This is a genomic window from Mycobacterium sp. 852002-51961_SCH5331710 (assembly GCF_001665535.1).
GTDB lineage: Bacteria > Actinomycetota > Actinomycetes > Mycobacteriales > Mycobacteriaceae > Mycobacterium.
Genome location: NZ_LZSQ01000106.1, coordinates 56,844 through 113,463, shown reverse-complemented (window position 1 = coordinate 113,463; position 56,620 = coordinate 56,844). Strand labels below are relative to the sequence as shown.

Annotated in this window: 54 protein-coding genes and 1 tRNA gene (2 of these 55 only partly in view); 15 read left to right on the top strand and 40 right to left on the bottom strand. The window is 67.3% G+C overall.

Translation table 11 applies throughout. The features are described 5' to 3' along the window. Together coaE and rpsA are read right to left on the bottom strand one after the other, a co-directional pair. Nucleotides 1-257 carry the beginning of a dephospho-CoA kinase gene (gene coaE, locus A5752_RS18470; RefSeq protein ID WP_067088392.1) on the bottom strand. It extends 955 nt beyond the left edge of the window, so the window shows 257 of its 1,212 coding nt (coding positions 1-257); its start codon is at nucleotides 255-257; its stop codon lies off the left edge, out of view. A 73-nt stretch (nucleotides 258-330) separates the two neighbouring features. Continuing rightward, on the bottom strand, nucleotides 331-1,779 hold the full coding sequence (gene rpsA / locus A5752_RS18465) for a 30S ribosomal protein S1 (RefSeq protein WP_067088390.1): 1,449 nt from the start codon (nucleotides 1,777-1,779) through the stop codon (nucleotides 331-333). A gap of 167 nt (nucleotides 1,780-1,946) precedes the next feature. On the opposite strand from rpsA, the gene A5752_RS18460 reads away from it, so the two are divergent. Continuing rightward, a complete protein-coding gene (locus tag A5752_RS18460) occupies nucleotides 1,947-3,113 on the top strand; it encodes a PrsW family intramembrane metalloprotease (RefSeq protein WP_067088388.1) in 1,167 nt (388 codons plus the stop codon). A 3-nt stretch (nucleotides 3,114-3,116) separates the two neighbouring features. Here A5752_RS18460 and polA read toward each other — a convergent pair whose 3' ends face one another. Beyond that, nucleotides 3,117-5,777 (bottom strand): DNA polymerase I, encoded by a 2,661-nt coding sequence (polA, locus tag A5752_RS18455; RefSeq protein ID WP_197500668.1) that lies wholly within the window; start codon nucleotides 5,775-5,777, stop codon nucleotides 3,117-3,119. Nucleotides 5,778-5,920: 143 nt separating this feature from the next. After that, nucleotides 5,921-6,259: a hypothetical protein gene (locus A5752_RS18450; RefSeq protein ID WP_067088441.1), complete on the bottom strand. Its 339-nt coding sequence runs from the start codon at nucleotides 6,257-6,259 to the stop codon at nucleotides 5,921-5,923. A gap of 141 nt (nucleotides 6,260-6,400) precedes the next feature. Between A5752_RS18450 and A5752_RS18445 the strand changes: the two genes are divergently transcribed. Genes A5752_RS18445 through A5752_RS18430 form a run of 4 tightly spaced genes read left to right on the top strand, consistent with a single transcriptional unit; the run spans nucleotide 6,401 to nucleotide 8,916 of the window. Then, nucleotides 6,401-6,838, top strand: coding sequence for a Zn-ribbon domain-containing OB-fold protein (locus tag A5752_RS18445; RefSeq protein WP_064395703.1), 438 nt, complete (start codon nucleotides 6,401-6,403; stop codon nucleotides 6,836-6,838). Then, the gene (locus tag A5752_RS18440) at nucleotides 6,835-8,034 is read left to right on the top strand and encodes a lipid-transfer protein (RefSeq protein ID WP_067088437.1); all 1,200 of its coding nucleotides are present in this window, start codon (nucleotides 6,835-6,837) and stop codon (nucleotides 8,032-8,034) included. Before A5752_RS18445 ends, A5752_RS18440 begins: the two co-directional genes overlap by 4 nt. Then, complete coding sequence (locus tag A5752_RS18435; protein WP_067088385.1) at nucleotides 8,024-8,698, top strand: YwaF family protein; 675 nt, start codon at nucleotides 8,024-8,026, stop codon at nucleotides 8,696-8,698. The genes A5752_RS18440 and A5752_RS18435 overlap by 11 nt, the downstream gene beginning before the upstream one ends. After that, nucleotides 8,695-8,916, top strand: a complete 222-nt coding sequence (locus A5752_RS18430; RefSeq protein ID WP_067088439.1) for a DUF167 domain-containing protein — start codon at nucleotides 8,695-8,697, stop codon at nucleotides 8,914-8,916. Before A5752_RS18435 ends, A5752_RS18430 begins: the two co-directional genes overlap by 4 nt. Here A5752_RS18430 and A5752_RS18425 read toward each other — a convergent pair whose 3' ends face one another. The 6 genes from A5752_RS18425 to A5752_RS18400 form a co-directional block, all read right to left on the bottom strand. Next, on the bottom strand, nucleotides 8,917-9,684 hold the full coding sequence (locus A5752_RS18425) for an ABC transporter ATP-binding protein (RefSeq protein WP_067088383.1): 768 nt from the start codon (nucleotides 9,682-9,684) through the stop codon (nucleotides 8,917-8,919). Beyond that, a complete protein-coding gene (locus A5752_RS18420; protein ID WP_067088381.1) occupies nucleotides 9,668-10,495 on the bottom strand; it encodes an ABC transporter ATP-binding protein in 828 nt (275 codons plus the stop codon). The genes A5752_RS18425 and A5752_RS18420 overlap by 17 nt, the downstream gene beginning before the upstream one ends. Then, nucleotides 10,492-11,661 carry a branched-chain amino acid ABC transporter permease gene (locus tag A5752_RS18415; protein ID WP_067088379.1) on the bottom strand — a complete coding sequence of 390 codons (1,170 nt, stop codon included), beginning with the start codon at nucleotides 11,659-11,661 and terminating at the stop codon, nucleotides 10,492-10,494. Before A5752_RS18415 ends, A5752_RS18420 begins: the two co-directional genes overlap by 4 nt. Then, nucleotides 11,658-12,704, bottom strand: a complete 1,047-nt coding sequence (locus A5752_RS18410; RefSeq protein ID WP_067088376.1) for a branched-chain amino acid ABC transporter permease — start codon at nucleotides 12,702-12,704, stop codon at nucleotides 11,658-11,660. The genes A5752_RS18415 and A5752_RS18410 overlap by 4 nt, the downstream gene beginning before the upstream one ends. Nucleotides 12,705-12,786: 82 nt before the next feature. Then, entirely contained in the window at nucleotides 12,787-14,001 is a 1,215-nt protein-coding gene (locus A5752_RS18405; RefSeq protein WP_067088374.1) for a branched-chain amino acid ABC transporter substrate-binding protein, read from the bottom strand. A gap of 188 nt (nucleotides 14,002-14,189) precedes the next feature. Next, nucleotides 14,190-14,822, bottom strand: coding sequence for an ANTAR domain-containing response regulator (locus A5752_RS18400; protein WP_067088372.1), 633 nt, complete (start codon nucleotides 14,820-14,822; stop codon nucleotides 14,190-14,192). A gap of 78 nt (nucleotides 14,823-14,900) precedes the next feature. On the opposite strand from A5752_RS18400, the gene A5752_RS18395 reads away from it, so the two are divergent. Together A5752_RS18395 and A5752_RS18390 are read left to right on the top strand one after the other, a co-directional pair. Then, nucleotides 14,901-14,974, top strand: a tRNA-Leu gene (locus A5752_RS18395). Nucleotides 14,975-15,024: 50 nt separating this feature from the next. After that, nucleotides 15,025-16,326 carry an adenylate/guanylate cyclase domain-containing protein gene (locus A5752_RS18390; protein WP_082963960.1) on the top strand — a complete coding sequence of 434 codons (1,302 nt, stop codon included), beginning with the start codon at nucleotides 15,025-15,027 and terminating at the stop codon, nucleotides 16,324-16,326. Here the strand turns inward: A5752_RS18390 and A5752_RS18385 are convergent. From A5752_RS18385 to A5752_RS18350, 8 genes are read right to left on the bottom strand one after another with little or no spacing between them, the layout of a single operon-like run. Next, the gene (locus A5752_RS18385) at nucleotides 16,301-16,750 is read right to left on the bottom strand and encodes an SRPBCC family protein (RefSeq protein WP_067088370.1); all 450 of its coding nucleotides are present in this window, start codon (nucleotides 16,748-16,750) and stop codon (nucleotides 16,301-16,303) included. The genes A5752_RS18390 and A5752_RS18385 overlap by 26 nt on opposite strands. A 50-nt stretch (nucleotides 16,751-16,800) precedes the next feature. Continuing rightward, complete coding sequence (locus tag A5752_RS18380; protein WP_067088368.1) at nucleotides 16,801-17,292, bottom strand: Dps family protein; 492 nt, start codon at nucleotides 17,290-17,292, stop codon at nucleotides 16,801-16,803. 38 nt (nucleotides 17,293-17,330) lie between these two features. Continuing rightward, nucleotides 17,331-19,082, bottom strand: a complete 1,752-nt coding sequence (locus A5752_RS18375; RefSeq protein ID WP_067088366.1) for a DUF2339 domain-containing protein — start codon at nucleotides 19,080-19,082, stop codon at nucleotides 17,331-17,333. A gap of 43 nt (nucleotides 19,083-19,125) precedes the next feature. Then, complete coding sequence (locus A5752_RS18370; RefSeq protein WP_067088363.1) at nucleotides 19,126-19,782, bottom strand: response regulator; 657 nt, start codon at nucleotides 19,780-19,782, stop codon at nucleotides 19,126-19,128. Then, a complete protein-coding gene (gene macS, locus A5752_RS18365) occupies nucleotides 19,755-20,882 on the bottom strand; it encodes a MacS family sensor histidine kinase (RefSeq protein WP_067088362.1) in 1,128 nt (375 codons plus the stop codon). The genes A5752_RS18370 and macS overlap by 28 nt, the downstream gene beginning before the upstream one ends. Nucleotides 20,883-20,886: 4 nt before the next feature. Next, the gene (locus A5752_RS18360) at nucleotides 20,887-21,639 is read right to left on the bottom strand and encodes an amino acid ABC transporter ATP-binding protein (RefSeq protein ID WP_067088433.1); all 753 of its coding nucleotides are present in this window, start codon (nucleotides 21,637-21,639) and stop codon (nucleotides 20,887-20,889) included. A 5-nt stretch (nucleotides 21,640-21,644) separates the two neighbouring features. Continuing rightward, nucleotides 21,645-22,577 (bottom strand): amino acid ABC transporter permease, encoded by a 933-nt coding sequence (locus tag A5752_RS18355; protein ID WP_067088360.1) that lies wholly within the window; start codon nucleotides 22,575-22,577, stop codon nucleotides 21,645-21,647. Between the two features lie 10 nt (nucleotides 22,578-22,587). Then, nucleotides 22,588-23,514, bottom strand: coding sequence for an ABC transporter substrate-binding protein (locus tag A5752_RS18350; RefSeq protein WP_067088358.1), 927 nt, complete (start codon nucleotides 23,512-23,514; stop codon nucleotides 22,588-22,590). Nucleotides 23,515-23,695: 181 nt separating this feature from the next. On the opposite strand from A5752_RS18350, the gene A5752_RS18345 reads away from it, so the two are divergent. The 6 genes from A5752_RS18345 (at nucleotide 23,696) to A5752_RS18320 (ending at nucleotide 30,450) form a co-directional block, all read left to right on the top strand. After that, on the top strand, nucleotides 23,696-24,298 hold the full coding sequence (locus tag A5752_RS18345; protein WP_067088356.1) for an HdeD family acid-resistance protein: 603 nt from the start codon (nucleotides 23,696-23,698) through the stop codon (nucleotides 24,296-24,298). 62 nt (nucleotides 24,299-24,360) lie between these two features. Beyond that, entirely contained in the window at nucleotides 24,361-25,815 is a 1,455-nt protein-coding gene (locus tag A5752_RS18340; protein ID WP_067088354.1) for a cytochrome ubiquinol oxidase subunit I, read from the top strand. 13 nt (nucleotides 25,816-25,828) lie between these two features. Beyond that, entirely contained in the window at nucleotides 25,829-26,869 is a 1,041-nt protein-coding gene (gene cydB, locus A5752_RS18335; protein ID WP_067088352.1) for a cytochrome d ubiquinol oxidase subunit II, read from the top strand. A 23-nt stretch (nucleotides 26,870-26,892) separates the two neighbouring features. After that, nucleotides 26,893-28,443 (top strand): thiol reductant ABC exporter subunit CydD, encoded by a 1,551-nt coding sequence (cydD, locus tag A5752_RS18330; RefSeq protein ID WP_067088431.1) that lies wholly within the window; start codon nucleotides 26,893-26,895, stop codon nucleotides 28,441-28,443. After that, nucleotides 28,436-29,926, top strand: a complete 1,491-nt coding sequence (locus tag A5752_RS18325) for an ATP-binding cassette domain-containing protein (protein WP_156613980.1) — start codon at nucleotides 28,436-28,438, stop codon at nucleotides 29,924-29,926. The genes cydD and A5752_RS18325 overlap by 8 nt, the downstream gene beginning before the upstream one ends. Beyond that, the gene (locus A5752_RS18320) at nucleotides 29,923-30,450 is read left to right on the top strand and encodes a DUF4190 domain-containing protein (RefSeq protein ID WP_067088347.1); all 528 of its coding nucleotides are present in this window, start codon (nucleotides 29,923-29,925) and stop codon (nucleotides 30,448-30,450) included. The genes A5752_RS18325 and A5752_RS18320 overlap by 4 nt, the downstream gene beginning before the upstream one ends. On the opposite strand, the gene A5752_RS18315 is transcribed toward A5752_RS18320, so the two are convergent. The 14 genes from A5752_RS18315 to A5752_RS18250 form a co-directional block, all read right to left on the bottom strand. Continuing rightward, entirely contained in the window at nucleotides 30,451-31,311 is an 861-nt protein-coding gene (locus A5752_RS18315; RefSeq protein ID WP_067088345.1) for an acyl-CoA thioesterase II, read from the bottom strand. Continuing rightward, nucleotides 31,308-32,726: a pyruvate kinase gene (gene pyk, locus A5752_RS18310; protein ID WP_067088343.1), complete on the bottom strand. Its 1,419-nt coding sequence runs from the start codon at nucleotides 32,724-32,726 to the stop codon at nucleotides 31,308-31,310. Before pyk ends, A5752_RS18315 begins: the two co-directional genes overlap by 4 nt. A gap of 26 nt (nucleotides 32,727-32,752) precedes the next feature. Further along, complete coding sequence (locus A5752_RS18305) at nucleotides 32,753-34,261, bottom strand: glutamate synthase subunit beta (protein ID WP_067088341.1); 1,509 nt, start codon at nucleotides 34,259-34,261, stop codon at nucleotides 32,753-32,755. Then, nucleotides 34,254-38,795: a glutamate synthase large subunit gene (gltB, locus tag A5752_RS18300; RefSeq protein WP_067088339.1), complete on the bottom strand. Its 4,542-nt coding sequence runs from the start codon at nucleotides 38,793-38,795 to the stop codon at nucleotides 34,254-34,256. The genes A5752_RS18305 and gltB overlap by 8 nt, the downstream gene beginning before the upstream one ends. Nucleotides 38,796-38,878: 83 nt before the next feature. Continuing rightward, a complete protein-coding gene (locus tag A5752_RS18295; protein WP_067088337.1) occupies nucleotides 38,879-39,289 on the bottom strand; it encodes a DUF2752 domain-containing protein in 411 nt (136 codons plus the stop codon). Continuing rightward, complete coding sequence (locus tag A5752_RS18290) at nucleotides 39,279-39,701, bottom strand: NINE protein (RefSeq protein ID WP_067088335.1); 423 nt, start codon at nucleotides 39,699-39,701, stop codon at nucleotides 39,279-39,281. Before A5752_RS18290 ends, A5752_RS18295 begins: the two co-directional genes overlap by 11 nt. A gap of 193 nt (nucleotides 39,702-39,894) precedes the next feature. Beyond that, the gene (locus A5752_RS18285; RefSeq protein ID WP_067088333.1) at nucleotides 39,895-41,322 is read right to left on the bottom strand and encodes an HNH endonuclease signature motif containing protein; all 1,428 of its coding nucleotides are present in this window, start codon (nucleotides 41,320-41,322) and stop codon (nucleotides 39,895-39,897) included. Nucleotides 41,323-41,397: 75 nt separating this feature from the next. Then, entirely contained in the window at nucleotides 41,398-44,214 is a 2,817-nt protein-coding gene (gene lgt, locus A5752_RS28060) for a prolipoprotein diacylglyceryl transferase (protein WP_082963956.1), read from the bottom strand. Next, on the bottom strand, nucleotides 44,211-44,981 hold the full coding sequence (trpA, locus tag A5752_RS18275; RefSeq protein WP_231983453.1) for a tryptophan synthase subunit alpha: 771 nt from the start codon (nucleotides 44,979-44,981) through the stop codon (nucleotides 44,211-44,213). Before trpA ends, lgt begins: the two co-directional genes overlap by 4 nt. Nucleotides 44,982-44,995: 14 nt before the next feature. Continuing rightward, nucleotides 44,996-46,255, bottom strand: coding sequence for a tryptophan synthase subunit beta (trpB, locus tag A5752_RS18270; RefSeq protein ID WP_067088329.1), 1,260 nt, complete (start codon nucleotides 46,253-46,255; stop codon nucleotides 44,996-44,998). Nucleotides 46,256-46,258: 3 nt separating this feature from the next. Next, entirely contained in the window at nucleotides 46,259-47,077 is an 819-nt protein-coding gene (gene trpC / locus A5752_RS18265; protein WP_067088327.1) for an indole-3-glycerol phosphate synthase TrpC, read from the bottom strand. A gap of 77 nt (nucleotides 47,078-47,154) precedes the next feature. Then, nucleotides 47,155-47,748 (bottom strand): TIGR02234 family membrane protein, encoded by a 594-nt coding sequence (locus A5752_RS18260; RefSeq protein ID WP_067088325.1) that lies wholly within the window; start codon nucleotides 47,746-47,748, stop codon nucleotides 47,155-47,157. Further along, on the bottom strand, nucleotides 47,745-49,292 hold the full coding sequence (locus A5752_RS18255; protein WP_067088324.1) for an anthranilate synthase component I: 1,548 nt from the start codon (nucleotides 49,290-49,292) through the stop codon (nucleotides 47,745-47,747). Before A5752_RS18255 ends, A5752_RS18260 begins: the two co-directional genes overlap by 4 nt. 3 nt (nucleotides 49,293-49,295) lie before the next feature. After that, on the bottom strand, nucleotides 49,296-50,015 hold the full coding sequence (locus A5752_RS18250) for a phytanoyl-CoA dioxygenase family protein (RefSeq protein WP_067088429.1): 720 nt from the start codon (nucleotides 50,013-50,015) through the stop codon (nucleotides 49,296-49,298). Nucleotides 50,016-50,086: 71 nt separating this feature from the next. On the opposite strand from A5752_RS18250, the gene A5752_RS18245 reads away from it, so the two are divergent. Next, on the top strand, nucleotides 50,087-50,551 hold the full coding sequence (locus A5752_RS18245) for a peroxiredoxin (RefSeq protein ID WP_067088427.1): 465 nt from the start codon (nucleotides 50,087-50,089) through the stop codon (nucleotides 50,549-50,551). Beyond that, nucleotides 50,548-51,348: an ABC transporter ATP-binding protein gene (locus A5752_RS18240; RefSeq protein ID WP_067088322.1), complete on the top strand. Its 801-nt coding sequence runs from the start codon at nucleotides 50,548-50,550 to the stop codon at nucleotides 51,346-51,348. The genes A5752_RS18245 and A5752_RS18240 overlap by 4 nt, the downstream gene beginning before the upstream one ends. A gap of 3 nt (nucleotides 51,349-51,351) precedes the next feature. Here the strand turns inward: A5752_RS18240 and hisI are convergent, their stop codons facing one another. The 8 genes in view from hisI to hisD are tightly spaced (at most 50 nt apart) and all read right to left on the bottom strand, a layout consistent with a single transcriptional unit that may run on beyond the window. Further along, the gene (gene hisI / locus A5752_RS18235; RefSeq protein ID WP_067088321.1) at nucleotides 51,352-51,702 is read right to left on the bottom strand and encodes a phosphoribosyl-AMP cyclohydrolase; all 351 of its coding nucleotides are present in this window, start codon (nucleotides 51,700-51,702) and stop codon (nucleotides 51,352-51,354) included. Continuing rightward, nucleotides 51,699-52,481, bottom strand: coding sequence for an imidazole glycerol phosphate synthase subunit HisF (gene hisF, locus A5752_RS18230; protein ID WP_067088319.1), 783 nt, complete (start codon nucleotides 52,479-52,481; stop codon nucleotides 51,699-51,701). Before hisF ends, hisI begins: the two co-directional genes overlap by 4 nt. Next, entirely contained in the window at nucleotides 52,481-53,296 is an 816-nt protein-coding gene (locus A5752_RS18225) for an inositol monophosphatase family protein (RefSeq protein ID WP_067088318.1), read from the bottom strand. Before A5752_RS18225 ends, hisF begins: the two co-directional genes overlap by 1 nt. Continuing rightward, a complete protein-coding gene (priA, locus tag A5752_RS18220; RefSeq protein WP_197500667.1) occupies nucleotides 53,296-54,024 on the bottom strand; it encodes a bifunctional 1-(5-phosphoribosyl)-5-((5-phosphoribosylamino)methylideneamino)imidazole-4-carboxamide isomerase/phosphoribosylanthranilate isomerase PriA in 729 nt (242 codons plus the stop codon). The genes A5752_RS18225 and priA overlap by 1 nt, the downstream gene beginning before the upstream one ends. A gap of 50 nt (nucleotides 54,025-54,074) precedes the next feature. Further along, nucleotides 54,075-54,695, bottom strand: a complete 621-nt coding sequence (gene hisH / locus A5752_RS18215) for an imidazole glycerol phosphate synthase subunit HisH (protein ID WP_067088317.1) — start codon at nucleotides 54,693-54,695, stop codon at nucleotides 54,075-54,077. Next, the gene (hisB, locus tag A5752_RS18210; RefSeq protein ID WP_502686749.1) at nucleotides 54,692-55,324 is read right to left on the bottom strand and encodes an imidazoleglycerol-phosphate dehydratase HisB; all 633 of its coding nucleotides are present in this window, start codon (nucleotides 55,322-55,324) and stop codon (nucleotides 54,692-54,694) included. The genes hisH and hisB overlap by 4 nt, the downstream gene beginning before the upstream one ends. Next, nucleotides 55,303-56,433 carry a histidinol-phosphate transaminase gene (locus A5752_RS18205; RefSeq protein ID WP_067088313.1) on the bottom strand — a complete coding sequence of 377 codons (1,131 nt, stop codon included), beginning with the start codon at nucleotides 56,431-56,433 and terminating at the stop codon, nucleotides 55,303-55,305. The genes hisB and A5752_RS18205 overlap by 22 nt, the downstream gene beginning before the upstream one ends. After that, nucleotides 56,430-56,620, bottom strand: partial view of a histidinol dehydrogenase gene (gene hisD, locus A5752_RS18200; RefSeq protein ID WP_067088311.1) — the 3' portion only. 1,153 nt of this gene lie beyond the right edge of the window; the window shows 191 of its 1,344 coding nt (coding positions 1,154-1,344); its start codon lies off the right edge, out of view; the stop codon is at nucleotides 56,430-56,432. The genes A5752_RS18205 and hisD overlap by 4 nt, the downstream gene beginning before the upstream one ends.

The window sequence follows — 56,620 nt, the reverse complement described above, 5'->3', positions numbered from 1 at the left end:
ATCCCGTTGAGGGTCTGACGCTTCTCCTCGTCGCTGAACGCGATCGCCGCGAGCGCGGGGCGATTCAACGCGCCGTCGTCGTGCAGGATTTCGCGGCCGAACGCGTCGACCAGCTTCGCCAACCCCTCCGTCCCGGGTTCGACGACCTCGCGGGCGATCACGTCGCCGTCGACGACGATCCCCCCGAGCTCACTGAACGTCGCGGACACGGTCGATTTCCCGGCGCCGATCCCGCCGGACAGCCCAATGCGCAGCACCGCACCAGTCTGTCAGGACCGGTCGACGACAAAGGCCCCGGCTCGGTGAGCCGGGGCCTTCGATCGTGATGACTTAGGCGTTGCCTGCGAGCTTCTCGCGCAGCGCCGCGAGCTGTGCATCGCTGGCCAGCGAGCCTCCCGCGGACTGCTCCTCGCCGCGTGATGCGCCGTTGGATCGCGAAACGGACGCCTCCGCAGCTTCAGCTTCAGCGGCGGCGAACTTCTCCATCTGCGCGGTGTGCATCTTGTGGCGACGCTCGGCCTCGGCGTAGCGGGACTCCCACTCCTCACGCTGCTTCTCGTAGCCCTCGAGCCATTCGTTGGTCTCGGGATCGAAGCCCTCGGGGAAGATGTAGTTGCCCTGCTCGTCGTAGCTGTCGGCCATGCCGTACTTCGACGGGTCGAACTCCTCGGTGTAGTCCTCGTTGGCCTGCTTGAGGCTCAGCGAGATGCGGCGACGCTCCAGGTCGATGTCGATGACCTTGACCATCGCGTCGTCGCCGACCTGCACCACCTGGTCCGGGACCTCGACGTGCCGCTCGGACAGCTCCGAGATGTGCACCAGACCCTCGATGCCCTCCTCGACGCGAACGAACGCGCCGAACGGCACCAGCTTGGTGACCTTGCCCGGCACGATCTGGCCGATCGCGTGGGTGCGGGCGAAGTGGCGCCACGGATCTTCCTGAGTCGCCTTGAGCGACAGCGAAACCCGCTCGCGATCCATGTCGACGTCGAGCACCTCGACGGTGACCTCGTCGCCCACCTGAACCACCTCGGACGGATGGTCGATGTGCTTCCAAGACAGCTCGGAGACGTGCACCAGGCCGTCGACACCGCCGAGATCGACGAACGCGCCGAAGTTGACGATGCTGCTGACGACACCCTTGCGGATCGCGCCCTTCTGCAGCTGGTTGAGGAACTCGCTGCGGACCTCGGACTGGGTCTGCTCCAGCCAGGCGCGGCGGGAGAGCACCACGTTGTTGCGGTTCTTGTCGAGCTCGATGATCTTGGCCTCGATCTCCTTGCCGATGTACGGCTGCAGATCGCGAACACGACGCATCTCGACCAGCGACGCCGGCAGGAAGCCGCGCAGGCCGATGTCGAGGATCAGGCCGCCCTTGACGACCTCGATGACGGTGCCCTTGACGGCCTCGTCCTTCTCTTTGAGCTCTTCGATGGTGCCCCAGGCCCGCTCGTACTGAGCGCGCTTCTTGGACAGGATCAGGCGGCCTTCCTTGTCCTCCTTGGTGAGGACCAGAGCTTCGACCTCATCTCCGACGGACACAACCTCGTTGGGGTCGACGTCGTGCTTGATGGAGAGCTCACGGGAGGGAATGACGCCTTCGGTCTTGTAACCGATGTCGAGCAGGACCTCGTCACGGTCAACCTTGACGATGGTTCCCTCGACGATGTCGCCATCGTTGAAGTACTTGATGGTCTTGTCGATGGCGGCGAGAAAGTCCTCGCTCGAGCCGATGTCGTTGACGGCTACTTGCGGCGAGGTGACGGAGGGACTTGGCATGTGGTGGGTTGCTCCGGACAGGTTTGATCGTAGGGACTAAGGGACTCGAGTTATTGGTGTTACCCGCCGCAGAAGAATGCAAAAACCACAGACAGGTACCCGTAGAGGTTACTCGACTGGGCACATGCTGGACAAACCCGGTCCCCACGGGCCGCTAGTCTGCTCTGGTGTCACATCCCGGCGCACCGCATCCCGCCTGGCTTCCAGCACCGCCGTTCCAACGCAAAGTCCGCAAGGTCGGGGCGCCCCTCGCGGTGCTCATTCTGCTCGGCACCGTGGCCGGGCTGATCATCGTCGGTCTGACCGCGCTGAACCCGGTGGGCGCCGGCATCGGGTTGGTCCTGTCGAGCCTGGCCATGGTGGTCGTGGTCCTGGCGTACGTATGGCTGGACCGGTTCGAGCCCGAACCGCCGCGGCTGTTGGCGTTCGCGTTCCTGTGGGGCGCCTCGGTCGCGGTGGTGCTGTCCGTGCTTCTGGGGCTCTACCTCGAGTCGCTGATCGTGCGGGGCGAGTCCGACGGGGTCAGCGCGGTGTCGGTGGTGGTCATCGCGCCGATCATCGAGGAAGCGGCCAAGGGCGCGTTCTTGCTGGTCATGATGACCGGACGGCGCCGCCGTGAGCTGAACTCGCTGACCGACTGCCTGGTCTACGCCGGGTTGGTCGGCGCCGGCTTCGCCTGGCTGGAGGACATCCTCTACATCGCCAGCGGTGAATCGCTCGGCGACTCGCTTCTGACCGCAGCGCTGCGCCTGGTGATGGCGCCGTTTGCGCATTCGCTGTTCACCACGTTCTTCGGCATCGGCGTCTACTTCGCGCTGCAGCGCCGCACGACGGCCGCCAAGGTCGGCGTCCTCGTGCTGGGCTATCTGGCGGCGGTGTTCACCCACGCGCTGTGGAACGGGTCGTCGCTGCTGGGCATCGGCTGGTATTTCGGCGTCTACCTCTACTGGATGATGCCGCTGTTCGCGTTGGCGATCGTCCTCGGCGTGCAGAGCCGCCGTCGTGAGCAGGCGATCGTCGCCGGCAAGCTCCCGGGCATGGTGCAGGCCGGTCTGGTGACTCCCAACGAGGCCACGTGGCTGGCCTCGCTTCGACAGCGCAAGCTGGTGCTCGCGCAGGCCGGTAGGCAGGGCGGACGACCCGCGCGCAAGGCGGTCAAGCGGTTCGCCGCCCAGGTCGTCGAGTTGGCGTTCGTGCGCGACCGCATCGACCGCGGGTTCGGCGATCCGCGCGTGCAGGCGATGCTGGTCGAGGAGGCCTACGCCCTCTACGCAGTGCGCGCGTCGACTCCGGCACTACACGCCTTGGCCGGGTACCGCGCACCGGCACGCTGACGATCAGTGAGCTGCGGTGTCCCAGCTGCGGCCGTAGCCGACCGACACCTCCAGCGGCACGTCGAGCGGATAGGCGTTGCCCATCTGCTCGCGGACCAGCGCCTCGAGCGCGTCCCGCTCCCCCTTGGCGACCTCGAAGAGCAGTTCGTCGTGCACCTGCAGCAGCATGCGCGACTTCAGGCCGGCGTCCTTGAGCGCGGTATCGACGTTGATCATCGCGACCTTGATGATGTCGGCCGCGCTGCCCTGGATCGGCGCGTTGAGCGCGGCACGTTCGGCGGCCTCGCGCACGTTGCGGTTGCTGCTGTCCAGCTCCGGAAGGTAGCGCCGCCTGCCGAACACGGTCGAGGTGTAACCGTCCTTGCGCGCCTGATCCACCACGTCGCGCAGGTAGTCGCGCACCCCACCGAACCGGTCGAAGTACTGCTCCATCTGCACCTTGGCCTCTTCGGTGGAGATCTTCAGCTGCGCGGCCAGCCCGTACGCGCTCAGTCCGTAGGCAAGCCCGTAGGACATGGCCTTGACGCGGCGCCGCAGCTCGGCGGTGACCTCATCGATGGGTACCGAGAACGCACGTGATGCGACGAAAGAGTGGAGGTCTTCGCCGGTGCGGAACGCCTCGATCAACCCGTCGTCCTTGGACAGGTGCGCCATGATGCGCATCTCGATCTGGCTGTAGTCGGCCGTCATCAGCTCCGAATAGCCCTTGCCGACGACGAACGCGTCGCGGATGCGCCGGCCGGCATCGGTGCGGATGGGGATGTTCTGCAGGTTCGGCTCGGTGGACGACAACCGGCCGGTGGCCGCGATCGTCTGATTGAACGTGGTGTGAATGCGGCCGTCGGACGCCACGGAGTTGAGCAGCCCGTCGACGGTGACCTTCAGCCGCGTGGCGTCACGGTGTGCCAGCAGATGCTGCAGGAACGGGTGGCCGGTCTTGTCGAAGAGCGACTGCAGGGCGTCGGCGTCGGTGGTGTAGCCGGTCTTGGTGCGCTTGGTCTTCGGCATCTCCAGCTCGTCGAACAGCACCACCTGCAGCTGCTTCGGGGAGCCGAGGTTGATCTGCTTGCCGATCACCGCGTACGCCGCCTCGGCCGCGTCGCGGATCAGGTCGGCGAACTCGCTCTGCAGCTGGCCGAGCTGCTCGAGATCCACCGCGATGCCCGCCGTCTCCATCTCGGCCAGCACGCGCTGAACCGGCAACTCCATGTTGTTCAGCAGCGCCAGTGAGTCGATGCGAGCGAGTTCCTCGTCGAGCGCGTCGGCCAGGTCCATCACGGCGCTGGCCCGCAGGATCACGGTCTGCACCGCCTGGTCGTCGACCCCGTCGGTGTCATCGAGTAACGAAAGCTGTTGTTGTTCAGGGTTTTCAGCGCGAAGCTCACGCTTCAGGTACCGCAGCGACAGATCGTCGAGCGTGAAGCTGCGCTGACCGGGCCGGACCAGATACGCCGCCAGTGCGGTGTCGGAGGTGACGCCGGCGAGCTTCCACCCGCGGCCCTCGAGGTCGTGCATCGCCAGCTTGGCCTCATGCAGGGCCTTCGGCGGGCCGGGGTCGGCGAGCCAGGAGGCCAGGGCGGCCTCGTCCTCGGTGGTCAACGTCGAGGTGTCGATGTAGCGTCCGTCGCCGTCCGGGGCGACGATGCCCAACGCCGTCGCGTCGGCGTCGAAGGCCAGATGCGTGCCGACAACCGCCAATCCGAACCGCTTGCCCGAGCTGTGCTCGGCGAGCCACGCCGCGAGCTCCCCCGGCTCGAGCGCCTGCCCGCGCACATCGAAGCCCTGGTCGACCTCGGGATCCGCGGAGGCCAGCGTGTCGAACAGCCGATCGCGCAGGACGCGGAACTCGAGATCGTCGAACAGCCGGTGGATCTGGTCGCGGTCCCACGGCTGCATGCGCAGGGTGTCGGGCGTTTGGGGCAGCGGCACGTCGCGGACCAGATCGGTCAGCTCGCGGTTCAGCACGACGCTGGACAGGTTGGCCCGCAGCGCGTCACCGACCTTGCCCTTGACGGTGTCGACGTTGTCGACCAGCGCCTGCAACGAGCCGAACTCCGCTATCCACTTGGTCGCCGTCTTCTCCCCGACGCCGGGGATGCCGGGAAGGTTGTCGCTGGGGTCACCGCGCAGGGCCGCGAAGTCCGGGTACTGCTGCGGCGTCAACCCGTACTTCTCGACCACCGCCTCCGGCGTGAACCGGGTCAGCTCGCTGACGCCCTTGCGCGGGTACAGCACCGTGACGTCGTCGCTGACGAGTTGCAGCGAGTCCCGGTCGCCGCTGACGACCAGCACCCGGTAGCCGCCCTGCTCGGCCTGCGTGGCGAGCGTGGCGATGATGTCGTCGGCCTCGAAGCCCGGTTCGGCGAGCACCGTGATGCCCAGCGCGCCGAGCACCTCCTTGGTGATGTCGATCTGCCCGCGGAACTCGTCCGGCGTCGTCGAGCGGCCGGCCTTGTACTCCGGGTATTTGTCCACGCGGAACGTCTGCCGGGACACGTCGAACGCGGCCGCGATGTGGCTGGGCTGCTCGTCGCGCAGCAGGTTGATCAGCATCGCGGTGAATCCGTACACCGCGTTTGTGGTGAGCCCGCCCTGCGTCTTGAAGTTCTCGGCGGGCAATGCGTAGAACGCCCGGTAGGCCAGCGAATTGCCGTCGAGCAACATCAATGTCGGCTTCTGGTCGGTCGGTTCCGACCCTGCCTTCTGGGATGCCGTCTTCTTGCCGGTGGCGGTGGTGGCTGGGCTCACGGCCCTACTCTAGGCACCGCCGCCGACACCAACTTGCCCGCGGGCGGTTGCCGATGGGGTCAGTAACCGAGGAGCTTGCGGAACTGCTGACCGACGGCCATCGACTGGCCCATTCGCTGCACCCAACCGTCGAGGGCCGCCTTCGTGTCGTCCGCATTCCAGCCGCGCTCCGAGGCGATCGCGATCATGCCGGCTTCGTCGGTGACGCCGCGCGCACCGGCCTCGCGGGCGAGGTCGGCGTAGTCCTGAAGCGAGACGCCGTGAATGGGCTCCCAGATCGGGTCGTCCGCGGCCACCAACCGCGTCGACGGACCTCTGAACAGCGCGGTGTCGATCGGGCCCGCGCCGCGCACGTGCACCATGCCGTCAGCGGACCTGGCCTTCTTGAACAGTCCCATCATTTCCTCCGATCTCCGTTGTCCGGCGGCGGATCCGACCGGCAGAACCCACTCCACCCCGCGCCGACGGCTACCGATCCCAACCTCCCGCTGAACTGGAACACGTTTCAGTTCTGCTTCGTGACTCGGTACGCTGAGCCGGTGTCAGCTTCCACTCAGCCCGCGATCGACGGCTGGTTCGCCACCGACGGATCCGGAGCGCCCTACCTGATCGGCGGCAAGTGCCACCAGTGCGGCACGTATGTGTTTCCGCCCCGTGCCAACAACTGCCCCAACCCCGCGTGCGACGGTGACGAGCTCGCACAGGTTCCGCTGTCGCGGCGCGGGACGCTGTGGAGTTACACCGAGAACCGCTACGCTCCCCCGCCGCCGTATCCGGCGCCCGATCCCTTCGAACCGTTCGCGGTAGCGGCGGTGCAGCTCGCCGACGAAGGGCTGATCGTGCTCGGCAAGGTCGTCGAGGGCACCTTGGCCGCCGACCTGAAGGTCGGGATGGAGATGGAACTGACCACGATGCCGCTGTTCGTCGACGACGACGGCGTCGAACGCGTCGTCTACGCATGGAGGCCTGCGTCATGAGTCCCGAACCGCTGTACATCCTCGGCGCCGGCATGCACCCCTGGGGGAAATGGGGCCGAGACTTCACCGAATACGGCGTCGTGGCAGCGCGGTCGGCGTTGGCCGAGGCGGGTCTGGACTGGCAACAGATCCAGCTCGTCGCCGGCGCGGACACGATCCGCAACGGCTACCCGGGTTTCGTCGCCGGCTCGACATTCGCGCAGAAGCTCGGCTGGAACGGTGTGCCCGTGTCGTCGAGTTACGCCGCGTGCGCCAGCGGATCGCAGGCGTTGCAGAGCGCCCGCGCCCACATCCTCGCCGGATTCTGCGACGTGGCGCTCGTGATCGGTGCGGACACCACCCCGAAGGGTTTCTTCGCCCCGGTCGGCGGTGAGCGCAAGAACGACCCGGACTGGCAGCGCTTCCACCTGATCGGTGCCACCAACACCGTCTACTTCGCCCTGCTGGCGCGCCGCCGCATGGACCTCTACGGGGCCACCCTCGAGGACTTCGCCGCGGTGAAGGTCAAGAACGCCAAGCACGGGCTCGACAACCCGAACGCCCGCTACCGCAAGGAATCCACGATCGAGGACGTGCTCGCCAGTCCTGTGGTCTCCGACCCCCTTCGGCTGCTTGACATCTGCGCGACGTCGGACGGCGCGGCCGCGCTGGTGGTGGCGAGCAAGTCGTTCACCGAGAAGCACCTCGGGTCCGTCGACGGAGTGCCCTCGGTGCGCGCGATCAGCACGGTCACACCGCAGTACCCGCAGCATCTGCCCGAATTGCCGGACATCGCAACCGATTCCACGGCCGTGGTGAATGCACCGGAGCGGGTGTTCAAGGACCAGATCCTCGACGCCGCCTACGCCGAGGCCGGAATCGGCCCCGAGGACCTGAGCCTGGCCGAGGTGTACGACCTGTCCACCGCGCTGGAACTCGACTGGTACGAGCATCTGGGCCTGTGCCCCAAGGGCGAGGCCGAACAACTGCTGCGCAGCGGCGCGACGGCGATCGGCGGGAAGATCCCGGTGAACCCGTCCGGCGGACTGGCCTGCTTCGGCGAAGCCATTCCGGCACAAGCCATCGCGCAGGTTTGCGAACTGACCTGGCAGCTGAAGGGACAGGCCACCGGCCGCCAGGTCGAGGGTGCCAAGGTCGGCGTCACCGCCAACCAAGGCCTGTTCGGGCACGGCTCGTCCGTGATTGTTGCTCGCTAGGCAGTTCGAACCGTACGGCCCCTCCTACTGGGGCGCCATCGCGGTGTTCGCTGTGGGCGCGGCGCTGCTCGTGTGGGTCGGTCGCCGCGCCACCACCACGCAAGCACGGCGGCTGGGCCACGGACTCGGTGGGCTGACCGCGGTGATCTACGGCGCGATCCTGGTCTACAACCTGGTGCCGCCGACGCTGGCCGGTTCGGTGCCGCTCCAGCTCACCGACCTCGCGACCGTCGTCGCGGCCTACGCGTTGTGGACCCAGCGGCAGTGGGCCTACGCATTGACCTACTACTGGGGTCTGGTGTTGAGCGTCCAGGCGTTGATCTCACCGGTGTTGCGGGGCCCCGACTTTCCGCACTACCGCTTCCTGGCGTTCTACGCGATCCACCTGCTGGTGGTGTGGGCGGCCATCTATCTGACGTGGGGACGCGGAATGCGGCCCGGCTGGCGAGACTTCCGACTGGCGGTGGTCGTCACCGCAGCGTGGGCCGTGGTGACCGTGGTGTTCAACAGGATCGCCGACACGAACTACGGCTTCACCAATTACAAGCCGGAAACCGCTTCGGTGTTGGACATTCTCGGCCCGTGGCCGGTGTACATCGTTAGCACCGCAGCCCTCGTCTTCGCCGTGTGGGCGCTGATGACGTGGCCGTGGGTGCGGCGATGATCGTGGCGGTCCGGGTCAAGCCCGGCAGCGCCAAGGGCCCGCTGGTCGAGGTCGACGACGCCGGCGAGCTGACCGTGTACGTGCGTGAGCGGGCCGTCGAGGGCAAGGCGACCAAGGCCGTCACCAAGCTGCTCGCCCAGCATTTCGGTGTTGCGCCCAGCCGGGTGAAACTGATCTCGGGCGCCACCTCGCGGATCAAACGCTTCGAGGTCGGCTGATCAGGCGACGCCGAGGTAGGCCGCGCGAATGCTGTCGTCGGCCAACAGCTCTCGGGCGTCGCCGGTGCGGGTGACCTCACCGGTCTCGAGGATGTAGGCCCGGTCCGACCGGCTCAACGCCTGCTGGGCGTTCTGCTCCACCAACAGCACCGTGGTGCCCTGGGCGTTGATCTCGGCGATGATCTTGAATATCTGCGAGATCACCATCGGTGCCAGGCCCATCGACGGTTCGTCGAGCAGCAGTACCCGCGGCCGGGCCATCAACGCGCGGCCGATCGCGAGCATCTGCTGCTCACCACCGGACAGCGTGCCGCCGACCTGATTGCGGCGTTCGGCCAGCCGCGGAAACGTCTCCAGAATCCAGTCGAGTCGTTCCCTGTGTTCGGACCGTGACGCGAATTTTCGTCCATAGCAGCCCATTTCGAGGTTCTCGACAACCGTCATGCCCGGGAACACCCCGCGGCCCTCGGGCGCCTGCACCAGCCCCTTGATCGCCCTTTGGTGTGCCTTGACCTTGCTGATGTCTTGGCCCTCGAACCAGATGGAGCCCGTCGTCAGCGGCAGCAACCCCGAGATCGCGCGCATGGTGGTCGTCTTCCCTGCGCCGTTGGAGCCGAGCAGCGTCACGAGCTCACCCTCGTGCACCGTCAGCGAGATACCGTGCAGCGCACGTATTCTGCCGTACTGCACGACGATATCGCGCAACTCCAGCACAACGGGGCGCTCGACGTTCGGCTCGTCATTCGGCCTTTCATTCAAGGCTGTCATCGGGCACCCCCAGATAGGCTGCGATGACCTTCGGGTCCTCGCGGATCTCGGACGGCAGACCGTCGGCGATCTTGCGCCCGAACTCGAGCACCACGATGCGATCGGTCACGCCCATCACCAGCCGCATATCGTGCTCGATCAGCAGCACCGTGTAGCCGTCGTCGCGGATCTTCTGGATCAGCTCGATCAGCGCGGCCTTCTCGCGCGGGTTGAACCCGGCCGCCGGTTCGTCCAGGCACAACAGCTTCGGTTCGGTGGCCAGCGCGCGGGCGATCTCGAGCCGGCGCTGATCCCCGTACGGCAGGTTCTTCGCCTTCTCCTCGCCGCGATGGGCGATCCCGACGAAATGGAGTAGCGCAGCGGATCTTTCGATCGCCGACCGCTCTTCGCGGCGGTGGCGCGGCGTTCGGACCAGTGCGCCGGGCACCGAGGTGAAGTGTCGGGCATCGGTGCCGACCATGACGTTCTCCAGGGCGGTCATCTCGCCCCACAGCCGGATGTTCTGAAAGGTGCGCGCGATACCTCGCCGCGTGATCTGGTGGCGTTTGATCCGGCCCAGCGGCGCGCCGTCGAACATGACGGTCCCCGATGTGGGGCGGTACACCCCGGTGATCGCGTTGAAGCACGTCGTCTTGCCCGCACCGTTGGGTCCGATCATGCCGAGGATCTCCCCGCGGCGGATGTCGAACGACACCGAGTCCAGCGCGGTCAACCCGCCGAATTTCATCGTGAGATCGGTTGTCTTCAGCAGGATCTCGCCTTCGGCGGCCTGGATGTCGCGGTGGACGCCCGCCAGTTCTTCGATGGTCATCGCGCGGATTCCTTCTCCGGCGAGCGCAGCAGGTCGCGTGCGGCCTTGCCGTATGCCAGCAGCTGCGCGCGGGCCGGGAACAGACCCTGCGGCCGGAAGATCATCAGCATCACCAGCGCCAGACCGAAGAACAGGTACTTCAGGTCACCGAGGTTGATGCCGAGGAATTCGACACCCAGCAGCCGGTTCGGCAGGTAGACGATGACGAACGCGCCCACCACGACGCCGAGCTTGTTGCCCTGCCCGCCGAGCACCACCGCGCACAGGAACAGCATCGAGTTGATGATGTTGAACGTCGGCGGCGCGACGAACTGCACCTGCCCCGCGTACAGCGCACCGGACAGCCCGCCGATCGCCGCGCCGATCACGAACGCCCACAGCTTGAACCGGAACGTGTTGACGCCCATCACCTCCGCGGCGTCCTCGTCCTCCCGGATCGCAATCCAGGCGCGGCCGACGCGGCTGCGTTCGAGGTTCCCGACCAGCAGCAGGATCCCGATCATCAGGATGATGCCGAGCCAGAACCACCACGTGCCGTAGTTGGCGTCGCCCGCGGAGTTGCCGCTCGAGAAGACTCCGTCGGGCACACGGTCGGTCGCGCCGATCCGCGGGTAGGCGACCTCGTTGAGGCCACGGGGCCCGTTGGTCACCTCGGCGAGGTTGTCGGCCAGAAGCCGGATGATCTCGCCGAAGCCCAGCGTGACGATCGCCAGGTAGTCCCCGCGCAGCCTCAGCGTCGGCGTGCCCAGGATCAGACCGGTCAGTGCGGTGATGGCCATCGCCAGCGGCACACAGGCCAACCATGCCCAGTGCTCGTTGAACCATCCGGTGGGTCCCATCTTGTTCCACGGGCTGTTCGGGCTGGTGAGCAGCGCGACGGTGTACGCGCCGACGGCGTAGAAGCCGACGTAGCCGAGGTCGAGCAGGCCGGCCTGGCCGACGACGACGTTGAGGCCGATCGCGATGATCGCGACCATCGCGAACTGGGCCATGGTGCCGCCGAAGCTGATGTTCGGCGTGGTCAAAAACGGCGGCGGGAACAGGGGCAACAGCGCCAGCAGGCCGAAGGCGACCAGGCCGAAGCCCCACTTCTGTACGCGGGAAAGCCCGTCCCACCAACGACGCAACGCGTCGCCGGGCGCCAGGAGCTTCTCGCCGGTCTTCATGCTCGCGCCTTCCCGAGGCTTTCGCCGAGTATCCCCGTCGGCCGGAAGAACAGAACGAGAACGAGCAGGACGAACGCGACGACGTCGCGCCACTGCGTACCGAACACCGCCTGCCCGTAGTTCTCCATGATGCCGAGCAGCAGACCGCCCAGCAGGGCGCCGCGCAGGTTACCGATGCCGCCGAGGACCGCGGCCGAGAACGCCTTGATGCCGAGCAGGAATCCGCCGGAGTAGATGATGCCCTGCGGAACCTTCAGCGTGTACAGCAGCGCGGCCGCCCCGGCCAGCAGACCGCCGATCAAGAACGTCAGCATGATGATGCGTTCCCGCGAGACGCCCATCAGGGTCGCGGTGTCCGGGTCCTGCGCCACCGCCCGGATCCCGCGGCCGAACTTGGTCCGGTTGATGGTCAGATCGGTCATCAGCGCGAGCACCAGCGCCGCGCCGACGATGATCAGCGTGATGTTGGAGACCGCGGACCCGAAGACGGTGAACTGCGTCTGCGGTGCGACGAGCCGGATCGGTTGTTGTGCGTTGGAGCCGCCGTACCCGTCGATGATCTTCGGCAGGATGAAGTGCACGAACTCCTGCAGCACGAACGACATACCGATGGCGGTGATCAGGAACGACAGGCGTTCGGCCTTGCGGCGGCGTAGCGGCCGGTACGCCACCGCCTCCAAACCGATTGCGGTTGCTCCGGATACCGCCATCGCGAACAGCATCGCGATCGCCAGATACAGGATCGTGAGCGCGACACCTTTGTTGTAGGTGTTACCGCTCGGCGTGAAGCCCAGGATCATGTCGAGGCAGAAGTACGCGCCGAACATGCCGAACATGAACACTTCCGAATGCGCGAAGTTGATCAGTTTCAGCACGCCGTAGACCAGCGTGTAGCCGACCGCCACCAGTGCGTAGATCGCGCCCCAGGACAGGCCGTCGATCGTCAACTGCCAGAAGCCGTCTCGCAACCCGTCCAGGTTGAAGCTGATGTTGGCGGCCAGGCAGGTGTACTGGTCGACGCACTCGGGTGGGATCCCGGTCATCCGGTGGCGGCTCCTCGCGGGAACGGGCCTCTAGCGAAAACGCGTCCGAGCCTTTCGGTCTCGGACGCGTTCCGCCTGCGGGCTATTGAACTTTGTAGATCCAGATCAGGCTGGTGGTCAGTTCGCCGTTCGGCGTCCACTGGTACTGGCGGGCCACACCGCGGCCGTCGTAGTTGCGGACGAAGTCGAGCAGCGCTGGCCGGGTGATGGCGCCCGAGTCGATGCCCTTCAACAGGATCGTGCCCAGGTCGTAGCCCTCGCTGCTGTAGGTGCCGGGTTCCTGGTTGAACTTCTTGGTGTACTCGTCGGCGAAGCTGCCGGTGGCCGGGCCGCACGGGCACGAAAGCACGGCGTCCTTGGACGCGTCGCCGGCCTGCTTGACGAACTCCGGATCCTTGGTGCCGTCGGCGCTGGCGAACGTCCCTTCGTAGCCGCCGTCCCGAAGCTGCTGCACGAACGGCGCGGCTTCGGCGTAGTAGCCGCTGAAGAACACCGAATCCGGGTTGGCGCCCTTGATCTGGGTCACCGCCGCCGAGAAGTCCTTGTCGCCCTTCTTGACCGAGATGTTGCACGACGAGTCGGCCACCGGGCCGAGCGTCTCGCGCACGGTCTGCGCCAGGCCCAGACCGTAGTCGGTGCTGTCGTCGACCACGCAGACCTTCTTGTGGCCCAGCGTGTTCTTCAGGTAGTTGGCGACCGACGGGCCCTGCACGCCGTCGTTGCCCAGGCCGCGGAAGAACGTCCGCCAGCCCTTGTCGGACAGCGTGACGTTGGTCGCCGAGGCCGTCGCCGCGACGAGGCCGGCCTGGTTGAACACGTCGCCGGTGGCCATGGTCTCACCGGAGAAGGCGGGACCGATCAGGCCGATGGTGAACGCGTCGTTGATGATCTGCGGCGCGATCTGGGTGGCCTTCTGCGGATCACCCTCGGTGTCGAAGGTCTTCAACTGGACCTGGCATCCGGGGTTGGCGGCGTTGTGCTTGTCGACGGCCAACTGGATGCCGTTCTTGATGTTGATGCCCAGTGCGGCATCGGGGCCGTTGAGCGCCCCGGCCATGGCGATCGACACCGGCGGGCACTGCGCGTTGCCGTCCCCTGCGGGGTCAGCGGGCGCGGCGCCCTCATCGGCTTTGACCTCGGCACCGTTTTCGTCGATCTGGATCTGTTCGACGATCTTCAGATCGGTCTGCGCCTCGCCGCCCTCACTCGGCTCCGACTGCTGGCAGCCGGCTATGCCGAGTACGACCAGACCAGCGCTGCTGATAGCAAATGCTCTCCGTGCCATGCGACCGCGCACGCTTCACCTCCGGGTCATTTGGGTTAGTCGGCGACGGCGCCTCAGCCCGGCGGGCGGGGGCGGCGACGTTCCGGGAAGACCATAGCCAACGGTTGACGCTGGTGCGCGTTGTTGACCCATGCGTGGCGGGTGTCGTGGCCGAACCGCATCTTCGGAAACCGGATTTTTACGGGCTGCCGGGCCGGGAGTTAGCTCGACTCCGGTGCTTCGCTCGGCGTGTCGAGGGTTTCGAGCACCACTTCGGCGACGCGTTTCATGGTGGTGCGCCGGTCCATCGCGGCGCGCTGGATCCACTTGAACGCCTCGGGTTCGGTCATCCCCTGCTTGGTTTGCAGCAAACCCTTGGCCCGCTCGACGAGCTTGCGTGTCTCCAGTCGCTCGGACAGCGTCGCGACTTCCTGCTCCAGCGCAGCCATCTCCCCGAAGCGGCTCACCGCCACCTCGATGGCCGGGATGAGGTCGGTGATGGTGAACGGTTTGACCAGGTAGGCCATGGCGCCGGCGTCCCTGGCCCGTTCGACCAATTCCCGCTGGCTGAACGCGGTCAGGATGACGATCGGTGCGATGCGCTTACCAGCGATCTCGGAGGCCGCATCGATGCCGTCGCGGCGGGGCATCTTGACGTCCATGATCACGAGGTCGGGCTTCAGGCTCTCGGCCAGATCGACCGCCTCCTGCCCGTCACCCGCCTCTCCGACGATCTCGTAGCCCTCTTCGCGGAGCATCTCGGCGAGATCCATCCGGATGAGCGCCTCGTCCTCGGCGACGAGAACTCGGCGGGCCTTCACGGCGTCGGGCGGTGACCCAGCAGCGGTTGCCATGGAAGCCATTGTGGCGTAGCAGTGCCGTTCAGCGAGTTCGGGGCATCATCTATGGTGGTAAGCCGCGCCACAGCGAATGCCCTCGTAGCCCAATTGGCAGAGGCACACGACTCAAAATCGTGACAGTGTGAGTTCGAGTCTCACCGAGGGCACCGAGAATCAGCAGGTCGAATGTGTTCGGCGTTACGCTCTAACCGTGGAGATGAGGCTGCGGCCGGTCTGCGTGCCCGAAGTGGCGCTCGAGAGCCGGACGCCCGCCCGGGTTCGGCACCACGCGGAACTGTCCGTGCGACGCCGGCGGGTCCTCGATGTCACAGCGATGATCAGCGCGGCCATCAGCGCCTTCTTCGGTTTCCAGGGTCTGATCGTCGGGGTCGAGGTGTGGTGGATTCCGGTTCTCAGCCTCATCAGCGCCGTGGCGTTCGCAGCGATCCCGCTGCTGTGCCGCTTCGGCGAGCTCGTCGCGCCGCTGGTGTTCTTCGTCGTCGCGTTCGTGACCATCACGATCCAGTGCATCCAGCTCGGCACCGGATCGGGGTTGCAGTTCTACTTCGTCGTGGCGGCCGCGATCATGGTGGTCATCCTCGGCATCGACCACATCCTGCTGGCGTCGGTGCTGTCGGCGTTGGGTGCGGTGACGGTGGTGCTTCTGGAGTACTTGGTGCCGGATAACACCGGCATACAACCGGATTGGGCCCGTACGACGTCGTTCATACTGACCGTCGCCACCGCGTGGATCCTCGTCATCGCCACGTTGTGGTTCGCGCTGCGGGAGATCCGCCGGGCACGCCTGGCGATGGAGGCCGAATACGAGCGGTCTGAACGCCTCCTGGCCAACATCCTTCCCGCGACCATCGCCGAGCGGCTCAAGGACCCGAGCCGCACCGTCATCGCCGACCGGTACGACGACGCGTCGATCCTGTTCGCCGACATCGCCGGCTACACGTTGCGGGCCAGCGACACCAACCCGTGCGATCTGGTCCGGTTCCTCGACCGGCTCTACACGGACCTGGACGCGCTCGTCGACCGCCACGGCCTGGAGAAGGTCAAGACGAGCGGCGACTCCTACATGGTGGTCAGCGGTGTGCCACACCCCCGCCCGGACCACCTCGAAGCCCTGGCCTGCCTGGCGCTCGACATGGCCGACGCCGTCGCCGACCTGCGCGACCCGCGGGGCCGCAGGGTGCCGCTGCGCATCGGTCTCGCCGCCGGCCCGGTGGTCGCCGGGGTTGTCGGGGCGCGCAAGTTCTTCTACGACGTGTGGGGTGATGCGGTCAACGTGGCGTCCCGCATGGAGACCACCGACGTCGAGGGCCGCATCCAGGTACCCGACGATGTCGCCGAACGCCTGCGCAGCACGTTCGTGCTCGAGCCCCGCGGTGAGGTCGAGGTCAAGGGCAAGGGCGTCATGACGACGTGGTACCTGGTCGGACGGCGCGACGATGCCGCCGTGCGTGAGGCGGTCGAGCTCGAACCGCTCAGTCGTCGACCTCAGTCGGTTTGAGCCGCTCGGCCAGTGCCGCCAGCCGCCACAGGGTTTCCCGGTTACGGGGGTAGGCGGCGATATCGGTCAGCTTGTTCGGCATCATCGCGGCGGGTCCACTGACCGGGAACTCGGTCATCTCAACCCGGCAGCCGTCGGGAATGTCGAAGAGCCGCAGGATGATTCGCGCCCCGCCGAAGGGACGGCCCTTGGCGTGCAGCACCAGTTCCTCGGGCGGGGTGCTCTTCTCGACGACGGTGACGTCGTTGAGCAGCAGCGGCCAGACGCCCACCGAATGCCGGATTTCCGCTCCCGGCGCCGGCCAGTTCGGGTCGACGGCGCGCATGCGGCTGTTGCCGACCACCCATTGTGAGTACGTCCACCCGTCGGCCATGACGTCCCAGACCTGCTGACGGGAGGCGTGGATATCGCGTGTCACAGTCACGCCCCGAGATATACCCCGATCGCGGAAAACGACGCACTGTCGAATGCGCGCTAGACCTTGCGGTTCTCCGACTTGATCAGCCAGGCCTGCTTCTCCAGGCCATCGATCAGCTGGTGCAGGACGTCGGCGGTGCTGGGGTCCTCGGCGTCGACGGCGTCATGCACCTGGCGCATCGTGTCGACCGCGGCGTAGATCCGGCCGGCGATCAAGTCGACCGCCTCCTGGGTGCTCACCTCGTACGCCGGGAACTGCGGCAGCGTGGTGGTGGCGGCGACCGTGTCCGTGCGACCGTCCGGCGTGGCCTCCAAGGCCCGCATTCGCTCGGCGATCGTGTCGCTGCCCTCGCGGGCGAAGTCGACGAGCTCGTCGAGCTGAAGATGGAGGTCCCGGAAGTTGGTGCCGACGATGTTCCAGTGCGCCTGCTTGCCCTGCAGGTGCAGCTCGATCAGGTCCACCAGAACCCGCTGCAGGTTCGCGGCGAACTCCGGCGACGCTTGAAATCCCTGTACTTCTGTCTCCGAACGACGTGTAGATGTGCTCATGGCCTCTACAACACCTCCTATTCTGGACTCAGTCCAGTTTAGCATGTGTCACTGGTCACATTTGGGCTCCGCTGGTCCTGCTTCTCCAGTAGGCGGGCGTAGCCGGCGCCCATGCCGAGCAGGACGAGACCGACGACGATGAACACCACAACGCGGAAGATGCCGTTGAGCGTGCCGAGGTCGAAGAGGAACAGCTTGGCCATCGCCGCGGCCACCAGGGCCAATCCCCCGCCGATCGGCACCGACCGGTCCGCCCGCGGCAGCCGCGCCGCATAGCCGAACAATGCGGCCGCCAGTGCGATCCAACTGATCGTGGCGACCATGTGGCCCGCATAAAACCCGCTGTCGGTGCCCCCGACCAGCACACCCACAGTGACGGTGAACGTCGTGATCGCGTATCCAGCCACGGCGGCCGCGACCGCCCACAACGCGGAATTCTGCGGATCGAACGCCCACACGATCGCGACGCTCCACGCGATCAGCAGCACGCTCGCGACCAGCGTCGACGCGGCCACGCCCCCGCTCATCGACGTTCCCCACAGCAGCGTGTCGGGCGGCGCCCAATGCAGGTAGTAGAGCGACCCGACGGCCGCAAAGCCGATCGAGACCGCCTTGGCCGTGACGTGTTCGCGCCCGGCCAGTGCGACCATCAGCGCCATCGCCAGCAGGACCGGTCCCGCGATCGGACCGTCGAACGCCACCATGACCGCGACCACCGCCGATATCGCCGAGAGCACCGCCCATATCCGGCGTACCGCGCTGTCGACCCCCGGCAACCGGTCGGCCACGAACACGATCGCCAACAGTCCTGCGGCGAGCGCCGCCGCCATCAGCGCGGCGACGACACGGTCGACAGCCAACGAGACCGACAGCACAGGCAGCATGCCGAACCCGGTGAGGATGGCTATCACCCGCTTGTTCGCGGTGTGCGGCAACAGAATCAGCGCACCGGCGATCGCGAGCAACGCCGCGATGCCGCACGCACCGGCCAGCCACGCATCGTGTCCGTCGTCGAAGTACACGCCGACGAGCGCCACCAGCAGCGGCAGCGTGGCCGCCGCGACGCGTGCGGCGTGCAGCCAGAGCCAGTCCTTGCCGAACTGCACCGGCAACGAGGCCGCCGACAGCGCGAGCATGAACGCCACGAGCAACAGCGTGACGCCACCGACCACCACCGGGGCCAACGCCAGCAGCGGGATCAGGACGAGCAAGCCCAGCTGCTCGGAGTTCCAGCGGCGGGCCAGCGTGAGCCCGCCTCCCCCGATCAGGGCGGCGAGCACCAGACCGACGGGCGGAGACATCCACTCGTAGATGGTGGTCACCGCGATGACGTCCATGTAGGCCGCAGCGATACCGGTCGCCGCCAACGCGATCGCGCCGGTGCGGCCGCCGGGCCTGCGGTTCAGCCACCAGCCGGCGCCAACGAGCCCACCTGCCAGGACCACACCCGCCGCGACGCGGATCTCCGGTCGCAGCAGGCCCGCCTGCGCGGCCAGGACGAGCAGGAACACGACGCCGATCAGCGTCACGGCCACGCCGGCGACCGCCAGCAGCTTGCCTATCCATCCCTCGTCGCGGGGCGGCTTCGCCACGGGCGCAACGTAAGGCGGCGGATACGCGGCGGGAGCGGCGTAGGGCTGCGGCGGGTGCTGCGGCTGTTGTTGCGCCGGCGTCGAGACCAGCAGCCGGTCGAGCTCGGTCAGATCCGACGACACCCGCGCCAGATATGCGGAGATCGCGGAGAGATCGGCGGACAGGCGGGCGATGACGGCGCGCTGCGGTTCGGTCATGCAGCCATCGTCACAGCGCGACGGCCCGACCGGATGAGTAGGACTACTCGTCTAGCCCGTGTTCGATCGCGTAGCGCGCCAGCTCGACACGGTTCGCGACCTGCAGCTTGCGGAAGGTGGCCTGCACGTGGTTCTCGACCGTGCGGTGGCTCAGCGACAGTCGGGCGGCGATCTGCTTGGCAGTCAGACCCTTGGCGACATAGCGAAGGATCTCGGTCTCCCGCTCGGTCAGGCTCGGGGTTTCCGGTCCGTCGCCGCGATTCTGGGCGATCCGCCGGTACTCGCCGAGCACCAAGCCCGCCAGGCCGGGCGTGAAGACGGCCCTGCCCTCGGCGGTGGCGCGCACCGCGTCGCCGAGTTCCTGCTTCGAGGCGCTCTTCACCAGATAGCCGGTCGCCCCGGCCTTCACGGCTTCGAGAACGTCCTCCCGCTCGTCGGACGCCGACAACACCAAAATCTTCGATGACGGCGACACGGCCAGCACTTCCGCGGTCGCCTGCGCGCCATCACCGTCGGCGAGCCGCATGTCCATCACCACGACGTCCGGTTGGACCGCCGCCGCGCGGCGCCGCGCCGCACCCACCCGGTCGGCGGTCGCGACCACGGTGAAGCCGTCCTCGGCGAGGTCGCGGGCCACCGCGTCACGCCAGATGGGATGGTCGTCGACGACCATCACCGTCGGGGTAGCGTCAGTTCCCATTCCGTCCCGCTCTCCGGCCCGGTGATCAGCTTGGCGCTGCCACCGAGCCACTTCATCCGTCCCACAATGGATTTCGAGATGCCGATGCGACCCTCTCGCTCCGCCTCCGCCAACCGCCCCTCCGGTATGCCCGTGCCGTTGTCCCGGATGCTGACCGTGACCGCGTCGCCGAGGTCTTCGAGCAGCACGTAGGCGTGCGCGTCCGGTCCGGCGTGGGCGACCACATTGTCGAGCGCGTTGAGGACGGCAGCAGACAACTCGGTGGCGACGACGGCGTCCAGCAGAACGGGATCGGCGGGCAGGCTGACCGATACTCGGTCCGACGCACGCTGCCGCAACAGCGCCCCGACGTCGGTCATCGCCCCGACGCGGGGTTCGCTCTCCCCAGAGCTGACCAGTCGCCTCAGCGCACGCTCCTGCTGGCCGGCGAGATCGGCGAGTTCGGCGGTCTCGCCGCCGATTTCGCGGCCGCGGCGCGACACCAGCGCGAGCACCTGGATGGCACCGTCGTGCACCTCGCGGGACAACCGCTCCCGCTCCTGGTGGGCCGCAGCCAACCGCGCGGCCTGCTCCAGTTCCGTATGCGCCCGCCGCGCGGTCTGCGCGGCCATACCCACGGCGAGGCCGACCGCGAGTTCGATGACAATCGTCGCGTTGCGCCAGACGTCGTAGTTGATGAAGCCTTTGACGAGGGTGCTGGCAACCATCACCGCCACTCCGGCGAACATGCCCGCGATCGGGCCTGCGACGATCGCCGCCGAAATGGTTGCGTTGGTTGCCCACAACGTCGTTGGCCAGGACTGGTTGTCCAACGCCCACTGCGACGACGCGACCAGTTCGGTCGACAGGACCAAAGCCACGACCACCGCAATCTCGGCCAGCACCCAGGCCGGGCGTCGGCCGAACCCCTGCAGATAGGCCACCGCGCACACCGCACTCCACCCGATCAGCACGGCGAACAGCGACCACGCCAGCCCCGGCCGCTCCAGGTCGGGATTCACCGACACCTGGAACCCGAGGGCGTACAGGCAACTGAGCAATCGGAAGACCTGTGCCGCGCGCCACAGCGGTGTGGCGGGATCCGGGGTGCTTGCCGGCATCTGTCTACAGCACCTTGGACAGAAACGCTTTCGTGCGTTCGTGTTTCGGGTTGGACAACACTTCGCGCGGTGGCCCGCTCTCGACGACCACCCCGCCGTCCATGAACACCAGATGGTTGGCCACCTCGCGGGCGAACCCCATCTCGTGCGTCACCACCACCATCGTCATACCCTCGGCCGCAAGCTTTTTCATCACCTCGAGCACCTCGCCGACGAGTTCGGGGTCGAGCGCCGAGGTGGGCTCGTCGAACAGCATCAGCTTGGGGGTCATCGCCAGTGCGCGGGCGATCGCCACGCGTTGCTGCTGACCACCGGACAACTGCGCCGGATAGGCGTCGGCCTTCGCGGACAGGCCCACCTGATCGAGCAGGTCGCGGGCGCGGGCGATCGCCTCGTCCTTCTTGACGCGTTTGACGTGGATGGGCGCCTCGACGACGTTCTCCAGCGCCGTGCGGTGCGGAAACAGGTTGAAGTGTTGGAACACCATGCCGATGTCACGGCGCTGGCGGGCGGCCTCCCGCGCAGGCATCTCATGAAGTTTGTTGCCCCGTTGGCGATATCCGATCAGCTCGCCGTCCACGTACAGTCGCCCGGCGTTGACCTGTTCGAGATGGTTGATGCACCGCAGGAACGTCGACTTGCCCGAACCGGACGGCCCGACCATGCACAGCACCTCGCCGCGACCGATCTCGAGCGTGACGCCCTTGAGCACCTGCAGCGCACCGAAGTTCTTGCAGACGGCCTCGGCCTTGACCATCGGTGTCACGGGTGGGCCTCCCCCAGCGTCTGCGCCTTGGCCAGCGCCTCGAGTTGTTTGGTGGTGAGCTTGCGCGACGCACCGCGCGAGTAATACCGCTCGAGGTAGTACTGGCCGATCATGAGCACGCTGGTGATCGCTAGGTACCACGTCGCGGCGACCAGCAGCAGCGGCACGGGTTCGAAGATGCGCGCGGCGATCTCACGCGAGGTGATGCCGTACAGGTCCAGCGTGAACGGCACCGCGGTCACCAGCGAGGTGGTCTTGAGCATGCTGATGACCTCGTTGCCGGTCGGCGGGATGATCACCCGCATCGCCTGCGGAAGGACGGTGCGCCGCATGGTCATTCCCCACGACATACCCAGCGCTGTCGACGCCTCCGCCTGGCCTTCGGGCACGGAACTGATTCCCGCGCGGATGATCTCGGCCATGTACGCGGCCTCGTTGAGCGCAAGACCGAGAATCGCCAGCAGGAACGGGATCGACAGCGACTGCAGGTTCACCTGTAGCAGCGAGGGTCCGAACGGCACGCCCAGCTGAATGTTCTGGTAGATCGTCGGCAACAGCCCCCAGAACACCAGCTGCACGTACACCGGGGTGCCGCGGAAGATCCACAGATACACCCACGCAACGGCTTTCAATACCGGATTCGGCGACAGCCGCATCACCGCGAGCAGCACGCCGAGTGCGATGGCGAGCACCATCGAATAGATGGTCAGTTGCAGTGTGTTGAGGACACCGACCTTCAACACCCGCTCGTTGAACAGGTACTCCCAGTAAGTCGACCAACGGTAGGACTCGTTGGTCGCCGCGCCGTAGAGGAACAGGGCGACGAGAATGACGATGACGACCGCCGCCACCCACCGCCACGGATGGCGCAGGGGCACCGCGTCGATGGCGGCCGGGGCTACGGGTGACGGCGTGTCGACATCGGTCATGAAACGTCCTTTACGAGACGGCGCCGTTGATGACTGGCTTGTCGATCATCCCGTTCTCGACGCCCCAGTTGGCGGCGATTTCGCGGTATGTGCCCTCGTTGATCAAATGCTCGAGCGCCTTCTGCAGCGACTGGGCGAGCGCCGACCCCTTCTGCACCGGCCAGCCGTACGGCGCCGAGTCGAAGATGTCACCGGCGGGTTCGAGTTTGCCGTTGCTCTGCTTGATCGCGTACGAGGTCACCGGCGAATCCGCCGACATCGCGTCGACCTGGCCGAGCACCACGGCGTTGGTGGCGGCGTCCTGTCCGTCGAACGGAACGATCTCGATCGGCGGGTTGCCGGCATCGATGCACGCCTTGTTCTTCGCCGGAAGTTCTTCCGCCTCTTGTGTGGTGGTGGCCTGCACCGCGACCTTCTTGCCGCACGCGTTGTTCGGGTCGATCTGCGAACCCGGCCGCTGCGCCCACATCGTGCCCGCATTGAAGTACGTGACGAAATCGACCGTCTTCTCACGTTCCTTGGTGTCGGTGAACGACGACATCCCGACGTTGTAGGTGCCACCCTGGATCGACGGGATGATCTTCGCGAAATCCGATTCCCGGTATTCGGGCGTCAACCCGAGCGTGGCCGCGATCGCGTTCATCAGATCGACGTCGAAGCCGACGATCTTTCCGCTGGGATCCTTGAATTCGTTGGGCGCGTAGGGAATGTTGACGCCGATGACCAACTTGCCGGACGACTTGATGGCCTCTGGCACGGTGTTGGCGATCTCGTCGACCTTGGCCGCCGAGACGGTCGCCGGTGCGCTGGTGGAATCACCACCGCCGCCGCCTCCTTCGCCGCTGGCGCAGCCGGACAGCGCCAGCACGCCGGACGCAGCGAATACGACTGCGAAGCGCCAGAATCTACCTCGACGGTTGTGACAGTCACCTAACACGGATGCCCCTACTTTCTACGTCGTGGAACCGGTACCAAGCACCGGTAACGGAACAGTAGTAGAGAGCACACGCCGCGGCAGGGGAACCAAACGCGTGCGTACGTGGCGGTTCGGGGACTGGGGGTCGAATCGATACCGAAATGCGACGATCCCTTCCGCTCAGCTATGCCACACTGCGCCAATGACTAGCACCGCCCCGCCCAGCTTGCTGCGGCATCTCTGGAAAACGACCCTGGTCTCCGGACTCCTCGCGGTAGCGCTCGGCGTAGCCGTCTGGTTGTGGCCGGGTAAGACCATCGTGATCGCGGCGATCTTCTTCGGCGCCTACCTGCTGGTCGCCGGCATCGCGCAGGTGATCTTCGCGTTCAGTCTCCATGTCTCGGCCGGCGGCCGGGTCCTGCTGTTCATCTCCGGTGCCGCGGCCCTGATTCTCGCCGTGCTGTGCTTCCGCAGCCTGCAGGAATCGATCCTGCTGCTGGCGATCTGGATCGGCATCGGCTTCATCTTCCGTGGTGTCGCCACAGCGGTCTCGGCGATCAGCGATCCGACACTGCCCGGCCGCGCATGGGAGATCTTCGTCGGCGTGGTCAGCCTGATCGCAGGCGTCATCATGCTCGCGGCCCCGTTCGAGTCGCTGGCGATCCTGACCGTGGTGGCCGGCATCTCGCTGATCGTGATCGGCGTCTTCGAGATCGTGACGGCGTTCGGCATCCGCAAGGCGTCCAAGGATCTCGGCACCGGCGGATCGGCCCCTTCACCTGCGGCTGAAGAGTCGGTGAGCTAACCCACACTGACGTCTACTACACCCTGTCGTAGGCTGGTGCCACAGCCACGGGAGAGGGTGAGATGGACGCGCTCGATGTGTCGCGGTGGCAGTTCGGAATCACCACCGTCTACCACTTCATCTTCGTTCCGCTGACCATCGGGCTGGCGCCGCTGATCGCGGTCATGCAGACCGCGTGGGTGCTCACCGGCAACACGTCCTGGTACCGCCTCACCCGCTTCTTCGGCAAGTTGTTCCTGATCAACTTCGCCCTGGGCGTGGCCACCGGCATCGTCCAGGAGTTCCAGTTCGGCATGAACTGGAGCGAATACTCGCGGTTCGTCGGGGACGTCTTCGGCGCACCGCTGGCGATGGAGGGCCTGGCCGCCTTCTTCTTCGAGTCGACATTCCTCGGCTTGTGGATCTTCGGCTGGACCCGGCTCCCCCGACTCGTCCACCTCGCCTGCATCTGGGTGGTCGCCGTCGCAGTGAACCTGTCGGCGTTCTTCATCATCGCCGCGAACTCATGGATGCAGCATCCCGTCGGCGCACGGCTCAACCCGGAGACCGGTCGTGCCGAGTTGACCAGCATTGTCGCGCTGTTCACGAACAACACCGCGCTGGCCGCATTCACGCATGCGGTGTTCGGGGCGTTCCTCACCGCAGGGACGTTCGTCGCCGGCGTGTGCGTCTGGTGGATGATCCGCGCGCGCAACGACGACCGCGACGAGGCGGAGACCATGTTCCGCCCCGCCGCGGTACTGGGGTGCATCGTCGTGCTGGCCGCGACGCTCGGCCTCGTCGCCTCCGGCGACGTCCAGGGCAAGCTCATGTTCGAGCAGCAGCCGATGAAGATGGCGTCGGCGGAATCGTTGTGCCACACCGCAACCGATCCGGACTTCTCCATCCTGACGGTCGGCACCCACAACAACTGCGACAGCGTCGTCCACCTCATAGACGTCCCCTATGTGCTGCCGTTCCTGGCCAAGGGCGAGTTCGAGGGGGTGCGCCTCGAAGGTGTCAAAGATCTTCAGAGCCAGTACGTAGAGAAGTTCGGGCCCGGCGACTACCGGCCCAACCTGTTCGTGACGTACTGGTCCTTCCGCGCCATGATCGGCCTGCTCGCCGTGCCGGTGCTGTTCTCGGTCGCGGTGCTGTGGCTGACGCGCCGACGCCGGATTCCTCGCTCTCGCTGGCTTTCCCGCTTCGCGCTTGTCGCGATGCCGGCACCCTTCCTGGCCAACAGCGCCGGGTGGGTGTTCACCGAGATGGGCCGCCAGCCCTGGGTCGTCGTGCCCAACCCGACCGGCGACCCGATGATCCGGTTGACCGTCGCCGAAGGGGTCTCCGGGCACTCGGTCGGCATGGTCGTCCTTTCACTGGTCGCGTTCACGGTGATCTACGCGGTGCTCGCGGTCATCTGGTTCTGGCTCATCCGCCGCTACACCGTCGAAGGGCCGCAGGAACACGATTCGGAGCCCGCCGCCCCGCTACCGCCCGGCAGCGACGAGGTGGCTCCGTTGTCATTCGCGTACTAAGGAGCTGGTGGCAATGGCGCTACAAGAGCTGTGGTTCGTCGTGATGGCCGGGTTGTTCCTCGGGTTCTTCGTCCTCGAGGGATTCGACTTCGGTGTCGGGATGTTAATGGGGTTGTTGGGCCGCGGCGCGGGCCAGGACGCCGAGCGGCGCCGACGCGCGGTGCTCAACACCATCGGCCCGGTTTGGGACGGCAACGAGGTCTGGCTGATCACCGCGGGCGGCGCCATGTTCGCAGCCTTCCCCGACTGGTACGCAACGATGTTCTCGGGCCTGTACCTGCCCCTGCTGGCCATCCTGGTGTCGATGATCCTGCGCGTCGTGGCGATCGAGTGGCGCGGCAAGGTCAACGACCCCGGTTGGCGCCGTTGGGCCGACATCGGGATCGCCGCCGGATCGTGGGTGCCCGCCGTGCTGTGGGGTGTCGCGTTCGCCGCGCTGGTGCGCGGCCTTCCCATCGACGCCGACAAGCGGCTGCAGGCGTCGATCGGCGACCTGCTCAACGGCTACACATTGCTCGGCGGCGTCGCCACTGCCGGGCTGTTCCTGTTCCACGGTGCCGTGTTCGTGGCGCTGAAAACCGATGGCGCAGTGCGCGAAGAGGCTCTGCGGTTCGCCGGCCGGGCGGCGCTGCCGGTGACGGTGGTACTGGCGTCGTTCGGGCTGTGGACACAGCTCGAGCAAGGTAAGGACTGGACGTGGGTCGTGCTTGTCGTCGCCGGTCTGGCGCACCTGGCGGCCACCGTCCGGGTGTGGCGTGGTGTCGGAGAAGGCTGGGCGTTCGCGTACACGACAATGGCCGTCGCGGCGGTCGTGATTCTGCTCTTCGGCGTGCTCTACCCGAACCTGATGCCGTCGACGATCGACCCGGCCTACAGCCTCACGATCGACAACGCCGCGTCGAGCCCGTACACGCTGACGATCATGAGCTGGGCCGCGCTGGTGTTCGCGCCGCTGGTGTTGCTGTACCAGGGTTGGACGTATTGGGTTTTCCGGCAACGCATCTCGGCTGACCGGATACCCGACCCCGTGGGATTGACGCGGCGCAGGCCATGAATCTGTGGCGGGCCTCGCGGGCGATGCGGCGCTATCTCGTCGCGTCGGTGGTGTGCGGGGTGCTCATCACCGGGGCGACAATCGGCGCGGCCGTGGTGCTCGCCGATATCGTGGCCGGGATCATCACCGATCCCGGCACCCGCCACCTTCGGCATTGGACCGGTCCGCTCGCACTTCTGGTGGGGCTGTGGGCGATTCGCACTGCCGCGCACTGGCTGCAGAGCAGGCTGGCGTCGACCGGTGCCACACAGGTGATCGCCGACCTGTCCGGTCAGGTTCTGCGAACGGTCAAATCGCTGCCACCGCGCCTTCTCGCGGCCGAACGCGATACCGCCGCGGCGCTGATCACCCGTGGACTCGACGGTCTGCGACCGTTCCTGACGGCGTATCTGCCCGCGGTGTTCCTCGCCGGTATCCTCACCCCGGCGGCCGTGCTGGTGATCGCCGCGGTGGACTGGCGCTCGGCGCTCATCGTTCTGATCGCGCTGCCGCTGATCCCGATCTTCATGGTGCTGATCGGGTTGCTGACCAAGGAACGCTCCGAGGCCGCCCTGACGGCGATGAGCACGCTGCAGTCGCGGATGCTCGACCTGGTGGCGGGCATCCCGACGCTGCGCGCGTTGGGCCGGCTGGAGGGATCGGTCACCAGGATCACCGAACTGTCTGCGGCGCATCGGCGTTCGACGATGGCCACGCTGCGGATAGCGTTCCTGTCGGCGCTCGTCCTTGAGCTGCTGGCCACCTTAGGCGTCGCACTGGTCGCCGTCGGCATCGGCCTGCGACTGGTGTTCGGCGAGATGACGCTGACCGCGGGGCTGACCGCGCTGCTGCTCGCACCCGAGGTGTTCTGGCCGCTGCGCCGGGTCGGGGTGGAGTTCCACGCCGCTCAGGACGGCAAGACCGCCGCCGACGCCGCGATGCGCTTCCTCGACAGCGTGCCGGACCACCGCGCGGGGACCCGTGTCGTGCGCGCAACGGGGGCCACCATCCACCTCGGAGCGCTCGACGCTGACGCGGAGCCGGGCCGGGTGACGGTGCTGACCGGTCCCAACGGCGCCGGGAAATCCACGCTGCTGCACACGATCCTCGGTCTGCACCCCGGCGACGTGTCGATCAACGGAGTCGATGTCGGCGACCTCGACCTGCCATCGTGGTGGGCCCAGGTCGCCTGGTTGCCGCATCGCCCGATGCTGGTGCCGGGCAGCGTCCGTGACAACCTCGAACTGTTCGGCCCCATATCCGACCTCGACGAGGCCTGCCGCGCAGCCGGATTCGACGAGGTGCTCACGACGCTGCCCGACGGCCTGGACACCGAGCTCGGCCGAGACGGTACGGGCCTGTCGCTCGGCCAGCGCCAACGGCTCGGGTTGACGCGGGCGCTGGGCTCCTCGGCGCCGGTGCTGCTGCTCGACGAGCCGACCTCACACCTCGATGCGGCGATGGAAGCCCGTGTCCTCGACGCGATCGTCGATCGGGCGCGCGCCGGCGCGACGGTGGTGGTCGTCGGGCACCGCGCCCCGGTGCGCGCGATCGGTGACCGGGTCCTGTCCGTGGGAGAGCTCGTCGATGCGTGAGTTGTTGAGGGCTCGGTTGGGGCGGCTGTCGCTCGCGGTGCTGCTCGGGGTGCTGTCGTTGGGCAGCGCGCTGGCGCTGGCCGCGATCTCGGCGTGGCTGATCACGAGGGCATGGCAGATGCCTCCCGTGCTCGACCTCACCGTGGCGGTGGTGGCCGTGCGCGCGCTCGGCATCTCCCGCGGTGTCCTCGGTTACTGCCAGCGGCTGGCGGCACACGACACCGCGCTGCGGTCGGCGGCGGACACCCGAGAGTCGCTGTACAGACGGCTGGCGGACGCGCCCGCCGACACCGCGATGCGGATGCCCAGCGGCGAGCTGGTCGCCCGGATCGGCGCGTCGGTCGACGACCTCGCCGACGTCCTGGTGCGGGCGGTGCTGCCGATCGCCGTCGCCGCCGTGCTGGGAGTGGCGGCCGTGGTCGGGATCGGCCTGATCTCTCTCGAAGCGGCGGTCGTGCTGGCGTTGTGTCTGCTGATCGCGGGCGTCGTCGCACCGGTGCTGGCCGCCCGCGCCGCCGAAGCGACCGAAGAAGCTGCGACACAGCATCATTCGGGACGTGACGTGGCGGTGATGCGTGCCCTCGAGCATGCGCCTGAGCTCCGTGTCGGCGGCCGACTCGATGATGTGCTCGCCGAGGCCGAGCGTCGGCACCGTGAGTGGGGACGGGCCACCGACCTGGCGGCGAAGCCCGCCGCGATGGCCGCCGCGGCGTCGACAGCGGCGATCGGCGCCAGCGTGCTCGGTGCCGTCATCGCGGCGATCGGCATCGCCGACTCGGTCGCGCCGACGACGCTCGCGGTCCTGATGCTGTTGCCGCTGTCGGCATTCGAGGCGAGCGCCGTGCTGCCCGCGGCCGCGGTGCAGCTCACCCGATCACGCATCGCCGCGCGTCGGCTCGCCGAGATCACCGATCCGATCGACTCCAAGCGTGAGCGGCCGGACGTTCCGAAGGTGTCGCTGGCGGCCGGTGATCGACTGGCGATCGTCGGCCCGAGCGGGTCGGGCAAGACGACGCTGTTGCTGTCGCTCGCCGAAAGCGATCCGACCGCGGTCTTTCTCGCCGAGGACGCCCACCTGTTCGCCACCACGGTGCGCGACAACATGTTGGTGGCACGCGGCGATGCGAGCGACGACGAGATCCTGGCCGCATTGCGACGGGTCGGTCTCCGCGACTGGCTCGACGCGCTGCCGGAGGGGTTGGCGACTGTGCTCACCGGCGGGGCGGCCGCCGTATCGGCCGGTCAGCGCAGGCGCCTGTTGCTGGCGCGCGCGTTGCTCTGCAGCGCGCCGACGGTGTTGCTCGACGAACCCACCGAGCACCTCGACGCCGCGGATTCCGACCGGATTCTCGTGGGTCTGCTCACCCCTGGCGCACTGTTCGCCGCCGACCGCACGGTCGTCGTCGCCACGCATCATCTACCTGGCCAGATTGAGTGTCCTACCCTCATTCTCGCTGGTCGCGGAGTAACCTCCTCGGCATGAGCGAGCCGGAACAGCCGTCACAACCACCACCGCCTTCGCAGCCTCCACAGCAGCCGCCACCGCCGCCTCCGCAACAGCCGCAGTACGGCGCCTACCCAGGCGGCTATCCCCAAGCTCCGCCGCAGGGTTACGCCTATCCCCCGCCGGCGAACGCACCGAAGAACGGCATCGGCATCGCCGCCCTGGTCGTCGCGATCATCGCGCTGCTATCCGTCTTCGGCGGCGTTGTGCTCGGCGTCGTCGCCGTGATCCTCGGCTTCATCGGATGGAACAGGGCCAAACGCGGTGAGGCCACCAACGGCGGCGTCGCCATGGCCGGCATCGTGCTCGGCATCTTGAGCATCATCGAGGCCATCGTCGTCATCTGGCTCGCCGTCTGGGGCTTCAACGAGGTGGGCGGCTCCGACTACATCGACTGCATCTCGCGCGCGGGCAACGACCAGGACGCGGTGCAGCAGTGCGCCGAGCAGTTCCAGCAGCGCGTGGAGGACCAGTTCGATGTCACGCTGACACCGACGCCGTGATCAGCGCGGCGGGAAGTACTTGACAATTCCTTCTTGCACCACGGTGGCGACCGGCTGACCGGACCGGTCGAAGAAGTGGCCGGTGCCCAGGCCGCGGGAGTCGGCGGCCACGGGTGAAGTGGTGGAGTACAGCAGCCATTCGTCGAAGCGCACGGGCCGGTGGAACCACACGGAGTGGTTGGTGGTGACCGCGAAGATCCGGTCGTAGCCCCACGACAGGCCGTGGGTGGTGATGATCGAGTCGAGCACGGTGGTGTCCGACGAGTACACCAGCGCGGCGGCGTGCAGCACGGGATCCTCGGGCATCTGGCCGAGCGCCTTCATCCATACCCGGTTGTGCGGCAGCTTCTCGCCCTTGTCGCGCATCACCCAACTCGGATCGTTGGTATAGCGCCACTCGATCGGCCGCAACGCGTTGACGAAATGCGGGACGACATCCTCATAGCCGCGCAGCAGGTCGTCCACCGGCGGCAGCGACTCCGGGTCCGGTAGGTCCGGTGGTGTGATCGCGTGCTCGAGGCTGCGGCCCCCGGCCAGGAACGACACCATCGCACTGGTCAGCAGCTCACCGTCCTGGATGACGTCGACGCGGCGGTTGGCGAAGCGGCGTTCGTCGCGGAGCCGCACCACGTGGTACTCGAGGTCCTTCTCCGGATCGCCGCCGGCGATGAAGTGAGCCGACATCGCGCTCGGCGGCGTCGCGTGTTTCAGGCTCCGTCCGGCCGCGACGAACGACTGGGCCATCATCTGCCCGCCGAAGGTCCGCACGGGGTTCTTGCTGGGGTGCGAGCCGAGGTAGACGTCGTCGGCGATCTGGCGGAGGCGGAGTATCTCGAGCAGCTCGTCGAAGTCCGCCCTCACACGTCGTCCTCGCCGATCCGGTGCACATGGATCAGGTTCGTGGATCCCACTGTGCCCGGTGGGATACCGGCGATGACGACCACCAGATCGCCGCGCTTGTAGCGGCCGAGTTCGAGCAGCGACTTGTCGACCTGGCGGATCATTCCGTCGGTGGTCTGAATGTGGGGAACGATGAACGTCTCGGTGCCCCAGCTCAGGGCGAGCTGGCTGCGCACCTCGGGCAGCGAGGTGAACGCCAGAAGCGGCAGCGGGGTGTGCAGCCGTGCAAGCCTGCGCACCGTGTCGCCCGACTGGGTGTAGGCCACGAGAGCCTTCGCGTCGAGACGCTCGCCGATGTCGCGGGCGGCGTACGAGATGACCCCGCGTTTGGTTCGGGGCACATGTGTCAGCGGCGGCGCGGCCACCGAGTTCTCCTCGACCGCATGGATGATGCGGGCCATCGTCTTGACCGTCTCGAGCGGGTACTTGCCCACGGACGTCTCGCCGGAGAGCATGACCGCGTCGGCGCCGTCGAGCACGGCGTTGGCGACGTCGGAGGCCTCGGCGCGGGTGGGTCGCGAGTTCTCGATCATCGACTCCAGCATCTGCGTCGCGACGATGACGGGTTTGGCGTTCTCCCTTGCCATTTGGATCGCGCGCTTCTGCACCAGCGGGACTTCCTCGAGCGGCAGCTCCACGCCGAGGTCGCCGCGGGCGACCATGATGGCGTCGAACGCCAGCACGACGGCCTCGAGGTTGTCGATGGCTTCGGGCTTCTCGAGTTTGGCGATGACGGGCACCCGGCGTCCGACGCGGTCCATCACCTCGTGCACGAGTTCGATGTCGGCCGGTGAGCGGACGAACGACAGCGCGACGAAGTCGACGCCCAGGCGCAGCGCGAACTCCAGATCGTCGACGTCCTTCTCGGACAATGCGGGCGCCGACACGTTCATCCCGGGCAGCGACATGCCCTTGTTGTTGCTGACCGGACCGCCCTCCGTGACGGTGCAGATGACGTCGTTGCCCTCGATGCGCTCGACGACCAGGCCGACATTCCCGTCGTCGACGAGAACCCGGTCCCCGGGCGTGGCGTCCTCGACGAGGCGCTTGTAGGTGGTCGAGACGCGATCCGCGGTGCCCTCGATGTCGTCGACGGTGATGCGCACCGTCTCTCCAGCGGCCCAGAAGGTGGGACCGTCCTTGAACCGGCCGAGCCGGATCTTGGGGCCCTGGAGGTCGGCGAGGATGCCGACCGCGCGGCCGGTGGCGTCCGACGCGGACCGGACGCGTTTGTAGTTGGCTTCGTGATCGGGATAGTCGCCGTGGCTGAAGTTGAGCCGTGCGACGTCCATTCCGGCCGCCACCAGCGCACGAACGGCGTCATCGGTCGCGGTGGCCGGACCGAGGGTGCAGACGATCTTCCCGCGTCTATTCACGACACTCGAGCATAGTCGTTATCGATTCAGACGACGGCCAGCGGAAGTGCGCCCGGAATGACCGGCGCCGGCAGATCCGACTCCCCCATCAGATAGGTGTCGACCGCGTGCGCCGCGCTGCGGCCCTCCGCGATCGCCCAGACGATCAACGACGCACCCCGGTGCGCGTCGCCGCAGACGAACACGCCGGGCGCGTCGGTCTGCCAGTCCGAGCCACACGGTAGAGCGCCGCGCCCGTTGAGGCTCAACCCCAGTTCGTCGAGCAGCGGCATGTGTTCGACGCCCTCGAAACCGATGGCCAACAGCGCGAGCTCACAGGGGATCTCCATCGGTTCCCCGACCGGGGTGATGACGCGGCGACCTTCGGCGTCGCGCTCGACCTTGACCTCGGCGATCTCCAGCGCGCGGAGGTGACCGGAGTCGTCGCCGACGAAGCGCTGCACGGCGACCTCGTAGCGGCGGTCACCGCCCTCGGCGTGTGCGGGTGAGAGCCGGGTGCGCAGCACGAGCGGCCACGTCGGCCACGGTGTGCGGGAGTCGTCGCGGGTCTCGGGCGGTTCGGGGTTGTAGTCGAGTTGGGTGACCGACAGCGCGCCCTGCCGATGCGCGGTGCCGAGGCAGTCGGCACCGGTGTCACCGCCGCCGATGATCACGACGTGCTTGCCCTCGGCGCTGATCGTGCTCGGCCCGTCGCCCTCGCACTCCTTGTTGGCGGGCACCAGGTGCTCCATCGCGAGGTGGACACCCTTGAGGTGACGGCCCTCGACCTCGTTGTCGCGCGCACGCAGCGCGCCGACGGCCAGCACAACGGCGTCGTACTGTGCGCGGAGCTGTTCGACGGACACGTCGACGCCGACCTCCGTCTCGGTGACGAATCGCGTTCCCTCCGCGCGCATCTGGGCCAAGCGCTGATCCAGCGTCGCCTTCTCGAGCTTGTACTCGGGGATGCCGTAACGCATCAGCCCGCCGATTCGGTCGTCGCGCTCGTAGACGGTGACCTCGTGGCCGGCGCGGGTGAGCTGTTGTGCCGCAGCCAATCCCGCCGGGCCGGAGCCGACGATCGCGACGCGCTTACCGGACGCGATGGCCGCGGGTTGCGGTTCGACCTTGCCGTTCAGCCACGCGTGGTCGGCGATGGTCTGCTCGATGCGCTTGATCGTGACACTGCCGCCGGTCTGCTCCTCGGAGATCGACAGGACACACGCGGCTTCGCACGGTGCGGGGCACAACCGGCCGGTGAACTCGGGGAAGTTGTTGGTGGCGTGCAGGCGGTCGCTGGCCGCGTCCCATCGGCCGCGGCGCACCAGGTCGTTCCACTCGGGAATCAGGTTGCCTAGCGGGCATCCCGCGGTTCCGGAGTGGCAGAACGGGATTCCGCAGTCCATGCAGCGCCGGGCCTGCTGGGCCACCTCGGCCGCTCGACGGTTCGGGTCCTGCTGTTCGTAGACCTCACGCCAGTCGCCGACACGTTCGTCGACGGGGCGCTTGGCCGCCTCGACCTTCGGAACTCTCAGAAATCCGGTGGGATCAGCCACGGCTGGCCTCCATGATCGCAGTGTCGACGTCGCGTCCCTCCCGCTTGGCGGTGAGTGTGGCTTCCAGGACCCGCTGGTAGTCGCGGGGCATGATCTTGGTGAACTGGGTGCTGCGCCTGGGCCAGTCCGACAGGACGGACGTGGCCAGGCTGCTGCCGGTGTACTGGGCGTGCCGGGAAATCACTTCCCGCAGCCAGGCGAGATCCTCCGGGTCCAGGCGTTGCAGCTCGACCATCTCGGTGTTGACCCGTCGCGGGTCGAGGCCGAGGACGAACGCGATGCCACCGGACATGCCCGCGGCCATGTTGCGACCGGTCTTACCGAGGACCACCACGCGGCCTCCGGTCATGTACTCGCAGGCGTGGTCGCCGACGCCCTCGACGACGGTCAGCGCTCCGGAGTTGCGGGCGGCGAAGCGTTCTCCGGCGCGACCCCGCAGGAAGACCTCGCCCGATGTCGCGCCGAACAGCAGGGTGTTGCCGGCGATCACGTTGTCCTCGGCGAGGAACAACACGTCGTCGGGCGGTCGCACGATGATCCGGCCGCCCGACAATCCCTTCCCGACGTAGTCGTTGGCGTCACCGACGAGTTCCAGTGTGATGCCGGGCGGCAGGAACGCACCGAGCGACTGTCCGGCGGAACCGGTCAGGGTGATGTGGATGGTGCCGTCGGGCAGGCCCTGGGCGCCGTAGCGGCGGGTCACCTCGGAGCCAAGTAGCGTGCCGACGGTCCGGTTGACGTTGCGGATGGGTAGTTCGAGGCGGACCGGATGGGCGTCCTCGAGCGCTCCCTCGGCGAGCTGGATGAGCGTCTGGTCGAGGGCCTGGTCCAGTGCGTGGTACTGGTCGCGGATCTTGCGTCGGGGCGTGGACTCACCGGTGTGCCCGTCCTGCGGCACCGCGAAGATCGGCGACAGGTCGAGGCCCTGGCTCTTCCAGTGCGCGACACCCTCGTCGGTGTCGAGCAGCTCGGCGTGCCCGATCGCCTCGTCGAGGGTGCGGAACCCGAGCTCTGCCAGGTATTTACGGATGTCCTCGGCGATGAAGCGGAAGAAGTTCTCGACGAACTCGGGCTTGCCGGTGAAGCGGGCGCGCAGTTCCGGGTTCTGGGTGGCCACGCCGACCGGGCAGGTGTCGAGGTGGCAGACGCGCATCATGATGCAGCCCGAGACGATCAGCGGGGCGGTGGCGAAGCCGTACTCCTCGGCGCCGAGCAAGGCGGCGACGATGACATCACGCGCGGTGCGCATGCCACCGTCGCACTGCACGGTGATGCGGTCGCGTAACCCGTTGAGCATCAACGTCTGTTGCGTCTCGGCGAGCCCGATCTCCCAGGGCACACCGGCGTGCTTGAGGCTGGTCAACGGCGCCGCGCCGGTACCGCCGTCGTAGCCGGAGATCAGCACGACGTCGGCGTGGGCCTTGGACACACCCGCGGCGACGGTGCCGACGCCGACGCTGCTGACCAGCTTGACGTGGATGCGCGCCTGGTCGTTGGCGTTCTTGAGGTCGTGGATCAGCTGCGCGAGATCCTCGATGGAGTAGATGTCGTGGTGCGGCGGCGGCGAGATGAGGCCGACGCCTGGTGTGGAGTGCCGCGTCTTGGCGATATTCGGATACACCTTGAAGCCCGGGAGTTGACCACCCTCACCGGGTTTCGCGCCCTGAGCCATCTTGATCTGGATGTCGGTCGCGTTAACCAGGTAGTCGCTGTTGACGCCGAAGCGGCCGGAGGCGACCTGCTTGACGGCGCTGCGGCGTTTGGGATCGTAGAGTCGGTCGGTGTCCTCGCCGCCCTCACCCGAGTTCGAGCGACCGCCGAGGTTGTTCATCGCGATCGCCATCGTCTCGTGCGCTTCGGCGGAGATCGAGCCGTAGCTCATGGCGCCCGTGTTGAAGCGCTTCACGATCTCTTCGACGGGCTCGACCTCGTCGAGGGGCACCGGCGGCCTGACCTTCTTGAAGTCGAACATGCCGCGCAGGGTTCCGCCTTCGCGGGAGAGGCGGTCCACCTCGTCGGTGTAGCGCTGGAAGACGTCGTAGCGTGCGGTGCGGGTCGAATGCTGCAGCAGGAACACCACTTCGGGGGTGAACAGATGCAGTTCGCCTTCCCGACGGAATGCGTACTCGCCGCCGACCTCGAGGCGCCGGTGGACGCGCTCGGTCGGGTTTTCCGGGTAAGCCCGGCGGTGGCGTTGTTTGACCTCCTCGGCGATGACGTCGAGGCCGACGCCGCCGAGTTGGCTCGGGGTGCCGGTGAAGTACTCGTCGATGACGGCCTTGTCGATGCCGACGGCCTCGAAGACCTGCGCGGCGGTGTAGGAGGCGACGGTGGAGATGCCCATCTTGCTCATCACCTTCATCACGCCCTTGCCGAGGGCCTTGCAGTAGTTGCGCACGGCGGCGGCGGGTTCGATGCCGGTGAGTTCACCTTCGCGGACAAGGTCTTCGATCGACTCGAAGGCAAGGTACGGGTTGACCGCGGCGGCGCCGAAGCCGATGAGCATCGCGATGTGGTGCACCTCGCGGGCGTCGCCGCTCTCGACGACGAGCGCGACCGTGGTGCGCTCCTTGGTGCGCACGAGATGGTGGTGCACGGCCGAGACGGCCAGCAGCGATGGGATGGGCGCGCGCCGGTGGTCGGAGTCGCGATCGGAGATGACAAGGGTGCGAGCACCTTTGGCGATCGCCTCGCAGGCTTTGGCGCGCAGGTCCTCGAGGGCCTCGGCGAGGCCTTCGCCGCCGCGTTCGACGTCGTAGAGGGCCTTGAGCACGGTGGTGCGTAGGCCGGGGTGTTCGCCGTCGTCGTTGATGTGGACGATCTTGTTGAGTTCGTCGTTGTCGAGAACCGGCCAGCGCAGCACGATCTGGCGACACGATGCGGCAGACGGTTCGAGCAGGTTCTGCTCGGGGCCCATGATGCGGGCCATCGAGGTGACGATCTCCTCGCGGATGGCGTCCAGTGGTGGATTGGTCACCTGGGCGAAGAGCTCGACGAAATAGTCGTAGAGCAGTCGTGAGCGCTGCGAGAGCACCGCGGCGGGGGTGTCGGTGCCCATGGAGCCGAGCGGTTCCGCCCCGGAGGCGGCCATCGGTGTGAGCAGCACGCGCAGGTCTTCTTCGGTGTAGCCGAAGGCGATCTGGCGCTTGACGACGTTGTCGTGGTTGGGCTGGACGCGGGTGCGGTCGGGCAGGGTGGCGATGTCGAGGAGGCCGGCGTGCAGCCACTCGGCGTAGGACTCCTGTGCCGAGAGGTCCGCCTTGATCTCGTCGTCGGAGACGATGCGGCCGGCGGCGGTGTCGACGAGGAACATCTTGCCCGGCTGCAGGCGACCCTTGGCGACGATCTGAGCGGAGGGCACGTCGAGGACACCGCTCTCGCTGGCGAGGATTATGCGGTCGTCGATTGTGCGCCACCATCGGCCGGGGCGTAATCCGTTGCGGTCCAACACCGCACCGACGAGTGTGCCGTCGGTGAAGGTGACGCAGGCGGGACCGTCCCAGGGTTCCATCAGCGACGCATGGAACTGCCAGAAAGCGCGTTCGGCGTCGTCCATGGTGGTGGCATTCTCCCAGGCCTCCGGGATCATCATCAGCACGGTGTGGGGCAGGCTGCGGCCGCCGAGGTGCAGAAGTTCGAGCACCTCGTCGAACGAGGCGGAGTCAGAGGCGTCCGGAGTGCAGATCGGGAACACGCGGGAGAGGTCGCCGGGGATGTTGGCGCTGGCGAGCATCGCCTCGCGGGCGCGCATGCGGTTGCGGTTGCCGCGGACGGTGTTGATCTCACCGTTGTGAGCGACGAAGCGGAACGGGTGCGCCAGGGGCCACGACGGGAAGGTGTTCGTCGAGAAGCGGCTGTGCACGATCGCGATCGCGCTGCGGCAACGTTCGTCGCGCAGATCCGGAAAGTATTGGGGCAGCTGCTTTGTGGTCAGCATGCCCTTGTAGGCCATCGTTCGGCTGGACAGCGACGGGAAGTAGACACCTTCGCGCTCGGCGCGTTTGCGGAGCGGATAGACGCGACGGTCGAGGTCGATGCCGCCGACCTCGTTGGTCGAGGTGACGAACAGCTGCTCCATGTGCGGCATGCAGCCTAATGCGGTCGCGCCGAGGTCGGCGCCAAGAGGGTCGATCGGAAGGACGCGCCAGCCGAGGACCTTGAGTCCCTCGTCGTCGGCGATGGTCTCGACGGTTTCGCGGGCGGCGGCGCGGGCCGCGGGTTCTTGGGGCATGAAGCAGATGCCGGCGGCGAAGGTGTTGCTCCCGTCGAGGGCTGGAGCCGGGAGGTCGAAGTCGACGACGTCGCGGAGCAACTCGACCGGCAGTTGGATGAGGATGCCGGCGCCGTCACCGCTGTTGGTCTCGGCGCCTGCCGCCCCGCGATGGTCGAGGTGCTCGAGGGCGGTCAGCCCGTCGGCAACGATGGAGTGGGAGCGTCGGCCCTGGATATCGGCGACCATGGCGACACCACAGGAGTCTGCTTCATTGGTCGGGTCGTAGAGACCCTGGGGTTCGGGGAATGCCGAGAAGAGCATCGAGAGGCACCTTCGCAGTCCGGAAGAATTCATGTCCGGGACTGCACCGGCCCGCAGCCGATTGTATCAGTGCAGTTACGGCCTCACCCGTCGAGAACGGTCGGTACCAGCGGGAATCCGGCGAGGTTGCGCACCACTGTCCAGGTCAGGGCCGAGACGACAATCACGATGGTCATTTGCGTGTTCATCAGTGGTTTGCCTTGGCGCCACCTGACCAGGAGCCAGGCCAGCAGGAGTGGCACCCCCACGAGCAGGTAGACGTTGTCGACGACCGCTGCAGCGAGGTCGCCGTGCAGAAGGTCGTGCGTCATGCGCAGGCCACCGCAGCCGGGGCAGTTCCACCCGGTGATCGCCTTGAACGGGCAGGCCGGGAAGAAGGAGCTCCGGCGGTGTGGGTCGGCGATGCCGATGTAAGTCAGTGCGCCAGCGAGTACGGCGCCGGTACCGAGCGCGCCGTACAGCTGTTTGCGGCGTGTGCCGGCGCTAAGTGCCATCGCGCAGAGGGCGCCCCTGAGGATCGCGGACCTTGTCGGTGAGCAGCAGGATGGCGTCGATGATGCCCCAGATGATTGCGCCGATACCGCACGTGATCAGGCCGACGACCAACTGGGCGATGCCGAGGCCGGTGTAACCGAGGTAGATGCGGCCGATGCCGACCAGGCCGAAGAGTCCGAGCAGCTGCAACAGGCCCGCGACCAGTTTCGACTTGTCGGAATACGGCTCGCCGGTGATGGGGTGACGGCCGTAGGGAGCCAACGGATCGTTGTATACGGGCGGGTAGCCGCCAGGGGGCGGGCCGTACTCGCCGGGCGGCGGCGGATACTGCTGCTGCTGGTAGTCCGATTCCTGTGGGGGCGGCGGAGGTGTGCTGCCATGCTCACTGCCACCGAACTGCGGCTCCGTCATGGCCCCAGCATGCCAGACGGGGTGGTTCGGGTCAGTAAGATTTCCGTGGCCATATAGACGCACGGCTTAGCCCCGGCGCTCGCGGCGCTGACGAGAATTGCCGGATACCGGCACCTCGCTCAACAGTATGTCGCTCAGGGGGATTCGCTAGACGGCGGTGAAACGTGTTCGCGGTTCACGCCGGCCGGGCGTGTCAGAACGGTGGGGGTTGATAGTTGGCGGCCAACCAGGCTTGCCGTTGTCGCTCTTCCTCGGCGATCAGTTCGGCGCGCTGGCGACGTTCGGCCTTGATCCGGTCGCGACGGTCGTCCTCACGGGTCTGTTTGCGACGCGGCATCATCAACGTTCGATCCCCGGCGCCGTCGGCGATATCCGCCGGAACCTCGAACACGCCCATCGGTTGTCCGAGCGCTGGAAACATGCTTGCGCCATGGGGTTCGGTACGCCATACATGACCGGTGGGCGCGATCAACTCGATCGTGCCGTCGGCGAGCTGTCGATCGGTCCAGCCGCGCGGACCACAGAAGAATGTCTTCAGCAGGTGATGAGTTCGACAGTAGTGCTTGGTATTCGAGGGATGCGTGGACCCTTCCGGCCAGGGCACCGTATGGTCGACATCGCATTGTTGTACCGGTTTGTCACATCCTGGCCACCGACAAGTCAGGTCCCGCCACTGCAGGAATTCGCGCAGCGCGACGTTAGGCCGATAGCCGTTGTTGGCCTTGCCATCCGGGGTATTCAGCGGCTTCAACTGCGCGGTCTTGGCGGCCTCGCGTACCGACTCGGCGGGTAGCACCCCAAAGCCCTTCAGATAGCCGGGCTTGTCGCTGGTGCCGTCGAGCGTTGCCTGTTCGGCCAGCACATGGATGACCGCCGTGGTGACAGCCGCGCGTTCTTTGACCGCAGGGCAGTCGTCTCGCCCACATTCGCAGGGCATCGTCGCTTCCAGGCGAGCGAGCGGTCCGCACGCGTCGGCGCGGCGCTGGTCCTTCGTTCTCGGGTCGTTCTCGCACACGGTGGCGGCGATCGCGTCGAGCCGATTGTCCAGTGCCGCACCGTCTGTGGCGCGCAGATTGCCTGCGAGCCAGGCCATTCCCGGACACCCCGGCTCGACGTGGACGTGGCGGTTGTCTTCTGCTTTGCGAGGAACTCGCACCGCCTCGGGGTCGAAACGACATACGAACATGTCGACACGGTCGATGAGTTTGGGACCGGAGAGTTTCATCCACTTCTCGGCCCTCGCGGCCAGGGCCTCGTCGAGTGCGGGCATGATGTCGGGCTCGACGTTCTCCGTGCGCGACATGATGGTGGACACCACCCGGTAGTCTATCCACCCGCGCCGGAAAATCTCGGCTACGCGAGGAAGCCTCTCGTGCAACGCATTTGCCGCATGAACCTGACCGAGTGCCCGTGCGTAACTGATGTTCTGGACGGGCGATATCTCTGATGCCACGACGACCGCGACGTCAGTGAAGAACATGCGCGCTTCCCGATGTTCTTTCACGCGCCGCGCGTAAAGTTCGGCGACCAGTGCGAGCCGGCGCCCCATGGCCGCAGATTCCTCGCGAGCCTCTTCACCCATCAGGGTGAGCAGGTCGCCACTCGAGGCATCTTCGAACATGAGTTCGACACTACTCCGAGCCACTGACAAGAATGGCCCAGCCGAGAGTCGGCTGTGGACAACTGCGAGAAAGGCCTAGCGGTTCCGGCGGCGCCGCAGCCAATCGCGCACCCGGCCGCGTCCGGAGTCGTCGCGTTGGCTTGTTTTTTCGGCTGCGGCTTCGGGCTTGGGGGCGGCGTCGTCGCCGGCAGGTTTCTCGGCTTCAGGCTCACCGGGCTCAGGCTCGGTGGATTCCGATGCCTCGTCGGTCGACTCCTCGGCTTCGGCCTCGGGGTCTTCCGCTAGCTGCTCGGCGGCCTCCGCCAGTTCTTCAGCGACGGCCTCTTCGTCGGCTAATTCCTCGGCCGGTGACTCGTGCGCTTCAGCATCGGCGGTTTCGGCATCGGCGTCGTCCGCCTCGGCCTCGTCGGCCAACTCTTCTGCCACGGCCTCACCCTCGACGGCGGACTCGTGCGCCTCAGGCGCGTCGGCGAGGGCGTCGCTGGCCTCCTCGCCCTCCACGGTGCCGACGCCGCCGACCTCGGCCGGTTCGCCCGCTTCCGCGTCTTCCGACGTCGCCTTGATTGACGACTCCGCCTCAGTCTCGGCCTCTTCCGATGGCTCCTCGGCTTCTGTCTCGGCCTCGTCGGCCAACTCCTCGGCTACAGCTTCGCCCTCGGCAGCGGCTTCATGCGCCTCGGACGCATCGGCGAGGGCGTCGCTTGCCTCCTCGCCCTCCACGGTGCCAACGCCGCCGACCTCGGCCGGTTCGCCCGGCTCCGCGTCCTCCGAAGTCTCCTCGGTTGACGACTCCGCCTTAGTCTCGGCCTCTTCCGATGGCTCCTCGGCTTCTGTCTCGGCCTCGTCGGCCAACTCCTCGGCTACAGCTTCACCCTCGACCGCAGACTCGTGCGCCTCGGCAGCGTCCGCCAGCGCATCGCCGGCCTCCTCGCCCTCCACGGCCCCCACACCACCGAGATCGGGGGCCTCCTCGGCTTCTGTCTCGGCCTCGTCGGCCAACTCCTCGGCTACAGCTTCACCCTCGACCGCAGACTCGTGCGCCTCGGCAGCGTCCGCCAGCGCATCGCCGGCCTCCTCGCCCTCCACGGCCCCCACACCACCGAGATCGGGGGCCTCCTCGGCTTCTGTCTCGGCCTCGTCGGCCAACTCCTCGGCTACAGCTTCACCCTCGACCGCAGACTCGTGCGCCTCGGCAGCGTCCGCCAGCGCATCGCCGGCCTCCTCGCCTTCGACGGCGCCGACACCGCCAAGATCAGCAGCATCGCCTGCCTCGAAGAACTCTTCCGCCTCGACGATGTCTTCAGACGGCGCCTCCGCCACATCGTCGGCCAGTTCCTCGGCCTCGGCGACGGCCTCTGCTTCGGGTGCCGAGTCTGCTTCGGGTGCCGAGTCGGCTGCGGCCGCCGCACCGCTGGGCTCCGCCTCGACGACGTCCTTCTGCTTACGCTTCGGCCACAACCGCAGTCGACGCTTCGCCTTCGGAACCGCCACGGCAGCCGCAGGGGTCGCCGCGTCATCGGCCAATTCCTCGGCAGCCGCCTCACCCTCAACGGCGGTTTCGTGTGCCTCGGCGGCGTCGGCCAGCGCGTCGCCGGCCTCCTCACCTTCGACGGCACCCACACCACCAAGATCGGCGGCCTCGCCTGCCTCGGCGAACTCCTCCGCCTCGGCGATCTCCTCGGCGGGGGCCTCGTCCACCTCTTCAGCCAGAGCTTCGGCCTCGGCCACCGCCTCGGCTTCGGGCTCCGGCTCCTCCGCGGGCTCCTCGTCGCCCTCGGCAGCGAACTCCTCTGCCTCTTCGAGGTCGTCCGCCGGCACACCCGCCACGTCTGCGCCGAGCTCCTCCTCCGACACGTCCTCGACCGAGACGGCCTCGTCTTCCGGCACATCCGCCGTGAGCGACTCGGCTTTCACCGTCTCCGGCTCTTCCTCGGCTGCGGCGGCCTTGGCTGCCGCGACGACACCTGTCGTCGAGGCCACCGCGGCCAGTTCCTCCGTGAGCTCCTCGACAGTTGTCCGCTCCGGCCGCGCCTTGCCCTTGAGACTGGCCGGGTCCTCCCGGCCCTTCGGCGCGGCCATGATGTACACAACCGCCCCGATGAACACGAACGTCGCCGTGAACGAGTTGATCCGGACGCCTTCGATCAGCGTCGCGTCGTCGGCCCGCAACAGCTCGATCCAGAACCGGCCCAGGCAATAGCCCGCGACGTACAACGCGAACAGGCGGCCGTGGCCGAGCTTGAAGCGGCGGTCGACATAGATGAGAACCGCGAAAACCAAAAGATTCCAGAGCAGTTCGTACAGGAACGTGGGATGGACGAGGTGAACAACTTCACCGGTCGACACTCCATTGAGATTGTCGATCATCCCGGCCGAGTCGCGGCGTTCGTAGACCTTTAGCGCCCAGGGCAGCGTCGTATCCGCGCCCCAGAGTTCCTGATTGAAGTAATTTCCCAGTCGGCCGATCCCTTGCGCCAGGATGATTCCCGGCGCGATCGCATCACCGAACGCCGGTAGCGGAATCCCCCTGCGGCGACACGCGATCCACGCGCCCACACCGCCAAGGGCGACTGCCCCCCAGATCCCCAGGCCACCGTCCCAGATGCGGAAAACGCCCGCCAGCCCGGCGCCATTGTCGCCGAAGTACCGCCACCAGTCTGTGACCACGTGATACAACCGGCCGCCGATCAATCCGAACGGCACCGCCCACAGAGCGATGTCGTAGATGACCCCACGTTCACCGCCGCGCGCTTCCCAGCGACGGTCACCGATGATCAGCGCCGCGATGATGCCGATGATGATGCACACCGCGTAAGCACGAACAGGTACCGGACCGAGATGCCACACGCCCTGCGCCGGGCTCGGGATGGCGGCCAAGACAGTCGTCGTCACGCAGTAACCCTTCGCCTGACGCCGTCGGCGAGTTCGGCTGTCAACGTTCCGACCGTGTCGACACCGTTCTGCAGCGCCGACACCAACGCTGATCCCACGATGACCCCGTCGGCGTAGGCGCCGATCTCGGCGGCCTGCGCACCCGAACGGACCCCGAGGCCGACGCCAACCGGAATATCCGAGACGGCCTTCACGCGGCGGACCAGTTCGGGCGCGGCGGTCGATACCGCGTCGCGCGCACCGGTCACTCCCATCGTCGATGCGGCGTAGACGAATCCGCGCGACGCCTTCACCGTCATCGTCAGCCGTTCAGGCGTCGACGACGGCGCCACGAGAAAGATCCGGTCCAAGTCGTGGGTCTCCGACGCTTCCAACCACTCGTCGGCCTCGTCCGGGATCAGGTCGGGCGTGATCATCCCGAGCCCACCGACCGACGCCAGATCACGGGCGAAAGCCTCGATTCCCCATCGCAACACGACATTCCAGTACGTCATGACCACGGCTCTGCCGCCGGCGTTGCTGATCGCCTCGACCGCGGCCAGCGAGTCCCGTACCCGTACTCCCCCGCGCAGCGCGACCTCGGTGGCCGCCGCGATCGTCGGCCCGTCCATTCCGGGGTCGGAATACGCGATGCCGACCTCGACCAGGTCGCATCCGCTGTCGACAAGCTTCGTCATCGCCGAAATCGACGTGGACACATCGGGAAATCCGGTCGGCAGATAGCCGATCAGCGCGCTGCGTGCCTCGCTTCGGCACGTTTCGAACATCGGTGCTAGCCGACTCACGGGGCACCGTCCAACAAGCCGAACCACTTCGCCGCGGTCTCCACGTCCTTATCGCCACGGCCGGACAGGTTCACCAGAACGATCGACCCGGGTCCGAGTTCGCGGCCCAACTGCAGAGCCCCCGCGAGACCGTGCGCCGACTCGATCGCGGGAATGATCCCCTCGGTGCGGCACAGCAGCGAGAACGCGTCCATCGCCTCGGTATCGGTGATGGGCCGGTACTCCGCGCGACCGATGTCCTTGAGGTATGCGTGTTCGGGCCCGACGCCTGGGTAGTCCAAACCCGCTGAGATCGAATGCGATTCGATGGTCTGGCCGTCCTCGTCCTGCAGCAGATACGAGAACGACCCCTGGAACGCGCCGGGTGACCCGCCGGTGAAAGTCGCTGCGTGTCGGCCCGTTTCGACGCCGTCACCCGCCGCCTCGTAACCGACCAGACGCACATTGGGGTCGTCGATGAACGCGTGGAAGATCCCGATCGCGTTCGAACCGCCGCCGATACACGCCGTCACCGCGTCGGGCAACCGGCCCGCTTGCGCCTGGATCTGCGCGCGCGCTTCCAGCCCGATTACCCGCTGAAAGTCGCGCACCATCGTCGGGAACGGATGCGGTCCGGCGGCCGTGCCGAAGCAGTAGTACGTGTTGTCGGCGTTGGTGACCCAGTCGCGGAACGCCTCGTTGATCGCGTCCTTCAGCGTCTTCGAACCCGCCTCCACGGACACCACCGTCGCACCCAACAACCGCATTCGCGCCACGTTGAGCGCCTGACGCGCGGTGTCGACGGCTCCCATGTAGATGATGCACTCCAGGCCGAGCAGCGCGCACGCCGTCGCGGTCGCCACGCCGTGCTGGCCCGCGCCGGTCTCGGCGATCACGCGGGTCTTGCCCATCTGCTTGGCCAACAGGGCCTGACCGAGCACGTTGTTGATCTTGTGGGATCCGGTGTGGTTGAGGTCTTCTCGTTTCAGGAAGATCCGGGCTCCGCCTGCGTGCTCGGACAGCCGCTCGGCCTCGTACAACGGCGAGGGACGTCCGCTGTAGTGCCGCTGCAACCGATCCAACTCGTCGAGGAAGGTCTGATCCCCACGGGCCTTCTCATAGGCCGTGGTGACTTCTTCGATCACGGCCATCAGCGCCTCGGCGACGAATCTTCCTCCGTAGACACCGAAGTGACCACGCTCGTCCGGATCGTGGGACGTCGGCTCGGCTACGGCCGCACTGGAACGGGGCAGCTCAGGCCCGGCGAGATCGGCCACTTCTCAACGCGCGGGTTTCGGGCACGACGGATGGGTGCCTGCGGTGACCAGATCGGCGACGGCGCTGCGGGGATCACCACTGGTGACCAGTCCCTCGCCGACGAGCACCGCGTCGGCGCCGGCACCGGCGTAGGCGAGTAGATCGGCGGTGCCACGTACTCCCGATTCCGCGACGCGGATGACGTCGGTCGGAAGGCCGGGGGCGATACGGGCGAAGCAGTCGCGGTCGACCGTCAGCGTCTTGAGATCGCGTGCGTTGACACCGATTACCGTGGCGCCCGCGGACAGCGCACGGTCGGCCTCCTCCTCGGTGTGCACCTCCACAAGCGCGGTCATTCCCAGCGATTCGGTGCGCTCGAGCAGCGACTCCAGCACCGGCTGCTCCAACGCCGCGACAATGAGCAGCAACATGTCCGCACCATGCGCGCGGGCCTCGTGGATCTGATACGGCCGGACGATGAAGTCCTTGCGCAACACCGGGATTGAGACGACCGCGCGCACCGCGTCGAGATCGTCGAGCGATCCGTTGAATCGACGCTGTTCGGTCAGCACGCTGACGATGCGCGCGCCACCGCTCTCGTAGGCGGCCGCGAGCTCCGCGGGGTCGGCGATGGGGGCCAGCTCACCACGCGACGGGCTGGCGCGCTTCACCTCGGCGATCACCGCGATGCCGGGAGCGCGCAGCGCGGCCATCACGTCGAGCGGAGGCGGCGCGTCCTTGGCCTTCGCCTTGATGTCGGCGAGCGGAATGACGGCTTCGCGGGCGGCGACATCGGCGCGGACTCCCTCGATGATCGAGTCGAGTACCGTCGCCGAACTCATGACTGCCGCTTCCCTTCCCCCGGAAATACTGGACGATCTTCAACCACGAAGGGTAGCCGCCACCACAACACCCACGATCACCGGCCCTTGTTGTCCGGATTCGCCGGATCCTGGGTCGGATCGGACCCCGCGTCGAGGGCGTCCCAGATCGCGCGTTCGGACATTTCGCCTGCGGGTTCGTCGGGCCGTGCGACCGAGCGTCGCGAGTAGCGGGCCGCCCCGGAGCGCTCGCTCGTCGCCGACCGCATCAACAGCACCGCGCACGCCAGCGCCACCACGGCGGCGACGACGGTGATCACCGCGCCGACGTAGTGCCGCTGCGTGCCGACGAGGTCTGCGACCGGCGACTCCGCGATGTGGGAAGCGCGGACCGCCACGTCCTTGATGACCCACAGGCTGATGGCCAGGTAGGCGGTCCCGGCGCTGGCGGCAGCCACCAGCAAGGCCAACAGCCGTAACGGCCATCCCCGCACGGCCAGCGCGGCCACCGCAGCGGCCAACAGGAGCACCGCCAGCGGCACCAGCGCGGTCGACCAGGTCCCCCCGGACAGGGCGGTGGTCTTCGGCTGGCCGAGACCGTCGAACGAGGTCACCTCGACCCACTTCATCCGCGAGGCCACCCACAGTCCCGCCGCGGCGAGCACCAGACCGACTTGGGCGACCCTGATCACGGTTCGGTCAGCGTCTCGGCGGCGGCGATCGCGTTGAGGACCGCACGGGCCTTGTTGGCCGCCTCGGTGTACTCGTAGGGCCCGTTGGAGTCGGCGACGACGCCACCGCCCGCCTGCACGTATGCGGTGCCATCGCGCATCAGCGCGGTGCGGATGGCGATCGCGAAATCGGCGTTTCCCGCGAAGTCGAGATAACCGAGCACCCCGCCGTACAGGCCGCGACGCGTCTTCTCGACCTCTTCGATCAACTCCATCGCCCGCACCTTCGGCGCTCCCGAGAGCGTCCCGGCCGGGAAGCATGCGGTTACGGCGTCCAGCGCCGTCTTGCCGTCCGCCAGCAGGCCCGTCACCGTCGACACCAGGTGCATGACGTGGCTGTAGCGCTCGATGTGGCTGTAGTCCTCGACCCGCACGGTGCCCGGCTGGCAGACCCGCCCGAGATCGTTGCGGCCCAGGTCGACGAGCATCAGATGCTCGGCCCGTTCTTTTTCGTCGGCCTGCAGTTCCTTCTCGAGCAGCAGGTCCTCCTCCTCGGTCGCGCCGCGCCACCGGGTACCCGCGATCGGATGTGTGGTGGCCCGTCCGTCCTTGACCGTCACCAGTGCTTCGGGGCTGGAGCCGACGATCGAGAAGTCCGGTCCGCCTGCGGCGTTCGGCACGTTGAGCAGATACATGTACGGGCTCGGATTGGTCACCCGCAGCATCCTGTACACGTCGAGAGGATCGGCGGGCGTCTCCATTTCGAAGCGCTGCGAGGGCACCACCTGAAACGCCTCGCCGGCCTCGATGTCGCGCACCAGCTTCTCGACGATCGCCTCGTATTCCTCGAGGGTGCGCTGGGCGCGGTGCGTCGGCTCTGGCCGGCTGAACGTCGCCACCGCCGATGGTAGGTGCTCACTCAGAGCCGCGGTCATCACGTCGAGGCGGGCGACGGCGTCGTCGTACGCCCAATCGACCCGTTCGTCGGTGCCGTTCCAGTTCACCGCATTGGCGATCAGCGTGATCGTGCCCTCGTGGTGGTCGACGGCGGCGATGTCGGTGGCCAACAGCAGCAGCATGTCGGGTAGGCCCAGATCATCGACGGTGAGCGACGGCAGCTTCTCCAGGCGACGGACCATGTCGTAGGCGAAGAAGCCGACGAGCCCGCTCGACAGCGGCGGCAGGCCCGGCACCGGCTCGGTCTTCAGCAGTTCGAGCGTGGCCCGCAGCGCCTGCAGCGGATCGCCGCCCTGGGGCGCGTCCTGCGGCGTCGTGCCCAGCCACACGGCCTCGCCGTCGCGGACGGTCAGCGCCGACGGCGCACCGGCGCCGATGAACGACCAGCGCGACCACGAACGGCCGTTCTCGGCCGACTCCAGCAGGAAGGTTCCGGGCCGGTTGGCGGCCAGTTTCCGGTACGCCGACAGCGGCGTCTCGCTGTCGGCGAGCACCTTGCGCGTCACCGGCACCACGCGGTGCTCGGCGGCCAGCGCGCGGAAATCCTCCCGCGAGGTGGTGATCGCCAGCGACGAGCCGAGGGCTGACGACGAGGCAGTGGTCTGCACGCGTCAAGTGTCCCAGACGCATCCCAGCGGTGAGGACGACGTGGGTGTCAGCGGGCTGGTGAGCATGATCGGCGTTTGCGCCATGAACCGCGGTGTCGTGCCCCGATGCTCGTCCGCGGCGTGCGCGGTGAACGGGTGCAGCAGGTACATGTCGCCGGGCCGGCCCGTGGCGAGCGCCACGGGACGCGCCGCGCTGGCGTCGTCGACGAGCCGGCCCATCTCGGCGAGGCCGAGCGGCTCGGGTCCCAGTACGCGGGCCACGTCGCGGTGGGAGCCGACCCTGATCCGCGTGGGAGCGTCGTCGGGGCCCACGTCGGACAGCAGGGTGAGCAGCAGGACGGTATGGGGGCGACCGGTGACCGCCCATCCCCCGTCGGCCTCGGGCGTGTTGGCGTCGATGTGCCAGCCGCGGTCGTCATTCGGCGGCGATACGGGAAATCGGACGGGGATGTTTCCCAAGGCGAGGCTCGGTGACCAACCGCCTTGACCGCAGATGCGATCCAGCGCCGCAGCGAGTTTCGGGCTTCGTATGAGCTCACCGAACGGGCCGGCACCGGTCATGTCGCCGGCCCAGCGGACGGGTTCGACCCATCTCTCCGGTCCGTCGGGCGCCAGCCCCAGCTGTTGCCACAACGCCGCGCGCGCCGCATCGGCGACACGGCGGGGCGCCGCGGCGTCGATCTTCACGTAACCGTCGGCGACGAACGCGTCGAGATCCACCATCGAGATGAGGTTCTCACGGTAACCGCGTCCCACACCAACGCTTTTCAGGTTCGCGGCGTAGCGTGACGCTCATGAAGACGGGTGACCGAGTTGCCGAGTTCGAATTGCCGGACCAGAGGGGCAAGGTGCGGAGCCTCAGCGAGCTGCTCGCCGATGGCCCGATCGTGCTGTTCTTCTACCCCGCCGCAATGACGCCGGGTTGCACCAAGGAGGCCTGCCACTTTCGTGACCTGGCCGCGGAGTTCGCCGCGGTCGGCGCGCGCCGCGTCGGGATCAGCACCGACGCGGTCGACAAGCAGGCACAGTTCGCCGACAAGGAGCGGTTCGACTACCCGCTGCTGTCGGACGCCGACGGGGCGGTCGCCACGCAGTTCGGCGTGAAGCGAGGCCTGCTGGGCAAGTTCATGCCGGTCAAGAGGACCACGTTCGTGATCGACACGGATCGCACCGTTTTGGCCGTGATCGCGTCGGAGATCAGCATGGACAGCCACGCCGACAAGGCCTTGGAAGTGTTGCGGCAACGCCAGTCGGCATGACGCCGGTCCTCGAACTCGCCGATGTCACGTTCCGCCGGAACGGCAAGCAGATTCTCGACGGCATCTCGCTGACCGTTCACGCCGGCGAGCACTGGGCGCTGCTCGGACCCAACGGAGCGGGCAAGAGCACTCTTCTCGGCTTCTGCGCCGCGATGCAGTTCCCGACGACGGGCACCGTGCGCATTCTGGGTGAGCAGATGGGCCGGGTGGACCTGGCGCGCCTGCGCCGCTCCATTGGTCACGTCAACCCGCGGCACCGACTGCAGTATTCGCTGTCGGTACGCGAGGTGGTGTCGACCGGCATCACGGGCACCATCGACACCCCGATGCGGTGGACGCCGAGCGCGGACGAACGCACCCGGGTGGACGCGATGATCGATGCGGTCGGATTGTCGCACAAGGCAGCTGACGTGTGGCCGACGTTGTCGCAGGGTGAGCGGGGGCGGACGTTGATCGCCCGCGCCCTGGTCTCCGAACCGAAGCTGCTGCTGCTCGACGAACCCACCACGGGTTTGGATGTGGCTGCGCGCGAACAGCTTCTGGAAACCATCGACTCGCTCGACGAGACCCATCCCGACGTCGCGTCGATCCTGGTCACCCATCATCTCGAAGAGTTGCCGACCACGACGACGCACGCGCTGCTGATCGCCGAGGGGCGGACGACCGCCATCGGACCGGCGCGAGACACAGTGACGACGGACAACGTCAGCGCCGCGTTCGCCCATCCCGTGGTCGTCGGCTACGACGAAGGCCGGTGGACTGCGCGTGCGAAAGCAACCCGCATCATCGACCTGTAGAACTCAGCCGTTCTCCGGCGCGAGCAGCACATCCGCATCGAAGCAACTGTGATCGCCGGTGTGGCAGGCGCCGTCGACCTGATCGACCTCCAGCAGCACGGTGTCGCCGTCACAGTCCAGGCGCACCGAGTGGACGTACTGTGTGTGGCCCGAGGTCTCCCCTTTGACCCAGTGCTGTTGCCGCGACCGCGAATAGTAGGTTCCGCGACGGGTTTCAAGCGTGCGGGCCAGCGCCAGATCGTCCATCCACGCCACCATCAGCACCTGGCCGGTGCCGCGCTCCTGCACCACGGCGGTGACCAACCCGTTGGCGTCGCGCTTGAGTCGCGACGCGATGTCGGAATCGAGTGTCATCGGACGGTTATCCCTTCGGCCGCCATGGCCTCCTTCACCTGCGCGATCGTCAGCTCACGGAAGTGGAACACGCTGGCGGCCAGCACGGCGTCCGCCCCGGCAGCGATAGCGGGGGCGAAATGTTCGGGTGCCCCAGCGCCGCCGCTGGCTATTACTGGGACGTTGACGGCGCCGCGCACCGCCGCAATCATCGGCAGATCGAAACCGGCCTTGGTGCCGTCGAAGTCCATCGAGTTCAACAGGATCTCGCCGACGCCGAGTTCGGCTCCCCGCGTTGCCCATTCGACGGCGTCGAACCCGGTGCCCCGGCGCCCGCCGTGCGTCGTGACCTCCCACCCCGACGGCGTGGGCTCCTGATCCGCCGGCACCGTGCGGGCGTCGACCGACAGCACGATGCACTGCGAGCCGAACTGCCGAGACAATTCCGCAAGCAGTTCCGGGCGGGCGATCGCCGCGGTGTTGACCGCCACCTTGTCCGCCCCCGCCCGAAGCAGCACGTCCACATCGGCCACCGAACGCACCCCGCCGCCGACCGTCAACGGGATGAACACCTGCTCGGCCGTGCGCTTGACCACCTCGAGCATGGTGGCTCGTCCCGACGACGAGGCCGTCACGTCGAGGAATGTCAGTTCGTCGGCGCCCTCGGCGTCGTAGGCCGCGGCGAGCTCCACGGGATCACCCGCATCGCGCAGGTTTTCGAAGTTGACGCCCTTGACGACCCGGCCGTCGTCGACGTCCAGGCACGGGATGACCCGTACGGCGAGGTCCTTCACGTCCATCAGAAGTCCTTGAGATCGCCAACCGAGGCAAGCAGGTCGAGCAATTCCCCGTGCACGCCGGGGACACCGGCGAGCGCAGACGGGCAGTCCACGGTCCAGTCGTTGCCCGCGAGATCGGTCACGATGCCACCCGCCGCGCGGATCAACGCCACCCCGGCGGCGTGGTCCCATACGTGGCCGCTGAAACTGATTGCGCCACCGAGGATTGCCGCCGACGTATAGGCCAGATCGATACCTGTGGCGCCGTGCATGCGCATGCGGGAACACTTGCGGCTCAGGGTTTCGATGACGGCGAGTCGGTAGCGTCCCGGCACCTTGCCGCGGGATTCGACGTTGAACGTGCTGACCCCGACCATCGAATCAGAGAGCTCCGCCGGCTCCAGTTGCGGTTGCTCGACACCGTTGTAGCGCAGGGGTCCTCCCACTACGGCGGTGAAGCGCTCCTTGGTGAAGGGAACCCAGGTGAGTCCGGCGACCGGCTCACCGTCGCGCACCAGCCCGAGCAGGATCGCGGCCATCGGTGAGCCCGCGGCGTAGTTGAACGTGCCGTCTATCGGGTCGAGCACCCACACCAGTGGCGACTTCAGGTCCGCGCCGCCGAATTCCTCGCCGTGCACCTCGATCCCGGTTCTGGCGGTCAGCGCCTCGACGACCTGGCGTTCGATGGCCAGATCGACCTCGGTGGCGAAGTCGTCACCCTTCTTCTGCACGGCGGAGTCCGCGCGGTGTCCGTCGATGAACGGGGTCGACGCGTCGTCGAGGATTTGCGCGGCCTCAGCGACCAGGGCGTCGAGGTCGGCCGCGTCCAGCGCCATTACCGCTCCACCGCGGCCAGCGCTTCAGGCAGCGTGAATCGCCCTGCGTACAGCGCTTTTCCGACAATCGCTCCCTCCACGCCACGGTCGGTCAGCGTGGCGATGGCTCGTAGGTCGTCGAGGCTCGACACACCTCCGGATGCGATCACCGGGGCGTCGGTGCGGTCGGTGACTTTCGACAGCAGTTCGAGGTTCGGTCCGTTGAGCGTGCCGTCCTTGGTGACGTCGGTGACGACGAAGCGAGAACAACCTTCTCTGTCAAGCCGTTCGAGCACTTCCCAGAGGTCACCGCCATCGGTCTCCCAACCGCGACCGCGGAGGCGGTGATCTCCGTCGACGATCTTCACGTCCAGTCCGACGGCCACCTTCTCACCGTGTTCGGCGACGACCTTCGCGCACCACTGCGGATTCTCCAGCGCTGCGGTGCCGAGGTTCACCCGCGCGCAACCGGTCGCGAGCGCCGCCGACAGCGAATCGTCGTCGCGGATACCGCCGGACAGTTCGACAGCGACGTCGAGCTTGCCGACCACCTCGGCCAGCAGTTCGCGGTTGCTGCCCCGGCCGAACGCGGCGTCGAGGTCGACGAGGTGGATCCACTCGGCGCCGTCGCGTTGCCACGTCAGCGCGGCATCCAACGCGGATCCGTATTCGGTCTCGCTGCCGGCCTGGCCCTGCACCAGGCGCACAGCGCGGCCCTCGACCACGTCGACGGCGGGAAGAAGAATCAGTCGTTCCGACACTGTGGTGGTCTCCTCTTCGCGCCGGCGCTCATCGGTGGTCAACCTAATGCCCTAACCCAGTTGGCGAGTAATGCGGCACCGGCGTCGCCGCTTTTCTCGGGGTGGAATTGCGTCGCCGACAGCGGACCGTCCTCGACGGCGGCGAGGAACGGCACGTGGTGGGTGGCCCATGTCAGCTTGGCGGTGGGGCTGCCCTCCCACTGCTGGGCGGCGTACGAGTGCACGAAGTAGAAGCGGGTGCCCGGCTCCATGCTTGCGAACAATGTGCTGCCTTCGGGGGCGTCGACCACGTTCCAGCCCATGTGCGGGATCACCGGCGCGTCAAGGCGCACGACGGCGCCCGGCCACTGGCCGCAACCGGTGGTCTCGACGCCGAACTCCACGCCGCGGGAGAACAGGATCTGCATGCCGACGCATACGCCCAGAACGGGACGACCGGCGGCGACCCGGTCGGCGATCAGCTTCGGACCATCGATCTTGCGCAACCCGGCCATGCACGCCTCGAACGCGCCGACGCCGGGCACCACGAGGCCGTCGGCGTTCATCGCCGCGTCGGCGTCGGGTGTGACCGTGACATCGGCGCCGACGCGCTCCAGCGCGCGCTGCGCCGAGCGCAGATTGCCCGAACCGTAGTCCAGGATGACGACTTGATTTGTCACAGAGTGCCTTTCGTTGACGGCACACCGGTCACACGTGGGTCGTACTCGACGGCTTGGCGCAGCGCGCGTGCGACGGCCTTGTACTGCGCCTCGGTGATGTGGTGGGGGTCGCGACCGTAGATCGTGCGCACGTGCAGGGCGATGCGGGCGTTCATCGCCACCGACTCGAACACGTGCCGGTTGACCACAGTGTGGTACGGCGCCGAGGAACCGGCGATCGTGAAGTGCAGCATGTGATCCGGCTCGCCGGTGTGCACGCAGTACGCCCGCCCGGACACGTCGACGGCGGCGTGCGCGAGCGTCTCGTCCATGGGGATCCAGGCATCGCCGAACCGGCGGATGCCCTTCTTGTCGCCTAGCGCCTGGCCGAGCGCCTGCCCCAGCACGATCGCGGTGTCCTCGATCGTGTGATGCCCCTCGATCTCGACGTCACCCTTGGCGCGCACGGTCAGGTCGAAACTCGCGTGGCTGCCCAGCGCGGTGAGCATGTGATCGAAGAACGGCACACCGGTGTCGACGTACACCTGTCCGGTGCCGTCCAGGTCGAGTTCGACGACGATGTCGGACTCTTTGGTCTTGCGCTCGATCGTCGCGCGGCGGGGTTCGTTCACGATGCTCCTACTGGGGATAGTTCGGTGGCGGCCAGGCGAGCGCTCGCTGCGAGGAACGCATCGTTCTCCTCGGCCAGACCGATGGTGACGCGGAGGTATCCGGGTATGCCGACGTCGCGGATGAGGATGCCCGCGTCGAGGTAGCGCTGCCAGGTAGCGGGTGCGTCGGCGAAGTCGCCGAACAGCACGAAGTTGGCGTCGCTGTCGATCACTCGAAAACCCATGTCGGACAGAGACTCTGTGACACGGTTGCGTTCGGCGATGAGGGTGGCGACGCTGCCGAGCGTGTCGTCGGCGTGACGCAGCGCCGCGCGGGCGGCGGCCTGCGTGACCGAGGACAGGTGGTACGGCAACCGGACGAGCAGCATCGCGTCGATCACCGCGGGGGCGGCGGCCAGGTACCCGAGCCGACCGCCCGCGAATGCGAACGCCTTGCTCATCGTGCGGCTGACGACAAGCCGGGTCGGATACTCGTCGATGAGGCGCACCGCGCTCGGTTGCGAGGAGAATTCGCCGTACGCCTCGTCGACGATCATCACGCCGGCGCTCATGGCGTCGAGGAGGCGTCGCAGGTCGTCGAGCGGAACGCTCTGTCCCGACGGATTGTTCGGGCTCGCCACGAACACGATGTCCGGGTTGCGCTCGCCGATGGCCGCCACGGCGACGTCGATGTCGAGGCTGAAGTCGTCGGCCCGGTTGGCCACCAGCCACGCGGTCCGGGTGCCGTCGGAGATGATCGGGTGCATCGAGTACGAGGGCACGAAACCCAGGGCGCTGCGACCGGGCCCGCCGAAGGCCTGCAGGAGTTGCTGCAGGATCTCGTTGGAACCGTTTGCCGCCCAGAGATTTTCGACGGTCAGTTGTGTGCCGGTCTGCGCGGTGAGATAGGCCGCGAGGTCGGTACGCAGCGCGACCGCATCCCGGTCCGGATAGCGGTGCAAGTCGCCCGCGACGGCGGCGACGGACGCCGTCAGGTCATCGATCAGCGCCCGCGTCGGTGGGTGCGGGTTCTCGTTGGTGTTCAATCGCACCGGAACGTCCAGTTGCGGTGCGCCGTACGGCGATTTGCCGCGCAGATCCGACCGCAGCGGCAGATCGTCGAGCGTCACCTTCTCCCCGACCGTCACCTTTCGAACCTCCGCCGCACCGCTTCGCCGTGCGCGGGTAGGTTTTCGGCCTCGGCGAGCGTGATCACGTAGCCGGAGACGTCTTTCAGCGCGGCCTCGTCGTAGTCGACGACGTGGATCCCGCGCAGGAACGTCTGCACCGACAGGCCGCTGGAGTGCCGTGCGCAGCCGGCGGTGGGCAGCACAT

What these genes read in the sequence shown, in the direction of transcription:
- rpsA (WP_067088390.1), bottom strand. Translation starts at nt 1,779, where the DNA reads ATGCCAAGTCCCTCCGTCACCTCGCCGCAAGTAGCCGTCAACGACATC.
- polA (WP_197500668.1), bottom strand. Translation starts at nt 5,777, where the DNA reads ATGTTGCTCGACGGCAATTCGCTGGCCTACCGGGCGTTCTACGCATTG.
- A5752_RS18450 (WP_067088441.1), bottom strand. Translation starts at nt 6,259, where the DNA reads ATGGGACTGTTCAAGAAGGCCAGGTCCGCTGACGGCATGGTGCACGTG.
- A5752_RS18440 (WP_067088437.1), top strand. Translation starts at nt 6,835, where the DNA reads ATGAGTCCCGAACCGCTGTACATCCTCGGCGCCGGCATGCACCCCTGG.
- A5752_RS18430 (WP_067088439.1), top strand. Translation starts at nt 8,695, where the DNA reads ATGATCGTGGCGGTCCGGGTCAAGCCCGGCAGCGCCAAGGGCCCGCTG.
- A5752_RS18425 (WP_067088383.1), bottom strand. Translation starts at nt 9,684, where the DNA reads ATGACAGCCTTGAATGAAAGGCCGAATGACGAGCCGAACGTCGAGCGC.
- A5752_RS18420 (WP_067088381.1), bottom strand. Translation starts at nt 10,495, where the DNA reads ATGACCATCGAAGAACTGGCGGGCGTCCACCGCGACATCCAGGCCGCC.
- A5752_RS18415 (WP_067088379.1), bottom strand. Translation starts at nt 11,661, where the DNA reads ATGAAGACCGGCGAGAAGCTCCTGGCGCCCGGCGACGCGTTGCGTCGT.
- A5752_RS18410 (WP_067088376.1), bottom strand. Translation starts at nt 12,704, where the DNA reads ATGACCGGGATCCCACCCGAGTGCGTCGACCAGTACACCTGCCTGGCC.
- A5752_RS18400 (WP_067088372.1), bottom strand. Translation starts at nt 14,822, where the DNA reads ATGGCAACCGCTGCTGGGTCACCGCCCGACGCCGTGAAGGCCCGCCGA.
- A5752_RS18390 (WP_082963960.1), top strand. Translation starts at nt 15,025, where the DNA reads ATGAGGCTGCGGCCGGTCTGCGTGCCCGAAGTGGCGCTCGAGAGCCGG.
- A5752_RS18380 (WP_067088368.1), bottom strand. Translation starts at nt 17,292, where the DNA reads ATGAGCACATCTACACGTCGTTCGGAGACAGAAGTACAGGGATTTCAA.
- A5752_RS18375 (WP_067088366.1), bottom strand. Translation starts at nt 19,082, where the DNA reads ATGACCGAACCGCAGCGCGCCGTCATCGCCCGCCTGTCCGCCGATCTC.
- A5752_RS18370 (WP_067088363.1), bottom strand. Translation starts at nt 19,782, where the DNA reads ATGGGAACTGACGCTACCCCGACGGTGATGGTCGTCGACGACCATCCC.
- macS (WP_067088362.1), bottom strand. Translation starts at nt 20,882, where the DNA reads ATGCCGGCAAGCACCCCGGATCCCGCCACACCGCTGTGGCGCGCGGCA.
- A5752_RS18360 (WP_067088433.1), bottom strand. Translation starts at nt 21,639, where the DNA reads ATGGTCAAGGCCGAGGCCGTCTGCAAGAACTTCGGTGCGCTGCAGGTG.
- A5752_RS18355 (WP_067088360.1), bottom strand. Translation starts at nt 22,577, where the DNA reads ATGACCGATGTCGACACGCCGTCACCCGTAGCCCCGGCCGCCATCGAC.
- A5752_RS18345 (WP_067088356.1), top strand. Translation starts at nt 23,696, where the DNA reads ATGACTAGCACCGCCCCGCCCAGCTTGCTGCGGCATCTCTGGAAAACG.
- A5752_RS18340 (WP_067088354.1), top strand. Translation starts at nt 24,361, where the DNA reads ATGGACGCGCTCGATGTGTCGCGGTGGCAGTTCGGAATCACCACCGTC.
- cydB (WP_067088352.1), top strand. Translation starts at nt 25,829, where the DNA reads ATGGCGCTACAAGAGCTGTGGTTCGTCGTGATGGCCGGGTTGTTCCTC.
- cydD (WP_067088431.1), top strand. Translation starts at nt 26,893, where the DNA reads ATGCGGCGCTATCTCGTCGCGTCGGTGGTGTGCGGGGTGCTCATCACC.
- A5752_RS18325 (WP_156613980.1), top strand. Translation starts at nt 28,436, where the DNA reads ATGCGTGAGTTGTTGAGGGCTCGGTTGGGGCGGCTGTCGCTCGCGGTG.
- A5752_RS18320 (WP_067088347.1), top strand. Translation starts at nt 29,923, where the DNA reads ATGAGCGAGCCGGAACAGCCGTCACAACCACCACCGCCTTCGCAGCCT.
- gltB (WP_067088339.1), bottom strand. Translation starts at nt 38,795, where the DNA reads ATGCTCTTCTCGGCATTCCCCGAACCCCAGGGTCTCTACGACCCGACC.
- A5752_RS18295 (WP_067088337.1), bottom strand. Translation starts at nt 39,289, where the DNA reads ATGGCACTTAGCGCCGGCACACGCCGCAAACAGCTGTACGGCGCGCTC.
- A5752_RS18290 (WP_067088335.1), bottom strand. Translation starts at nt 39,701, where the DNA reads ATGACGGAGCCGCAGTTCGGTGGCAGTGAGCATGGCAGCACACCTCCG.
- A5752_RS18285 (WP_067088333.1), bottom strand. Translation starts at nt 41,322, where the DNA reads ATGTTCGAAGATGCCTCGAGTGGCGACCTGCTCACCCTGATGGGTGAA.
- trpA (WP_231983453.1), bottom strand. Translation starts at nt 44,981, where the DNA reads ATGTTCGAAACGTGCCGAAGCGAGGCACGCAGCGCGCTGATCGGCTAT.
- trpC (WP_067088327.1), bottom strand. Translation starts at nt 47,077, where the DNA reads ATGAGTTCGGCGACGGTACTCGACTCGATCATCGAGGGAGTCCGCGCC.
- A5752_RS18250 (WP_067088429.1), bottom strand. Translation starts at nt 50,015, where the DNA reads ATGGTGGATCTCGACGCGTTCGTCGCCGACGGTTACGTGAAGATCGAC.
- A5752_RS18245 (WP_067088427.1), top strand. Translation starts at nt 50,087, where the DNA reads ATGAAGACGGGTGACCGAGTTGCCGAGTTCGAATTGCCGGACCAGAGG.
- A5752_RS18240 (WP_067088322.1), top strand. Translation starts at nt 50,548, where the DNA reads ATGACGCCGGTCCTCGAACTCGCCGATGTCACGTTCCGCCGGAACGGC.
- hisI (WP_067088321.1), bottom strand. Translation starts at nt 51,702, where the DNA reads ATGACACTCGATTCCGACATCGCGTCGCGACTCAAGCGCGACGCCAAC.
- hisF (WP_067088319.1), bottom strand. Translation starts at nt 52,481, where the DNA reads ATGGACGTGAAGGACCTCGCCGTACGGGTCATCCCGTGCCTGGACGTC.
- A5752_RS18225 (WP_067088318.1), bottom strand. Translation starts at nt 53,296, where the DNA reads ATGGCGCTGGACGCGGCCGACCTCGACGCCCTGGTCGCTGAGGCCGCG.